This window comes from Citrobacter freundii complex sp. CFNIH4 (assembly GCF_002934505.1).
GTDB classification, from domain to species: Bacteria; Pseudomonadota; Gammaproteobacteria; order Enterobacterales; family Enterobacteriaceae; genus Citrobacter; species Citrobacter freundii.
This window is the reverse complement of sequence record NZ_CP026231.1, coordinates 3,723,243-3,780,913: the sequence shown is the minus strand read 5'-3', so window position 1 is coordinate 3,780,913 and position 57,671 is coordinate 3,723,243. Positions and strand designations below refer to the sequence as shown.

Sequence of the window (57,671 nt, the reverse complement as noted above, 5' to 3'; positions counted from 1 at the left end):
GATGCCGTCTTCAATGTGTATTTGATGATCGTCCAGCCAGCCCCGTTCGGTCAGTAGACGTCTGGCGCGAAGTAGCTGTCTCATATCCCTTCCTCAACGGGCTTTTCCTCACGACAGCGTCCCAGTTCGTCCACCAGGCTAGTTAAACCACGATGCCCGCACTCCAGCGCCTGCAAGCGAAATGCTTCGCTGGTCAGGCCATCGCGCTCCAGCACCATTTCCAGCAGTAGTTGCAGATTAGTGCCAGTGATCACCTCGGTGCCTTGCCTTTGCATGGCCAGGGTGGAAGCGACGCGAAATGGTGTCCCGCCTAACAGGTCTGTCAGAAACACGATGTCTTGCTGCGCATCCAGTTCACTCACCGCCTGTTCAAGCTGCGATGTGAGTAAGGCGGTGGTTGAGGTTTCCGGAAAGTCGATGGCGATGAACTGTGATTGTTCACCCAGAATCTGTTTCATCGCTTTTTCCATTCCGCTGGCAAACCCGCCATGACCCGTCAAAATAATACCTAACATCTACAACCCCTTATGTTTACAGGAAGTGACAGAACTTACCTACGACGCCGAGCACCACGGTAATGGCGATAAGGCGCAGAGGACTCCAGCCACGGCGGACCAGCCAGAACATGGTTAATGTGTAGACCAGCGGTAAAAAAGCAGGCATCAGCTTGTCTATCACATCTGTTTGCAGTTTCACCACTGCATCGCCAGCAGTGATTTCCAGCGTAGTGCTCAGGCGAACATAGGTCGCTACCAGCGCGCCGATCACCGTCATCCCAACGATGGATGCTGCATGTCCAACCTTTTTGGTGTTAGCTTTAATCAGCGGGATGGCAGCAACGCCCATTCGATAAGCATAGTGTGCCAGCCCAAAGCGCAGACCAAGATGAACCACGTTGAACATAACAATAAAGACAACAGCGCCAAGAATAGAGCCTTGCAGCGCCAGACTGGCTCCGATACCGCCGCAAATAGGCAGTAACGTTAACCAGAACATGGCATCACCGATACCGCCAAGTGGCGCACCCACGGCAATCTTGGTGCTTTGAATACTGTTCACATCCTGCTTGGAGCGTTCCATCGCCAGGATAATCCCGATAACAAACGTGACCAGGAATGGGTGCGTGTTGAAGAAGCCCATATGGCCTTTCATCGAACGCGCCAAATCGCGCTTATTGGTGTGGATCTTTTTCAGAGCAGGTAACAGGCCGTACAGCCATCCTGATGCCTGCATACGTTCGTAGTTAAAAGAGGCCTGCAACAGCATTGAACGCCAGGCAACACGGTTGATATCTTTTTTCGTCAGCTCGGCACCGATATTCTGGTCTTCGTAGACGTTTTCATTGGTGCCGGACAGCAGCGTTTCTTCGGTTTCGGAAACGTTCGGCAGAGCCGTTTGATTAGATGCCATCTTCGAATTCCTCTTTTTGTGCTGCGGGAGCTGTAGGTTCAGGTGATTTACGTAGAAAATCGATCAGCGCCATGGCTAGTGCAGCTGCGGCAATCGCTAGCACCGGGAGTTTGAGCCAGGCTGCTGCCACAAAACCCAGGATGAAGTAGGGGATATAGACGTTTTTCATCATGATTTTCAGCAGTACAGCGAAGCCGATAGCTGGCATGATGCCGCCTGCCACGCCGAGGCCGTCAATCAGACGCGTCGGCAGAACATCTATCGCGGTTTTGGCATGTTCCGCGCCAAAGTAAATTGTCAGGAACGCGCATAAAAAGTAGAAGGTCCCCAGCGCGAGCAACGCCAGATAGTTGACCCGCTCAATCCCGGCTGTATCGGCATTTGCTGCCATGCGATCGCAGCGAGCCATCACCCCGGACATCACAGAGAACAGGAAAGTAATCCCCATTTGTACTGCTACGGCGAACGGTACCGCCACACCTACGGCAACTTCGGGTTTCACTCCGGTCGTTATGGCAAACGTGGTTCCCACGATAGTGCCGATAATCACGTTTGGCGGCTGAGCTCCAGCCAGCGGGGCCAGACCCATCCACACCAGTTCCAGCGTACCACCTGTTAAAATACCGGTATGCAGATCGCCCAGAATCAGGCCGACCAGCGGCCCGAGAACAACCGGGCGGTGCATGTGCGTTAACCCGTTGAACATATCCAGGCCTGCAATAAAGGCGAGAATACCCAACGCAAAAGCCTGCAACAGACTGATTTCCATTGTGAATCCCTCAGAGAAGTTTATAGAGGTCCTGGGCGGGTTCTGTTGGAACGCCCTGAACGAAGCATTCCACTCCAGCGGCTTTGAGCCCGTTGAACGCCGTAATATCGGCAGCGTCTACAGAAACCGTTTTGGCGATTTGTTGTTTGCCGTTGGCGTAGTGCATATTGCCAACGTTGATACGGTTAACAGGAACACCGCCTTCGACCAGACGGAAGAAATCCGCAGGCGATTTGCAGACCAGCAGAATTTTCTGGCGATCGGCGGCACGGTGAATATTGTCGATCACCTTTTGTAGTGACCAGAAACGTACGGCGATCCCTTCTGCAAGTACCATTTCCATCAGGTTTTGCTGCACTGGATCTTCAGCCACCTCATCATTAGCGACCAGCACCAGGTTTGCCCCCGCAAACCCGACCCATTGCACACCAACCTGACCGTGAATCAGACGTTCATCAATGCGACTTAATACAATGTTTGGCATGGTATTTTTCTCTTTTTTGTTATGCGTTACGAGCTGGAGCACCCAGGCAGGCGCAGTGATATTGCTGCAGTATGTCCTGAATATGGTTAATGATGAGTTCTCGCGGCGTGGCGCTGAGATCTCCCTCGCGCACTTTTACGTACTGCAAGGGTAAATACTGGCTAATCAGCGGCAGTGGAATGGGGTCATCCGCCAGGTTACGTACCAGACGTTCGAATGCTTCATCAATCTGGCTGTCCGGCCAGTAGTAACGAACCCGATCGGAGTAGCTGTATCCGCGAGCCAGACGGCGTGCGTTGCCATCACCGTGATAGTGGCTCTGCCAGTACTCTGGGCGATCAAGCATCACGCTTTCCAGCACATGTCGTAGGCCTGAACAAGCTTTTGCAGGCAGTAATTCTTCTTCAATCGCGGCCAGTGAAAACAGTGCTTCACGCAGAGCGAAGGTCAACGCAGGTCCCACTTTCAGGATAGCGAAGTGATCTATCACCAGTTGGCGCAAGGACTGTGGCGTTTGGTAATCGGTAGAATGCGCTTCAAACACGAGTGTGTCGTAGTCTTCCACCATTTTGCTGAGTGCCACAGCTTTCTGTGGTTGATAATCAATGATGTGTGTGGTCGAATTCAACGCCAGGTTGCACCACCAGGGCGATAATACGCGGCCAGATACCTTCCATACCGTGCTTTTCAAAGGCGTGATAGTGAGCCTGAAGCGTTGCGCGTGCGGCATCGGGCGTTGTTACCGCCAGGTCGGTTAACGTTTCGTGAGCGCCACCTGGAACCGGCACTTCTGTGCCAATCACATAGACCAGATCCGACTCGCCAAAATGTGCCATACAGGTTTCTTCGGCGACTTTTGCCAGGCGTGCGGCGCGCTCAGCGACAATTTCATCCGTCAGTGGAACCGGGTCGTTAGCACAAGACATGCTGCAATCGAGGTGGATTTTTTTAAAGCCTGCGGCGACATAGCTCTTGATCAGATCGTCTGCATTTGCCATTGCCTGTTCCGCAGGCAGATTTTGCCAACGGTTTGGCCCGAGATGGTCTCCGCCGAGAATCAGCATATCCTGAGAAAAATCAAGCGAGTCGGCTAAACGGCAGACAAAACTGCGAAAATCGGCTGGTGTCATACCCGTATAGCCGCCAAACTGGTCAACCTGATTAGAGGTTGCTTCGATCAACAGCGGTGTATGGTTTGCATGGGCGTAGCGTATTGCGGCTTCCAATACGATTGGATGCGCGGAACAAACGGCATAAATCCCGTTTGCCTTCCCCCGTTTATGCTGCTCGACCATTTTAGTTAGATGTTTCACTTTCCTCTCCAGGTCAGATTACTGCGACATCAATCTTTCGTTTTGTTTCATTTAATACTGCATCATGGTGTTATAAAAATAAAACGAAAGATAATAGTTTTCCGATCTGTTTCACAAAAGAAACACAATGAAAGGTTTCAGCGTAAGTTCGTCCGGCTCTTCCCTGCTTGCGGGGCTTGCATTCGCGCAAAAGAAAGGCGTTAATAGACAAAACGAAATAAAACGAAAGGTTCAACTAAAGGATTTCTTATGAGTAACACCGAGTCCTCTGCAGACAAGCGCGTTATTGGCACCAGCGAAAGACGTGAGCAGATCATCCAGCGGTTACGGCAACAGGGAAGCGTTCAGGTTAACGATCTTTCCTTATTTTTTGGCGTCTCCACGGTCACTATTCGCAACGACCTCGCCTTTCTGGAAAAGCAGGGGATTGCGGTACGTGCCTATGGCGGAGCGCTAATATGCGAGAGCAATGCGCCTGTTGTGGAGCCTTCTGTTGAAGATAAGAGTTCACTTAATACGGCAGTAAAACGCAGTATTGCCAGAGCCGCCGCAGAGTTAATTCAACCGGGACACCGCGTGATCCTTGACTCCGGCACCACGACCTATGAAATTGCCCGCCTGATGCGCCAGCATACCAATGTCATTGCTATGACTAACGGTATGAATGTCGCCAATGCGCTACTGGAAGCCGAAGGGGTTGAGCTGCTGATGACCGGCGGTCATTTGCGTCGTCAGTCACAATCGTTTTATGGCGATCAGGCTGAGCAGTCGCTACAAAATTATCACTTCGACATGCTGTTTCTTGGCGTTGATGCTATCGATTTAGAGCGTGGTGTTAGCACGCACAACGAAGATGAGGCGCGTCTCAACCGCCGGATGTGTGAAGTGGCTGAACGTATCATTGTCGTTACCGACTCGACGAAGTTTAACCGCTCCAGCCTGCATAAGATTATTGATACCCAGAGGATCCACACCATCATTGTTGATGAAGGCATCCCAGAGGAGAGCTTGCAGGAACTACGCCGCAGCGGTGTTGAAGTGATCATTGTTGAGTAGTCCCGCTCTAAAATTCAAAAATGTGATCCCATTCAATTAAACAAAAACAAACCATAAGCGAGCTTTTTTAGTAGCTCGCTTTCGTTTTTTTGCATGCTTCCCGTCTCTTTCTCGCATCTTACTCGCTTTTGACCTTTTCATTTTTTCGGTTTTCTTCGTTTCGATTTGCTAAAACGAAAGAAAATAGTCAATTTTTGTTAAATTCAACGCTGGGCCAGTGCGCACAAATTCACCTTATTGCTTCTGATGTAATATATTCAAAAGAAAACGAAAGTGCTAAAGCGCTAAAACAAAACAACATGAATATTTGATGGAGCAATAGAAATGCTGGATAACTTAAGACGTCGCGAGCAAATAATTGATCTGCTATGCGATCAGGGTAGCGTTCGTGTCGAGCCACTGAGCGTCCATTTTGGTGTGTCATCGGTTACGATCCGCAACGACTTACGTTATCTGGAACAGAAGGGATGTGTCATGCGCTCCTACGGCGGGGCGGTTCTCAATCAGCACTTTGCCCTTGACCGGCCTTTGCAGGATAAGGACCGGCTGAATCGCGATGTGAAAACGCGTATTGCCGAAAAAGCGGCCAGCTTTGTGAAAGATGGTGACACGTTAATCCTCGATTCCGGTTCGACCACCACGCTCATTCCTCCCATGTTAAAAAATCGCCGCGATCTGGTGGTGATGACCAATGCGCTCAACATAGCATGGGAACTGGCGAATTTTGAGCGCGTAGACGTCATGATTCTGGGAGGGAATGTCAGGCAAAGCGTCTATTCATTGTATGGCCCTTCAGCAGAACACCAGCTTAGACAATACCGGTTTGATAAGCTTTTCTTAGGCGTTGACGGATTCTGCCTGGAAGCGGGAATTACCACGCCACATCCGGGAGAAGCACATCTGAATCAGGTAATGTGTGAAGTTGCGCAGGAGGTCACGGTAGTCGCTGACTCCAGCAAGTTTGGCCGCAAAAGTTTCTGTATGATTAGCGAAATCAGCGGGATTGACCGGGTGATTACCGACAGCGGGATCCCAGAAAATTATCACCGGACGTTAATCCAGCTTGGGGTGGATGTGGTGATTGCGGATGAATAACTGAAATTGCTGGCGAGATTCCCCCGCCAGCAGTTTTTTAGTGGGTCTGCGTACCCTGTTCAACCAGCAGCAATGCGGCACCACGAACCCCGCTGGATGCGCCATGGATGGCCGGGAATACGCGGGCAGGTTCTAATCCCGGGAACAAATAACGTGACATGGCCTGCGGCAGCAACGTATAAATTTCTTCGATGTTGGAAACCCCACCGCCGAGAACAAAAGCATCGACATCCAGAATCAACTGCAATTGCGCCAGCGTACAACCCAACATATCAATCCATGCTTCCATGGTAGTAACGGCGCTGGCATTGCCATGACGATAATGCTCCAGCAGGGTCTCCATTTTGAGTTGTTCTCCGCTGAAGTGTTTGTGGAGCCACAGTAAACCGGGGCCGGATTGATAGCGTTCCAGACACCCTTGTAAGCCACAACCGCACTTCAGTTCCGGCAAGTGATAGCGGCGCATAAACGTTGCTGGAAGCGGTAAATGGCCAAACTCACTGGCCATCCGGTTGCGACCCCGATACAACTGACCGTCAATGACTAATCCTCCGCCCATGCCGGTGCCAATGATGGCACCAAAAATTCTGGAGAACTGGCGAGCCTGCTGGGTATGAGCTTCCGAGAGCGCAAAGCAGCAGCAGTCATTGTCCAGCTCAACCGAACGATTGAGGCGGTTAGCTAAATCGTTCATCACCTGACGTCCGGTCAGGCAGGGCACGTTAGATGACAGTAGTTTTCCGGTATGTCTGTCCATAAGACCGGGCATGCCGATGCCAATTTTTCCTTGCGTTCCTGTCGCCCAGTCGGCGGTATCAATAAGTGAAGTAAAGGTCGAAAGAAAGAGTTCATAATCCTGAACTGGCGTGGCAACGCGCTTACGCCAGCAAACCTGCATTTCCTTATCAAAAGCGACAATTTCAGTTTTGGTTCCACCAATATCAACACCGTAAAACATGCCTCATCTCCTCCGGCTTCACAGCGTAACCAGACTGTTTTCCTTGCGAGCGCGTTCTGCGGCAAAGACCATTAAGTGACTTTCCAGTGACTCATCCGGGCCAGAAAGGATCATATTTTGATCGTTGGCCATCACTGCATGGATAAAACGATCCATCAGGTAGTAATCGCCACCACCATGTCCCCCCATCTGGGTTTGTGTTCCAGCGGCGATCTCCTCGATCTGATGCACTGTTTCTTTGTCTGTCAGGAAATCAAACACCCGGATCTGCTCGCCATCGCCTTCCAGATAACCTCTGGTGCCAAACAGGCGCGTTTTTCGATCTTCCATTTTGGTAAATGCGGTCATGGTAAAGGTCACCGTCTGCTGGTGGGCAAAACGTAAATTAACAACCTGATGATCCACCACATCATTATCACAACGATAAACGCAGCGACCATAAGGCCCATCGCGCAGCGCCTGGCGGACATTTTCTTCGCTGGGATCTGCAGTCAGCACCCGACGGAAGTGAGGAGTGCATTTGTGGTTTTCACCCAGATAAATTTTGCAGGCAGACCAGGGGCAGGTTGCTTCAACCTGACAATCAAGGCAGCGGTCGGCGGCGCCAGCAGGCTGATTCTCTTTCACAAAGTGGCTCAGGCTGCCAAATGATCCTACGTCCTTGCAGTTGTCGCCCATGATGTAGCGGATCCAGTCCAAATCATGACAGGATTTCTGTAATAACATAAATGACGATTCTGCTTCATTGCGCCAGTTACCACGTACAAACGAGTGCGCCTGATGCCAGTAACCTACGGGTTCGAGATGCTGCATACTGACAATATCGCCAATTACGCCATCATCAAGCAGTGATTTCAGCTTTTGCGTATAGCGCGTGTACCGCAGGACGTGCGCGACGGCCAGTAATACGTTGTTGCGTTTAACCGCATCAATAATGATCCGGCAATCTTCTGGCGTAGGGGCGAGCGGTTTTTCCAGCAGAATGTGATAGCCGAGATTGGCAAACGCCACGGCAGGATCTTTGTGCATATTATCCTGCGTACAAATAAGTACTACGTCGGCCATTTTGGGTTGGGCCGCAGCCTCTTGCCAGTCACAAAATACGTTATTTGGGGCAATCTTATGCTGTGCGACAAACTGCTGGCGATACGCCTCTCTGGGCTCAGCAACGCCTACTACCTGCATTCTGTCTGGGTGTTCAAGCGCATAGCGAGCATATATTTCTCCGCGCGCACCGGCTCCTACAACTAAGGAAGGTGCGAACAAGTTCCTGATATGAGATCATCATATTCATCCGGAGCGCATCCCAGAGGGACATCATGAGCCATCAACTCACCTTCGCCGATAGTGAATTCAGCACTAAGCGCCGTCAGACCCGAAAAGAGATTTTCCTCTCCCGCATGGAGCAGATTCTGCCATGGCAGAATATGACCGCTGTCATCGAGCCGTTTTATCCCAAGGCGGGCAATGGCCGACGGCCCTATCCGCTGGAGACCATGCTGCGTATTTACTGCATGCAGCATTGGTACAACCTGAGCGACGGTGCCATGGAAGATGCCCTGTACGAAATCGCCTCCATGCGCCTGTTTGCCCGATTATCCCTGGATAGCGCCCTGCCGGATCGCACCACCATCATGAATTTCCGCCACCTGCTCGAGCAGCATCAACTGGCCCGTCAATTGTTCAAGACCATCAATCGCTGGCTGGCCGAAGCAGGCGTCATGATGACCCAAGGCACTTTGGTGGATGCCACCATCATTGAGGCACCCAGCTCTACCAAGAACAAAGAGCAGCAACGCGATCCGGAGATGCATCAGACCAAGAAAGGCAATCAGTGGCACTTTGGCATGAAGGCCCACATTGGTGTCGATGCCAAGAGTGGCCTGACCCACAGCCTAGTTACCACCGCGGCCAACGAGCATGACCTCAATCAGCTGGGTAATCTGCTTCATGGAGAGGAGCAATTTGTCTCAGCCGATGCCGGCTACCAAGGAGCGCCACAGCGCGAGGAGCTGGCCGAGGTGGATGTTGACTGGCTGATCGCCGAGCGTCCCGGCAAGGTAAAAACCTTGAAGCAGCATCCGCGCAAGAACAAAACGGCCATCAACATCGAATACATGAAAGCCAGCATCCGTGCCAAGGTGGAGCACCCGTTTCGCATCATCAAGCGGCAGTTCGGCTTCGTGAAAGCCAGATACAAGGGGCTGCTGAAAAACGATAACCAACTGGCGATGTTATTCACCCTGGCCAACCTGTTTCGGGTGGACCAAATGATACGTCAGTGGGAGAGATCTCAGTAAAAACCGGAAATAACGCCAGAAATGGTGGAAAAAATAGCCTAAATAGGCTGATTCGATGTGTTTGCGGGAAAAAAATCGGCCCAGATCCGCGAAATTTTAATCAGCGAGTCAGCTTGGGAAGAAATGACCTGCTTATTCGCACCTTCCCTAATACGGTCACTTTATTCGCACACATATAAACCTCTCATTTTTCACTTAGCCTGAATAACGGTTAGGCCAAATTTTCTTCATTTTTTTTATCAAACAAAAAGGCGGCTTCCAGATTAAATTTCACTTTGATAGATTCGCCGGGCAGAGGGGCCCAGTCGGGTGAGGAGTTAATACGTAAGATCATATGTTGCTCACCAATATCAAAATGCAGAAGGTCTTCGTTGCCCATCCTTTCTACGTTGGTAATGTGCGCATCGAACGCAGAGACGTCATGCTGCGAGGCTAACTGAATGGCCTCTGACCGGATGCCGAACCAGACGCTGGAGTGCGGATATTGCTCCAGTAGGTTACTCAAGCGTGTATTTAATGGCAGGATTAAATTATCAGCCAGGCGCAGACCACGAGTGCCGGGTTCAATATCAAGCAGCATAATATTCATTGCCGGATTACCAATAAAACCAGCAACAAATTTATTCCTGGGGTGATGGTAGATATTTCCTGGGGTATCCACCTGCATAATACGACCGCCATTAAGAACGCAAATCCTGTCTCCCATCGTCATCGCTTCAATCTGATCGTGCGTGACGTACACCATGGTTGCGCTCACGCCTTCGTGACGCAGTTGTCGATGCAGTTCTGTCAGCCGCACGCGCATTGAAACACGCAGCTTTGCATCCAGGTTGGAAAGTGGCTCATCAAACAAAAAAACGTCTGGCTTACGCACGATGGCCCTGCCAACGGCAACGCGCTGACATTGACCGCCCGAAAGTTGGCCGGGCTTTTTATCGAGTAATGTCTCTATTTCCAGCTTGTGTGCAGCTTCCCGTACGCGGATATCAATCTCTTCTTTGCTCATTTTCCCTAACAGACTGAATGCCATATTTTTATAAATCGTCATGTGGGGATAGAGGGCATAATTTTGGAAGACCATGGCAACGCCTCGCTCCTTTGGTAGCAGGTCGTTGACGCACTTCTCTCCGATTGCGATATGACCATGAGTGATATCTTCCAGACCTGCAATCATGCGCAGCAGCGTTGATTTGGCGCAGCCTGATGGCCCGACAAACACCATGAATTCGCCATCGTGGATTTCAAGATCAACGCCATGGATCGCCTGGAAGCCATTGGGATAGACTTTGCTTACTGCCTGTAATTGAATACCTGACATAACACTGCCCCTTATCCTTTAATTCCGGCACCAGCGATGCCGCGAATAAAATAGCGCTGGAAGAAGATATAAAGTAACAACATCGGGATAATCGCCAGCAATGCGCCCGCCATTAACATCGGATATTCCACGCCTGAGCGTCCGGAAAGTGAGGCTAACCCCACCGGTAATGTCATTTTATCCATGGAGGTGTTGACGATCAGCGGCCACATTAAGTTATTCCAGCTCCACAATCCGTTAATAATGACGCAGGCAATCAGCCCTGGTTTAATTAATGGCAGCATAATTTTGAAGAAAATAGTCAGATGGTTATACCCATCCATAATGGCTGCCTCTTCCAGTTCTTTAGGTACTGACAGAAAAAACTGACGCAATAAAAAGGCGCTATATATGCTGAATAAACCCGGTAGCACCAGCCCAGGAATTGAGTTCAGCAAACCGATTTTTTCAACGGTTAAAAACTGTGGGATTAAAAAGATCTGACCGGGCACCATCAGAATTGAAATACACAGCATAAACAGGACATCTCGCCCTTTAAAACGCAGTCGGGAGAAACCGTACGCTGCCATTGCCGCAATCAGCGTCTGCAAAATGACGATGACCAACGTGGAGACGATCGAGTTAAAGTAAAAGCTGCCAAAAGGCATTTCATGCAAGATTTTACCGTAAGCCTGAAACCCTGGGTTGGCAGGTAGCAGGATCGGCGGAAAGGCGATGCTTTCTGCCTGGGTTTTAAAAGAGGTGATGATCATCCAGATGAAGGGAACCACAGTTACCAGCGTCGCGAGGATCATCAAGCCGTAAATTAGCCATTTTTCACGTTTAGTCATGAACATCGTGGTTGCCTCACTGTGCTTTAAGTCGTTTACCAATCCATATTTGCAGCAGCGTCAGGACCATCGTGATAACGAAAATCACCACGGCGATCGCTGAGGCATACCCTTTTTCATGGTAGATAAAGGCGTATTTATAGAAGAGATAGGCGATAGTCATCGTCTGATCGTCCACCATGGATGAACTGCCAAACAGCAGATAAACCACATCGAAAATTTGCAGCGTTTCGATAAAAGAGATCACCAGTACGAAAAACAGCGTGGGGATCATTAGCGGTAAGGTAATAGACCAGAACCCACGCAATTTGCTGATGCCATCCAGCGACATCGCTTCATAAATTTGTTTGGGGATCCCCTGTAATCCAGCGAGCAGAATGATCATCTTCAGCGCAATAGCCGACCAGATGATAACCAACGAGGCGCTCAGGCGGACGACATCGGGATCGGATAACCAACCGATGGCCGGAAGATCGAAAAAGGCCAGGATCTGATTAATTAAGCCGAAGTTTCGGTTCATCAACCACTGCCAGACCATAGCAATGGCCGCAGGCATAGTGACAGCGGGCAGAAATAATAGCGTGCGAAACAACCACTGACCGCGAATCGCCTGATTCAGGCCAATTGCGAGCAGTAATGACAAAACGGTGATTATCGGTACGCAAATAAAAACATAGGCCAAGGTGTTATATATTGCTGAACGAAACTCATCATCGCTGAATAAATTAATATAGTTATCTAAGCTGATCGTCGTCCAGATCTGAAACTCGCCCAGGTCGGTGAAACTATAAAAAACGTTCTGGAAGAATGGAGTAAAGTAAAAAACAATTAACCCCGCCAGTAACGGCATAATCATTATCCATCCCCAGAAGCGTTCTTCTTTTTCCAGCTTGGTCAGGGATTTTTTTTGCGCCTCTCTGGCCGGTAATCGTGGGGATGCAGCTTCATCTGAATAGCTCATACAGACTCCGGGATGCTCACTGTGCAACCAAAATATATTGCGCGGGCGAAAGCGAGAGGGAGCATGGCTCCCTCAGGATTATTTCTGCATTTCTCGTTCAACGCGTTTAGCAACACCAGGCATGACTTTCTCTGGGTCAGTACCCGTCCACACTTTTTTCAAGCCATCATTCAGGATGCTATTCCACTTAGCGGTATTGGAGCCTGCGGTTGGATATTTATGTGAGAAAGCCAACGAATCGATATAGGCTGAAACATCAATATCCTTAAAGCCTTCAGCCCACTCTTTGGCCACTTTTTGGTTAGCCGGGATCACGACTTTTCCCGTCGCCAGAGTCTGCTGCGCATGCTCAGAGCTCATGAATTCAATGAACTTCCACGCCGCATCTTTATGCTGACTTTTGGCTGACATAGCAAATGCCAGACTATGGGATACACCTGCCTGCTCTGCCATTTTTGGCATTGGCACTACGCCGATGTGATCCTTAATCAGCTCATTTTGAGAGAAGGGTAATGCCCACCATGAGCCTGCGTAGACCATGGCTACCCGGTTTGACTGGAAGACGTCTGAGGCTTCCATCTCGCCTGGCGGTTGGATTAGTCCCGCGTTCAGCATGCCTTGAACATCGCGATAGACGGCGATAGCTTTGTCATTGGCAACATCCGTTTTGCCCTCAGGTAGTACAATCTTATCCCCGGCCTGTAATAGCAGGTTAAAGTAACTATCCTGTCCGCTGCTGAATTCCATTGCCAGTGGATAAGACTGTTTATCCAGCCCTTTACGCAACTGCTCTGATTTTTGTTTTAAATCGTCCCATGTCCAGTTGTTATCGGGATAGCTCACACCAGCCTGATCGAACATTTTTTTATTGTACCAGACGGCAATTGCATCAATATCCCTTGGGATGGCATATTGTTGCGACTGGTATTGGTAGGCATCGACTGAGCTTTTAACAAAATCATCCAGTTTCGGCGCTGATTTATCTTTCAGATAATTACCCAGTGGTTCCAGCATGCCATTTTTCACATATTGCTGGAAATTAGGCATGTTCATCCAGAATACATCCGGTGCTACATTTCCACCGACTGCTGAACTGAGTTTGATAAAATACTGGTCATAAGGAGTTAGTTCAATTTCGACCTTAATTCCGGGGTTGTCTTTTTCAAATTCATTAACGAGCTGTTGTTCGCCAGGGAGTTGATTGCGGTCCCATAACGTGTAGCGTAATTTAACAGGCTTTGCGTCCGACTGGCCTTCAGCACTCGCGAAGACAGGAGTTGCCAGTAAACAGGAAATAAGACAAGCCAATGCGACATTATTTTTATTCAGGGTATACATAACTTCCCTCTTTATTCAGGTCAGAATGCTTATGAGGTAAATTACAGCAGCCTATGAATAATCTGTTTTACACCGGAGAAAGTCAAAGCAGTAAAAAAGAGGGGATTATCGCATTAAAACAAGGTCGTCTTTCGGTAGGTTTCTCTTTTATCAAAACGAAAATATAACGTAAAACAATGTTGGTATTATTTCTTTTAATTTCATATCGTTAGGTTCATTTGGCAGGTTTGAATCGAAAAAAACAGATGTTTAAAAAAACCTCTTAAAATGCGAACGTTATCACTTAATTTGTTAAAGCATCGACATTAAAAACGGGGACAAATCCCCGTTTTTTCGTTGGCTTTCGTTTCGATAATCAGGTCACTGGCGCCGGGTTAAACACCGCCAGTTGGTTATGCAGTCCCCACTGATCTGAGAAGGTTTTCTTACGTCCGCTGGCGACGTCGAGAATAAACTCGAACAGTTTCAGACCCACGTCTTCAATGGTTTCTTCTCCGGTAGCGATGGTACCGGCGTTGATGTCCATCAGGTCAAACCAACGATTGGCCAACTCCGTGCGTGTCGCCATTTTAATCACCGGCACGGCCATCAGGCCATACGGCGTACCGCGACCGGTGGTAAAGACTTGTACTGTGATCCCGGAAGCAACCTGTTGCGTACCGCAGACAAAATCGCTGGCGGGGGTGGCAGCGTAAATCAGGCCACGTTTGGTTGGACGCTGTCCCGGCGACAAGACTTCGACAATCGCGCTCTTGCCCGACTTCGCAATAGAACCCAGTGCTTTTTCCACCACGTTTGCCAGACCGCCTTTCTTGTTGCCCGGTGATGGGTTGGCGCTCCGGTCAGTCTTGCCCATATCCAGGTAGTTGTCGTACCAGGCCATCTCCTCGAGCAGGCGTTTACCAACCTCTTCGTTAATCGCGCGCGGGGTCAGAAGGTGGATGGCATCGCGTACTTCGGTGACTTCGGAGAACATCACTGTCGCGCCACAGCGTACTAACAGGTCGGAGGCATAACCTACCGCTGGATTGGCCGTCACGCCGGAAAACGCATCGCTGCCGCCGCACTGCATGCCGACCACCAGTTCTGATGCCGGGCAGGTTTCACGCTGGCGCTGATTGAGCTTTGCCAGATGGTGTTCGGCCACCTGCAAAATATCGGCAACCATTGATTGAAAGCCGACGTGTTTTTCATCCTGCAGGCTGACGATGCTGGCGCTGTCGACCGGAATGCTTTTTACATCGTGCGTACCTTCCAGCAGGCGCTCTGGCTGCAGTTTTTCACAGCCGAGGCCAATGACCATTACCTCACCGCCAAAGTTAGGGTTCAGCGCAATATTATGAATAGTTCGAATGGGCACGATGGCGGCTGGAGCGTTAATCGCCACGCCGCAACCGTACAGATGATTGAGCCCCACCACACCGTCAACATTCGGGTATTTGGGCAGCAGGTCGCGTTCAATGATTTTCACTACATAGTCCACCACGCCCGCCACGCAGTGCACGCTGGTGGAGATGCCGAGCAGATTCTTGGTGCCAACGCTACCGTCAACATTGCGGTAACCTTCGAAGGTATAACCCTCGAGAGGCGGCAGCGGCTCAGGCACTTTAGTTGCCAGCGGCAGCGTCTCCAGCGGCGGAGCCTTGGGCAGCTCAACCATTGATTCATCAATCCAGCTGCCGCGTGGGATGTCGCGAACGGCATAGCCTATCACTTCGCCATAACGCACGATTTCGCCATGAACAGGAATATCCACGAGCGCCACTTTATGACCCTGGGGAATATGTTCAATGAGTTCCAGTCCGTCCGGAAAACGCGTTCCGGCTTTCAGGCCATTGTCATTGACAATTATCGCCACATTATCTGTTTCGTGAACTTTAATATAAAACGCCGTTGGCGATTCTTGTCTAATTTCGATGTCGGCCATTGTCCAGTATTCTCCAACAAGTGGTGATAATAGTGTGGATATTTATATTTTGAATCTCATTTTCAGTAATAAAGATTCGGTATCGTGAAATAAGAATGTCAGGAGTTTATCGTGAAGAATGTGACAATGATCACTTAAACTCAGCAAGACCGCACCAGCAGGGGTAGCAATACGTAAATGTGTGGATTAGCGCCCATGTATGTGTGCATATGCCCAAAACATTATTTTCATAACGCATATTTAATGAGCGCTTGCACAATGATTAACGTTGCACTGCTGATTATACTAAATCACGGTTTCATTGCGTCTGATAAATTATTATACGTTTTTATTATCGGTAATTTATCACCAGGGATATCTGCCAAATAATAATAAAAACTTTTATGTACCCGAGGTAATTAGAATGATACTGGATACAGTTGTCGAGAAAAAGAAAGGTACGCACACCCGTTACTTAATATTGCTAATAATATTTATTGTTACCGCCGTTAACTATGCGGACCGTGCCACGCTATCTATTGCCGGCACGGAAGTGGCGAAAGAGTTGCAGCTCAGTGCCATTTCAATGGGTTACATTTTCTCCGCCTTCGGTTGGGCTTACCTGTTGATGCAAATCCCTGGCGGCTGGCTGCTGGATAAGTTCGGTTCGAAGAAAGTCTACACTTACAGTCTGTTCTTCTGGTCGCTGTTCACCTTTCTGCAGGGTTTTGTCGATATGTTCCCGCTGGCCTGGGCGGGTATTTCAATGTTCATCATGCGTTTCATGCTGGGCTTCTCGGAAGCGCCGTCCTTCCCGGCGAACGCCCGTATTGTGGCCGCCTGGTTCCCGACGAAAGAGCGCGGTACGGCATCTGCGATTTTTAACTCCGCACAATATTTCTCCCTGGCGCTGTTTTCGCCGCTGCTGGGCTGGCTGACCTTTGCCTGGGGCTGGGAGCACGTCTTTACCGTGATGGGCGTTATCGGTTTTGTGCTCACCGGCCTGTGGGTAAAGTTTATTCATAACCCAACCGATCACCCGCGTATGTCGCAGGAAGAGCTGAAGTTTATCTCTGAAAACGGCGCGGTCGTGGATATGGACCATAAAAAGCCCGGCGATGTGAAATCAGGTGGTCCTAAACTGCATTATATCAAGCAGTTGCTGACAAACCGCATGATGCTTGGCGTGTTCTTCGGACAGTATTTTATCAACACTATCACCTGGTTTTTCCTTACCTGGTTCCCGATTTACCTGGTACAGGAAAAAGGCATGTCGATCCTGAAAGTCGGTCTGGTGGCGTCGATTCCTGCGCTGTGCGGATTTGCCGGTGGCGTGCTCGGCGGTGTGTTCTCTGATTATCTGATTAAACGTGGCTTCAGCATCACCCTGGCACGTAAGCTGCCGATTGTGCTCGGAATGTTGCTCGCGTCGACCATTATTCTGTGTAACTACACCGATAACACCACTCTGGTGGTTGCGCTGATGGCGCTGGCGTTCTTCGGCAAAGGCTTCGGCGCGCTGGGTTGGCCGGTGATTTCCGATACCGCGCCGAAAGAAATCGTTGGTCTGTGCGGTGGGGTATTTAACGTATTTGGCAACGTAGCCTCTATCGTCACCCCGCTGGTGATTGGTTATCTGGTGAGCGAGCTGCACTCATTTAATGCTGCGCTGATGTTTGTAGGGTGTTCGGCGCTGATGGCAATGGTTTGCTACCTGTTTATTGTCGGTGACATTAAACGTATGGAATTGCAGAAATAAACAAAGGTATAGGCGATGAATAACACGATTTTCCCGAATAAGTTTAAAGCGGCCCTCGCGGCGCAACAGATTCAGATTGGCTGCTGGTCTGCATTGGCCAGCCCAATCAGTACCGAAGTTTTAGGCCTGGCGGGTTTTGACTGGCTGGTACTGGATGGCGAACACGCGCCGAACGATATCTCGACGTTTATCCCGCAATTGATGGCGCTGAAAGGCAGCGCCAGCGCGCCGGTCGTACGCGTGCCGACCAACGAGCCGGTGATTATCAAGCGCCTGCTGGATATTGGGTTTTACAACTTCCTGATCCCGTTCGTTGAGACACAAGAAGAGGCGGTGAACGCCGTGGCGTCGACCCGCTATCCGCCGGAAGGTATTCGCGGCGTGTCCGTCTCCCATCGCGCCAATATGTTTGGCACCGTACCGGACTACTTTGCGCAATCGAATAAGAACATCACCATCATCGTGCAGATCGAAAGTCAGCAGGGCGTTGATAACGTTGACGCCATCGCGGCGACCGAAGGTGTAGACGGTGTCTTCGTCGGCCCAAGCGATCTGGCTGCGGCGCTAGGCCATCTCGGCAATGCGTCACATCCTGATGTGCAGAAAGCTATCCAGCACATTTTTGCCCGCGCGAAAGCACATGGCAAACCAAGCGGAATTCTGGCGCCGGTAGAGGCGGATGCGCGTCGTTATCTGGAATGGGGCGCGACCTTTGTTGCTGTTGGCAGCGACCTTGGCGTGTTCCGTTCAGCCACGCAGAAACTGGCTGATTCTTTTAAGAAATAACCACCATCGACAGTAGAGAGAGATAAAGACATGACAATGAAAGTTGGTTTTATTGGCCTCGGTATTATGGGTAAACCAATGAGTAAAAACCTCCTCAAGGCAGGTTACTCGTTGGTGGTTGCTGACCGTAACCCGGAATCCATTGCGGAAGTCATTGCCGCTGGTGCAGAAACCGCCGCCACGGCGAAAGATATTGCTGAGCAGTGCGACGTGATCATCACCATGCTGCCGAACTCGCCGCATGTTAAGGAAGTGGCGCTGGGTGAAGGCGGTATTATTGAAGGGGCGAAACCGGGCACAGTGCTTATCGACATGAGCTCCATTGCACCGTTGGCCAGCCGTGAAATTAGCGACGCGCTGAAAGCGAAAGGCGTGGATATGCTGGATGCGCCGGTCAGCGGCGGCGAGCCAAAAGCGATTGATGGTACGTTGTCGGTAATGGTCGGCGGCGATAAAGCGATTTTCGACAAGTATTACGATCTGCTGAAAGCGATGGCTGGCTCAGTGGTACATACCGGCGACATTGGCGCGGGTAACGTCACTAAGCTGGCGAACCAGGTGATTGTAGCGCTGAACATTGCGGCGATGTCTGAAGCGCTGACGCTGGCGACCAAGGCGGGTGTGAACCCGGATCTGGTGTATCAGGCGATCCGTGGCGGACTGGCCGGAAGCACCGTGCTGGACGCGAAAGCGCCGATGGTCATGGACCGCAACTTTAAGCCAGGTTTCCGTATTGACCTGCATATCAAAGATTTGGCGAATGCGCTGGACACTTCTCATGGGGTCGGCGCGCAGTTGCCGCTGACTGCTGCAGTCATGGAGATGATGCAGGCGCTTCGCGCAGATGGGCTGGGCACCGCCGATCACAGCGCGCTCGCATGCTACTACGAAAAACTGGCGAAAGTGGAAGTCACACGCTAACAAGAAGGGCGCGGATGTGCGCCCTGTATTTCTTGCCTTGCGCGGCACAGTCAGGCTACATAACTATGAAAATCGTAATTGCCCCAGACTCTTATAAAGAAAGTCTATCTGCCACTGAGGTCGCTCAGGCAATAGAAAAAGGATTTCGGGAAATATTTCCCGATGCGCAATATGTTTCAGTTCCGGTGGCCGACGGCGGCGAAGGAACGGTCGAAGCCATGATTGCCGCCACGCAAGGGAGTGAATATTCCGCGTGGGTAACGGGGCCGCTGGGCGAAAAAGTGAATGCCTGCTGGGGCATGTCCGGAGATGGTAAAACTGCGTTTATCGAAATGGCGGCAGCCAGTGGTCTGGCGTTAGTACCTCCTGATAAGCGTAACCCGTTAGTCACCACGTCACGTGGTACCGGGGAATTGATTTTGCAGGCGCTGGATAGCGGGGCGCAGAGCATTATTATCGGCATTGGCGGTAGTGCAACCAACGACGGCGGCGCGGGTATGGTGCAGGCTCTGGGCGCGAAACTTTGCGACGCTAACGGGACAGAGATTGGCTACGGGGGCGGCAGTCTGATGAGCCTCAACAGCATCGACATTTCCGGTTTGGATCCGCGATTAAAAACCTGCTCCATTCGCGTGGCCTGCGATGTGACCAATCCGCTCACAGGTGATACTGGCGCTTCGCGCATCTTCGGCCCGCAGAAAGGGGCGACGGAAGAACGCATTCTCGAACTGGACCGAAATTTGTCTCACTACGCCGACATCATTAAAAAATCGCTGCGGGTAGACGTGAAGGATGTTCCCGGGGCGGGGGCTGCCGGTGGTATGGGCGCCGCGTTAATGGCATTTTTAGGCGCGGAGCTGCGCAGTGGGATAGAGATTGTGACTCAGGCCCTCAATCTGGAAGAGCATATTCACGACTGTACGCTGGTGGTGACCGGCGAAGGACGCATCGACAGCCAGAGTATTCACGGCAAAGTGCCGGTTGGCGTGGCGAATGTCGCGAAGAAATACCACAAACCGGTAATTGGTATTGGCGGCAGCCTGACGCGCGATGTGGAAGTGGTGCATCAATATGGTATCGATGCGGTGTTTAGCGTATTGACCAGCATCAGCACGCTGGAAGAGGCCTTCCGTGGGGCATTTGATAATATTTATCGCGCCTCAAGAAACATCGCCGCCACGTTAGCGATAGGAATGCGCAGTGCGGGGTGACATTACCCCGCAAACCCTCTATACTGCGCGCCGAAGCTGACCAGACAGTCGCCGCTTCGTCGTCGTCCTCTTCGGGGGAGACGGGCGGAGGGGAGGAAAGTCCGGGCTCCATAGGGCAGGGTGCCAGGTAACGCCTGGGGGGGAAACCCACGACCAGTGCAACAGAGAGCAAACCGCCGATGGCCCACGTAAGTGGGATCAGGTAAGGGTGAAAGGGTGCGGTAAGAGCGCACCGCGCGGCTGGTAACAGTCCGTGGCACGGTAAACTCCACCCGGAGCAAGGCCAAATAGGGGTTCACAAGGTACGGCCCGTACTGAACCCGGGTAGGCTGCTTGAGCCAGTGAGCGATTGCTGGCCTAGATGAATGACTGTCCACGACAGAACCCGGCTTATCGGTCAGCTTCACTCTTTATAAAACCCCGCTTCGGCGGGGTTTTTGCTTTCCGGATAGGCCAGATGAATGACTGTCCACGACGCTATGCTCAAAAGAACGCGGCTTCTCGGTCAGCTCCACTCTTTATAAAACCCCGCTTCGGCGGGGTTTTTGCTTTCCGGATAGGCCAGATGAATGACTGTCCACGACGCTATGCTCAAAAGAACGCGGCTTATCGGTCAGCTTCACTCTTTATGAAACCCCGCTTCGGCGGGGTTTTTGCTTTCCGTATAGGCCAGATGAATGACTGTCCACGACGCTATGCTCAAAAGAACGCGGCTTATCGGTCAGCTTCACTCTTTATAAAACCCCGCTTTGATGGGTTTTTTGCTTTCCGGATAGGCCAGATGAATGACTGTCCACGACGCTATGCTCAAAAGAACGCGGCTTATCGGTCAGCTTCACTCTTTATGAAACCCCGCTTTGATGGGTTTTTTGCTTTCTGGGCAGGTTGTTATGCCTGATGGCGCTGCGCTTATCAGGCCTACAGGTATGGCTGGAACGGGTTTTGTAGGCCGGATAAGGTGTTTACACCGCCATCCGGCAGACGTTATACCTGTCGCGTTACGCTTGGTTTAACACGACTCTGGCGTTTATTTTCTCTTCATCTACTCTTTATTTGACCTTTATTTATGCGCTGAACGTCTTTTATTTGAGGGAATGCGTTGTGGGGTATTTTCGTTTTTGTGATGGCTAGCACAAAACGCTGCGCGATACGTTTTTATCGAGAATAATCGAACGCAATCGATCGCCATTACAAAATTACGCGCTAATAAATTGCATAAAATCACTGTTAATGCAATGTTGCATATGATGCTTTATTGTGTGATTTTAATTAACCATTAATAAATGCAATGTTTCTTTACAAACAAATATGGCGAAAAAATGTGATGCATGGCGTTATTTAATCACCACAAACGGTAAAATATAATTATATTTGATAAATTACTCATTAAATTTAAGTGTCATTCTGCCCGATAATTGCGCTGTAATTGATTGAAATATAGCCTTTCCTGGTTTTTAGAAATAACAGATAAAATGGCGATGTTATAGCCATAAAAAATCGTTATCCCCCCATCTTTTTTTGATTAAAGTCAGGGTGAAGTGAGATATTTATTTCATATCTATATGATTTATAGGTGGTTTTATTTTTTATAATAGTCTTACAAAATGTAAGTCAAGGGGATTTGTGAGGGGTAGCACATATCCTTGTTTGCTTAATTTGGTACACTTCCTGCCGTCAACAAAGTAATTAACGCAGGTCGATATGAATACTATTACACTCCCTAAAACACAGCACTTAGTGGTCTTTCAGGAAGTCATTAGAAGCGGTTCTATCGGCTCAGCTGCAAAAGAATTAGGTTTAACTCAACCCGCTGTCAGTAAAATCATCAACGATGTTGAGGCTTATTTTGGTATTGAGTTAGTTGTACGTAAAAATACTGGTGTGACATTGACTCAGGCAGGTCAGGTGATGCTCTCATGGTCTGAATCAATTACCCGTGAAATGAAAAACATGGTTGATGAGATGAACAGCATGACGAGCAATGCGGTCGTTGATGTGTCGTTTGGTTTTCCTTCACTGATTGCCTTCACCATCATGTCCGGCATGATTAAAAAATTCAAAGAGGTATTCCCGAAAGCACAGGTTTCTATGTATGAAGCTCAGCTCTCCTCGTTCTTACCGGCAATCCGTGACGGGCGTCTGGATTTTGCCATCGGTACGCTGAGCGATGAGATGAAACTGCACGATCTGCATGTGGAGCCGCTCTTTGAGTCAGACTTTATCCTGGTTGCCAGCAAGTCCCGAACATGCACCGGCATCACCTCGCTGAGCGCGTTGAAAAACGAACAGTGGGTGTTGCCACAAACGAATATGGGGTACTACAGCGAACTTCTTACCACGTTACAGAATAATGGCATCAGCAGTGAAAACATCGTTAATACTGACTCCGTCGTCACCATTTATAATCTTGTTCTCAATGCTGATTTCTTAACAGTAATTCCCTGCGATATGACCACACCGTTTGGCTCAAACCAGTTTATTACTATCCCGGTACAAGAAACTTTACCCGTCGCGCGTTATGCCGCCGTGTGGTCGAAAAATTATCGAATTAAAAAAGCAGCATCTATTTTGGTGGAATTAGCCAAAGAGTATTCATCATATAATTGTCGGAGACGAAGGCAATTAATTGAAATTGATTAAAGATTGAAATTGTTTTAACAAAAAATAAACGCCATCTGTCTATATCTGACAATGGTCACGGCTATCTATTTACTTTAATACCCTAGTAAGAGGTTCTAATGCACATTACATACGATCTCCCAGTTGCAATTGAAGATATCCTCGAAGCGAAAAAAAGACTGGCGGGGAAAATTTATAAAACGGGAATGCCTCGCTCTAACTATTTTAGTGAACGTTGCAAAGGGGAAATTTTCCTCAAGTTTGAAAACATGCAGCGTACCGGTTCATTTAAAATCCGTGGCGCTTTTAACAAGCTCAGTTCCTTAACAGAAGCCGAAAGAATGAAGGGCGTGGTGGCTTGCTCTGCAGGTAACCATGCGCAAGGGGTTTCTCTCTCCTGCGCTATGCTCGGTATCGACGGCAAAGTGGTGATGCCGAAAGGCGCACCGAAGTCTAAAGTAGCGGCAACCTGCGATTATTCCGCGGAAGTTGTGCTGCATGGCGACAACTTCAACGACACCATCGCTAAGGTTAGCGAGATTGTGGAAACGGAAGGCCGTATCTTTATTCCACCATATGATGACCCGAAAGTTATTGCTGGTCAGGGCACTATTGGTCTGGAAATTCTGGAAGATCTGTACGATGTCGATAACGTGATTGTGCCAATTGGCGGTGGTGGACTGATTGCGGGTATTGCGGTGGCAATTAAATCTATTAACCCGACCATTAAAATTATTGGCGTGCAGTCTGAAAACGTTCACGGCATGGCGGCTTCTTTCCACGCTGGAGAAATAACCACGCACCGAACGACCGGCACCCTGGCAGATGGTTGTGACGTCTCTCGCCCGGGTACTTTAACGTATGAAATCGTTCGTGAGTTGGTGGATGACATTGTCCTGGTCAGCGAAGATGAAATTCGCAACAGCATGGTGGCATTAATTCAGCGAAATAAAGTTGTAACTGAAGGTGCCGGTGCGCTGGCATGCGCAGCATTATTAAGCGGGAAATTAGATAGCTATATCCAGAACAGAAAAACAGTCAGCATTATTTCTGGCGGTAATATCGACCTTTCTCGTGTATCTCAAATTACTGGTTTAGTTGACGCTTAATATACTTCGTTGAGGATAGGATATGAGTACTACTGATAGCATTGTATCCAGCCAGACAAAACAGTCGTCCTGGCGCAAATCGGACACCACCTGGACACTGGGTTTATTTGGTACTGCCATCGGCGCTGGGGTGCTGTTCTTCCCTATCCGCGCAGGTTTTGGCGGACTGATCCCCATTCTGATCATGCTGGTGTTAGCATACCCCATCGCGTTCTATTGCCACCGTGCGCTGGCACGCCTGTGTCTTTCCGGTTCTAATCCTTCCGGTAACATCACAGAAACGGTTGAAGAGCACTTTGGTAAAACGGGCGGCGTGGTTATCACGTTCCTCTACTTCTTTGCGATTTGTCCGCTGCTGTGGATTTATGGCGTCACCATTACCAACACCTTTATGACCTTCTGGGAAAACCAGCTGCAGATGCCAGCATTGAACCGTGGCTTCGTGGCGCTGTTCCTGTTGCTGCTGATGGCATTCGTCATCTGGTTTGGTAAAGATCTGATGGTTAAAGTGATGAGCTACCTGGTATGGCCGTTCATTGCCAGCCTGGTGCTTATCTCTCTGTCACTGATTCCTTACTGGAACTCAGCGGTTATCGATCAGGTTGATATCAGCAATATCGCTCTGACTGGCCATGACGGCATCCTGGTTACCGTATGGCTGGGTATTTCCATCATGGTGTTCTCTTTCAACTTTTCGCCAATCGTTTCTTCCTTCGTGGTCTCTAAACGCGAAGAGTATGAGAAAGATTTCGGTCGCGAATTTACCGAGCAGAAATGTTCTAAAATCATCTCCCGCGCCAGTATGCTGATGGTTGCGGTGGTAATGTTCTTCGCCTTTAGCTGCCTGTTCACGCTGTCTCCGGCAAACATGGCGGATGCGAAAGCGCAGAACATTCCAGTACTGTCTTATCTGGCGAACCACTTCGCTTCACTGTCCGGGACGAAGTCCACCTTCGCGACCGTTCTGGAATACGGTGCTTCTATTATCGCCCTGGTTGCTATCTTCAAATCGTTCTTCGGCCACTACCTGGGTACGCTGGAAGGTCTGAACGGTCTGGTGCTGAAGTTTGGTTACAAAGGCGATAAGACCAAAGTTTCCGCCGGCAAACTGAACACCATCAGCATGATCTTCATCATGGGCTCCACCTGGGTTGTGGCTTACGCCAACCCGAACATCCTGGACCTTATTGAAGCAATGGGCGCGCCGATTATTGCCTCTCTGCTCTGCCTGCTGCCGATGTATGCCATCCGTAAAGCGCCATCACTGGCGAAATACCGTGGCCGTCTGGATAACGTGTTTGTTACCGTGATTGGTCTGCTGACCATCCTGAACATTGTCTACAAACTGTTTTAATCCTTAAGCTCAGGATGAGCGGAGTAGTGAAATGAATGAGTTTCCGGTAGTACTGGTTATTAACTGTGGTTCGTCTTCCATTAAATTCTCAGTGCTGGATGCAGCTAACTGTGAAGTTTTAATGGCGGGAATCGCGGACGGTATTAACTCTGAAAATGCGTTCATAGCAATTAATGGAGGAGAGCCAGCTAAGCTGGCTCACCACAGCTACGAAGACGCATTGAAAGCAATTGCCGTTGAACTAGAGAAACGTAATTTAATGGACGGCGTGGCCTTAATTGGCCACCGCATTGCCCACGGCGGAAATATCTTTACCGAATCAGCAATTATTACTGACGAAGTTATCGATAATATCCGCCGGGTATCGCCGCTAGCACCGTTACATAATTATGCGAACCTGAGTGGGATCGAATCTGCTCAGCACCTTTTCCCTGGCCGGCAGCAGGTTGCGGTATTTGATACCAGCTTCCACCAGACGATGGCCCCTGAAGCCTATTTGTACGGTTTACCGTGGAAATATTTCGAAGAGTTGGGCGTTCGTCGTTACGGCTTCCATGGTACGTCGCATCGCTATGTTTCTCAGCAAGCGCATGACCTTCTCGACCTGCAGAGTGATGACTCGGGTCTGGTTGTGGCTCACCTGGGGAACGGCGCGTCAATCTGTGCGGTGCGTAACGGCCAGAGCGTTGATACCTCAATGGGCATGACGCCGCTGGAAGGGTTGATGATGGGGACACGCAGTGGCGACGTTGATTTCGGCGCGATGGCGTGGATTGCCAGCGAAACCAACCAGACGCTGAGCGACCTTGAGCGCGTAGTGAATAAAGAGTCCGGTTTACTGGGTATTTCCGGTTTGTCCTCTGACTTACGTACGTTAGAAAAAGCCTGGCACGAGGGACATGAGCGTGCGCAGCTGGCGATTAAAACGTTTGTGCATCGTATCGCGCGTCATATCGCCGGCCATGCCGCATCGTTGCATCGTCTTGATGGGATTATTTTCACTGGTGGAATAGGTGAGAACTCGGTATTAATTCGTCGTCTGGTTATTGAGCACCTTGCCGTTTTAGGCGTGAATATCGACAACGAAATGAATAGTCTGCCAAATTCCCATGGTGAAAGAATTATCTCAAATAAAGATGCTCGTGTTATTTGTGCGGTTATTCCCACAAATGAAGAGAAAATGATTGCACGTGATGCCATTGCATTAGGCAAAATTAATACCCCAGTAGCATTTGCATAATTAATTTTCAGCAGAGAGATTATTTTTCATGAAGGTAAATATCGATACCAGCGATATGCTGTATGCCGAAGCCTGGAATGGCTTTAAAGGTACGGACTGGAAAGAAGAAATTAATGTCCGTGATTTTATTCAGCACAACTATACGCCTTATGAAGGGGATGAATCTTTCCTCGCCGAAGCAACGCCTGCGACCACTGCATTGTGGGAAAAAGTTATGGCGGGCATCCGTATTGAAAACTCGACGCACGCGCCGGTTGATTTCGATACCAATATTGCTACCACGATAACCGCGCATGATGCGGGTTATATTGAACAAGAACTGGAAAAAATCGTTGGTCTGCAAACGGATAAGCCGCTCAAGCGCGCTCTGCATCCGTTTGGCGGCATCAACATGATCAAAAGCTCTTTTGATGCTTATGGTCGTGAGATGGATGCTGATTTTGAATACCAGTTTACTGAACTGCGTAAAACCCATAACCAGGGCGTATTCGACGCCTACTCTCCGGATATGCTGCGCTGCCGTAAATCCGGCGTGCTGACCGGTCTGCCGGACGGCTATGGCCGTGGCCGTATTATCGGTGACTATCGCCGCGTGGCGCTGTACGGTATCCGCTACCTGGTGCGCGAGCGTGAACTGCAGTTTGCCGATCTCCAGTCGAACCTGGAGTGGGGCCAGAATCTTGAAGCCACGATTCGCCTGCGTGAAGAGCTGTCTGAGCACCGTCGCGCTCTGCTGCAAATGCAGGAAATGGCGGCGAAGTATGGCTGCGATATCTCCCGCCCGGCACGTAATGCGCAGGAAGCGGTGCAGTGGGTGTACTTTGCTTACCTGGCTGCGGTGAAATCGCAGAACGGCGGCGCGATGTCGCTGGGCCGTACCGCATCGTTCCTCGACATCTACATTGAGCGCGATTTCAAAGCGGGGATTTTAAACGAGCAGCAGGCGCAGGAGCTGATCGACCACTTCATTATGAAGATCCGTATGGTGCGCTTCCTGCGTACGCCGGAATTCGACACCCTGTTCTCAGGCGACCCTATCTGGGCGACCGAAGTTATCGGTGGTATGGGGCTTGATGGCCGCACGCTGGTGACGAAGAACTCGTTCCGCTATCTGCATACGCTGCACACCATGGGCCCGGCACCAGAGCCGAACCTGACGGTGCTGTGGTCTGAACAGCTACCAATCGCCTTCAAAAAATACGCCGCCCAGGTGTCGATCATTACCTCGTCTTTACAGTACGAAAACGACGATTTGATGCGTGCCGACTTTGACAGCGATGACTATGCCATTGCCTGCTGCGTCAGCCCGATGGTTATCGGCAAACAAATGCAGTTCTTCGGGGCGCGTGCCAACCTCGCCAAAACGTTGCTGTACGCAATCAACGGCGGTGTGGATGAGAAGCTGAAAATCCAGGTCGGGCCGAAAACGGCACCGCTGATGGATGACGTGCTGGACTACGACACGGTGATGGAGAGCCTGGACCACTTTATGGACTGGCTGGCCGTGCAGTACATCAGCGCGCTGAACATCATCCACTACATGCACGACAAGTACAGCTACGAAGCATCGCTGATGGCGCTGCACGATCGTGATGTCTATCGCACGATGGCCTGTGGTATGGCGGGTCTGTCCGTGGCGGCGGATTCTCTGTCGGCTATCAAATATGCTCGCGTGAAACCGATTCGCGATGAAAACGGTCTGGCGATTGATTTTGAAATCGAAGGAGACTATCCGCAATACGGCAACAACGACGAGCGCGTAGACAGTATTGCCTGCGATCTGGTCGAGCGCTTTATGAAGAAAATTAAAGTGTTGCCAACCTACCGTAACGCGGTGCCGACGCAGTCCATTCTGACCATCACCTCCAACGTGGTGTACGGACAGAAAACTGGTAACACGCCGGACGGACGTCGCGCAGGTACGCCGTTTGCGCCAGGGGCAAACCCGATGCACGGCCGCGATCGTAAAGGTGCGGTGGCGTCGTTAACCTCGGTCGCCAAACTGCCGTTCACCTATGCCAAAGACGGTATCTCGTACACCTTCTCTATTGTACCGGCAGCGCTGGGCAAAGAGGATGGAGTGCGTAAAACCAACCTGGTCGGTCTGCTGGACGGTTACTTCCACCATGAAGCGCATGTGGAAGGTGGTCAGCATCTGAACGTTAACGTTATGAACCGTGAAATGTTGATGGATGCCATTGAGCACCCGGAAAACTATCCGAACCTGACGATCCGCGTGTCTGGCTATGCGGTGCGCTTCAACGCGCTGACCCGCGAACAGCAGCAGGATGTTATTTCACGTACTTTCACCCAGGCGCTCTGACGCCGGAGGGACTATGAGAAAAGTTATTGCAACCGAATGTGCGCCAGGGGCTATCGGGCCTTACGTACAGGGTGTGGATCTGGGCAGCATGGTGTTGACGTCAGGTCAAATCCCGGTGTGTCCACAGACCGGTGAAGTGGCTGAAAACGTATCCGATCAGGCGCGTCAAAGCCTGGAAAACGTGAAAGCGATTGTCGAGTCTGCAGGTTTGAAAGTGAGCGATATCGTCAAGACCACCGTTTTCGTTTCCGACCTGAACGACTTCGCCACCATCAATCAGGTTTACCAGCAGTTCTTTGATGAGCATAAGGCAATCTACCCTACACGCAGCTGCGTGCAGGTCGCCCGCTTACCAAAGGATGTGAAGCTGGAGATTGAAGCCATCGCCGTACGTGGCGACACGCTGTAATCCCTTGCGGGGCGATCTCAGGATCGCCCCGATCCTTAATGAGTGTGAAACCTGGTCTTCACTGAACGGCAATCCGAGGGTGTGGATATGATTAGCGCATTCGATATTTTCAAGATTGGCATTGGACCTTCCAGCTCCCATACCGTGGGGCCAATGAACGCTGGTAAAAGCTTTATCGATCTGTTGGTCAGCTGCGGGGAACTTTCCAAGGCTACACATATTGTGGTCGATCTTTATGGATCGCTTTCCCTGACCGGAAAAGGTCATGCAACAGATGTCGCCATCATGATGGGACTGGCCGGTAACAGTCCGCAAAATGTTAATATAGATTCAATCGCTGGTTTTACTCAGGAAGTGGCCCGTACCGGACGTTTACCGGTTGCAGGGGGCACGCATGTTGTCGATTTTTCCCCAGACGAAAATATTCTCTTTCATACCGAAACGCTGCCGCGCCATGAAAATGGTATGCGTATCACAGCGTGGAACGGCAGCGAGACGCTATTAAGCAAAACCTATTACTCCGTCGGCGGTGGTTTTATCGTTGAAGAGGAGCAATTTGGTCAGGCGCATGATGTTGAAGCACACGTACCCTACAATTTTCATTCCGCCAGCGAACTGCTGAAACTGTGCGAGCGCAACGGGCTGTCTGTTTCCGGCCTGATGATGCAAAACGAACTGGCGATGCGCAGCAAAGAAGAAATCGATGCTGGCTTTGCTGCCATTTGGGACGTTATGCACGCTGGAATTGAGCGCGGCATGAACACCGAAGGCGTACTGCCGGGTCCACTGAACGTCCCGCGCCGCGCCGTGGCATTACGTCGGTTGCTGGTTTCCAGCGATAACCTGTCCAGCGACCCGATGAACGTTATCGACTGGATCAACATGTTTGCGCTGGCCGTGAGCGAAGAAAACGCCGCCGGATGCCGGGTTGTGACGGCACCGACCAATGGAGCATGTGGGATTATCCCTGCTGTCCTGGCCTATTACGACAAGTTCCGCCGCCCGGTGAATGCAAACTCCATTGCCCGCTACTTACTGGCCGCTGGGGCGATAGGCGCGCTGTATAAGATGAATGCCTCTATTTCTGGTGCCGAAGTGGGTTGCCAGGGGGAAATTGGCGTCGCTTGTTCAATGGCAGCAGCCGGGCTGACCGAGTTGCTCGGCGGTAGCCCGTCTCAGGTGTGTATTGCGGCGGAAATCGCCATGGAGCATAACCTGGGACTGACCTGCGATCCGGTCGCCGGACAGGTACAAATACCGTGTATTGAGCGCAATGCGATCAACGCGGTAAAAGCCGTCAACGCTGCGCGTATGGCGCTACGTCGAACATCTGAGCCACGCGTTTCGCTCGATAAAGTGATCGAGACCATGTATGAAACGGGCAAAGATATGAACGACAAATACCGTGAAACGTCACGTGGTGGTCTGGCTATCAAAGTGATTTGCACTTAACTAAATTTGTGTTTATTTCTCCTTTGGGCGCACTTGAGTGCGCCCTTTTTTTTGTTGTGATCCGCTTCAAAAAGGGAAATTAATCCCATTTTGTAAATATAAAATAGAAAAATTTTATTAAACATTATGAAATGAGGGGGTATTTATGTGAAGTTTTTCTCTGACCCTCGGCGTATGATTTCTCCATTCTAACGAACTCGCCTGCACGACTCGTACCGCGTATCGCATTGATGCGGAACGGAAAAATAATAAAACCTTACCCTACATTTTGAGCGAGATTTTTATGGAAACGGCAACGAATAACAGCGTAATACTCGACGCATCTGCTCCGGCGCGTCGGGCGGGGATGACCGAAAGTGAATGGCGTGAAGCCATTAAATTCGACAGCATGGACACTGGCTGGGTCATTATGAGTATCGGTATGGCAATTGGCGCGGGGATTGTTTTTCTTCCCGTCCAGGTAGGATTGATGGGGCTGTGGGTGTTCTTACTCTCTTCTATCATCGGCTATCCAGCCATGTATTTGTTCCAGCGCCTGTTTATCAACACGCTGGCTGAGTCCCCAGAGTGTAAAGACTACCCGAGCGTGATCAGCGGCTATCTGGGTAAGAACTGGGGCATCCTGTTAGGTGCGTTGTATTTTGTGATGCTGGTTATCTGGATGTTTGTCTATTCCACCGCCATCACCAACGATAGCGCCTCTTATCTGCACACGTTTGGCGTTACTGAAGGTTTACTGTCCGACAGCCCGTTCTATGGCCTGGTGCTGATTTGCATCCTGGTGGCCATCTCGTCACGCGGGGAAAAACTGCTGTTTAAAATCTCCACCGGCATGGTGCTGACCAAGCTGCTGGTAGTGGCAGCGCTTGGCGTATCGATGGTTGGGATGTGGCATTTGTATAACGTAGGTTTACTGCCGCCGATGGCGCTGCTGATCAAAAACGCGATCATAACGTTGCCATTTACGCTGACCTCAATTCTGTTTATTCAGACATTAAGCCCGATGGTTATCTCGTATCGTTCTCGCAACAAATCCATTGAAGTGGCGCGCCATAAAGCCCTGCGAGCGATGAATATCGCGTTCGGTATTCTGTTCGTGACCGTCTTTTTCTACGCCGTTTCCTTCACGTTGGCGATGGGCCATGACGAAGCGGTTAAAGCTTATGAGCAGAATATTTCCGCTCTGGCGATTGCCGCGCAGTTTATCAGCGGTGCGGGTGCTGGTTGGGTGAAAATCGTCAGCGTAGTTTTGAACATCTTTGCCGTTATGACCGCTTTCTTCGGCGTCTACTTAGGTTTCCGTGAAGCGACTCAGGGGATCGTAATGAACGTGCTGCGCCGCAAAATGCCAGCCGAGAAAATCAACGAAACCCTGGTTCAGCGCGGCATTATGATTTTTGCCATCCTGCTGGCCTGGAGTGCAATTGTGCTCAATGCGCCAGTACTGAGCTTCACCTCTATTTGTAGTCCTATCTTCGGCATGGTGGGTTGTCTGATCCCGGCCTGGCTGGTCTACAAAGTTCCTTCACTGCACAAATACAAAGGCGCTTCCCTGTATCTGATTATTATCACGGGCCTGCTGCTGTGCGTTTCTCCGTTCCTGGCATTTTCCTGAGTTATCTGAGCAAAGGTTGTTGTTATGTTTGAGACTACATTGAATCCATTATGGGATAGTTTTATCCGCGCGGTACAGGAAGAGGTTAAGCCTGCGCTGGGTTGTACGGAACCTATCTCTCTGGCGCTGGCGGCAGCGGTCGCATCCTCTGAGCTGGACGGCGCGGTTGAACGTATCGATGCGTGGGTCTCACCGAACCTGATGAAAAACGGCATGGGCGTTACCGTGCCGGGTACCGGAATGGTCGGGTTACCTGTCGCGGCGGCGCTGGGTGCGCTGGGGGGAAATGCCCGTGCTGGTTTAGAGGTACTGAAAGATGCGTCGCCCCAAGCAATCGCTGATGCGAAAGCGATGTTGAGCGCTGGCAAGGTTGCGGTGATGCTGCAGGAACCTTGCGAGGATATCCTCTTTTCCCGCGCGAAGGTTTACAGCGCTGAAGGATGGGCGTGCGTGACGATTGTGGGCGGTCATACCAACATCGTCCACATCGAGACCAATAAGGGTGTAGTGTTCACCACAGAACAGAATACTCAGGAAGAGGAGCTGGAGTCGCCGCTGGCGGTATTGTCTCACACATCGCTGGAAGAGATTCTGGCGTTCGTGAACGCGGTACCGTTTGAGTCGATCCGCTTTATTCTTGATGCGGCAAAGCTGAACGGTGCGCTGTCTCAGGAAGGGCTGCGCGGTAACTGGGGCTTGCACATCGGAACCACGCTTGAGAAGCAGTGCGCGCGTGGCCTGCTGGCGAACGATCTCTCCACCTCTATTCTGATCCGCACCAGTGCGGCATCGGATGCGCGAATGGGCGGGGCGACGCTGCCGGCCATGAGCAACTCCGGATCCGGCAATCAGGGGATTACCGCGACTGTTCCGGTCATGGTGGTGGCCGAGCACTTTGGCGCGGATGAGGAGAAACTGGCACGTGCGCTAATGTTGTCTCACCTGAGCGCTATCTACATCCATCATCAGCTTCCGCGTTTGTCTGCGCTGTGCGCAGCAACCACAGCGGGGATGGGCGCAGCAGCGGGGATGGCATGGATCGTGGATGGCCGCTACAACACCATCGCGATGGCGATCAGCAGCATGATTGGCGACGTGAGCGGAATGATTTGCGATGGCGCTTCAAACAGCTGCGCGATGAAAGTCTCAACCAGCGCATCTGCGGCGTGGAAAGCGGTGCTGATGGCACTGGATGATACTGCCGTAACCGGAAACGAAGGGATTGTGGCGCATAACGTGGAACAATCTATCGCTAACCTGTGTGCGCTGGCGTGTCGGTCGATGCAGGAAACCGACAAGCAGATCATTGAGATCATGGCCAGTAAGGCGCATTAATCTCCAGGTCGGGTAGGGCGTTGCCGCCACCCGGCATAAGTCTAAGCCGCCTTTTCAGGCGGCTTCTTCGTCTTCCAGCCGTAGCTCGGCATCGGCCACAATCGCTTCCAGCTCTGTCAGCATTTCTTCATAGCCGAAGGCAACTGTTTCCTGTTTTTTCAGCTCAACCTGCGGCTGGCGTTTTTTTGATGATTTCTTGCTCAATAGTCGTACTCCATTGTTTTCCCTGACTATACGGGCAAATCTATCAGCAAAGCGCGCAGCTGGGTATCGGCGACTAACGTTATGTTAGTTTCGTCACGAATAAATGCCCCATCGCCACAGGTGAGCGCTTCTTTTTCGGCGCCAGATGTCACCGCATGGAATCTGCCGTGAATCGACTGTAAATAAGCGCGTGGCCCATGTAACTGAAAACTCAGCGATTCACCTTGCTGCAGTTCAACGTGGTGCACCCATACCTGTTGGCGCAGATGCAGGCTGCCTTGTTCACCGTCCGGCGAGGCCAGCAGCTGATGCTTACCGGTACCCAGCGTGGCTTTCTGTACGCAGGCGTTTTCACGCTGCGGGCAGGCGTCCAGCCAGAGCTGCATCCGCGTTAACGGTTTGTCTTTGCTGATATTGTGTTCGCTATAGCTAATCCCGGGCTGTGTCGCGAGCAGTAAAACTTCGCCTGCTTTGGCCTTGATATGGTTGCCTTCGCTGTCTCGGTACTCCGCTTCCCCTTCGAGGATCAGATTGACGATATCCACCTTCGGATAGGTCCGCGGCTGGAAAGAGGCCCCCGGTGCCAGAACTTCCTGGTTCAGAACACGCAGCGAGGCATAACCCAGCAGTTTAGGATCAAAATAGTGTCCAAAGGAGAAGGTATAACGGGCCTGCAGCCAGCCGTAGTCTGCTTGCCCGCATTGTTTGGCTGTACGGGTAGTAATCATAGTTCTTGACCTCTCTTTACTTCCTTTTATGTTAAATGGCTAGACGCTGCATTGTTAGCCAGATATTCTGCCCGGTATGTTCAAATTTCCTGAATGAGAACGAGATGGCTAAAGAAAGGGCTTTAACGCTTGAGGCGTTACGCGTCATGGACGCAATAGACAGGCGCGGCAGCTTTGCCGCCGCCGCAGACGAACTGGGGCGCGTGCCTTCCGCACTTAGCTATACCATGCAGAAGCTGGAGGAAGAGCTGGACGTGGTACTGTTTGACCGTTCAGGCCACCGTACAAAATTCACTAACGTCGGGCGTATGCTGCTGGAGCGTGGGCGCGTACTGCTGGAAGCTGCGGATAAGCTGACTACCGATGCCGAAGCGTTGGCTCGCGGATGGGAAACGCATTTGACTATCGTTACCGAAGCACTGGTGCCAACGGCGGCGTTTTTCCCGCTGATCGACAGACTGGCCGGGAAGGCCAATACCCAGCTTTCCGTCATTACCGAAGTTCTGGCCGGGGCGTGGGAGCGTCTTGAGCAGGGGCGGGCGGATATCGTGATTGCGCCGGATATGCATTTTCGCTCATCTTCCGAAATCAACTCGCGCAAGCTGTACTCGCTGATGAACGTGTATGTGGCGGCACCGGATCATCCTATCCACCAGGAGCCGGAACCGTTATCGGAAGTCACCCGCGTGAAATACCGTGGGATCGCTGTGGCGGATACCGCACGTGAACGTCCGGTGTTGACCGTTCAACTGCTGGATAAACAGCCGCGTCTGACGGTGAGTACGATAGAAGATAAACGTCAGGCGCTGTTGGCCGGATTGGGCGTAGCGACAATGCCGTACCCGCTGGTGGAAGAGGATATTGCAGCTGGTCGACTGCGGGTCGTTAGTCCGGAATCGACAAGCGAGATAGATATTATTATGGCCTGGCGTCGTGACAGCATGGGCGAGGCGAAATCCTGGTGTCTGCGAGAAATTCCCAAGCTGTTTGCGGGTAAATAGCCTGACTGTTACGCCGGATGCGGTGCAATTGCACCTTATCCGGCCTACAGGACGGAGATATGTTGTAGGCCTGATAAGCTAACGCCTTCAGGCATCTATACGTACTACGTCAGGACAGCTGTTTGGGGTCAGCGCCGAAGCGATTGCTCCCCGGAGTGCCGTTTTGACAGTTGAAAATGATGATGACCAACCAGCCGACGATCGGGATCAATAGCACCAGCAGCCACCAGGCTGAACGGTCGGTGTCATGTAAACGCCGAAACTGTACCGCCCACCACGGGATAAAGACCAGAACCCCGTAAATCGTCGTTAATATGCCTTCTCCTCCGGCGCGTTCCCAGCCAAGCATTCTGTCCAGAATGCCCAGCACGAACGTGAAGATGATGTTGACCAGCACAAACATCCAGTATTCTTTACGACGCGCGCGGCCACCAAAACCAAAGTAATTCTTTAATACGTTTAAATACCAATCCATTTTTGCCTCGTTCTGCGTTCAATTACTTGTTTTTAAAGCAATCAAATTAAGAATAGCTGCGAATGGAATGCTGGTAAATATTTGTGTTGTTAATTATTTGGCCTCCAAACGGGCAATGCCGATCAGTTAAGCATGTATGGTGAACATGTGATTCTTGCTCAGGGTTCCGTTCACCTCATGTGCGTTGCTTCTCTGATATCTTTATACCCGTGAACGGGCAAGGGAGGCTCACCGCCGCCTCCCTTGCAACCCAGGCTCCCGGCGGGAAAATCGTCGCTGCGCGATGTATTCGTCTTATTCCGTCTGCCTGTCGGGTCGGGGCCGAGCCTGCGTCCATGCAGGCCGTCCCCTCTGCCCGCATCCCTGCGGGCAGCCCCGGTCAGCCGTCAACGCCTCATCGATTTTCAGCCGGACCGGGGTCATCGCTGTAATGCTCTGACTTCCAGTTAAATCTGATTTGCTGTTCAGATATATTCAAAAAAAACGCAGATGGTCAGGTGTGGGCTGGTCCGGCTGAAAATTGCCGACGTGTTTCCGTAAGGCCGGGAGAACCCGCATGGATGCGGGTTCAGGGCGCGTTTTACAGGGATGTTTCCTCGCGCCCGACCCGGTAGCCTGGAGGAATAAGCGGAGGGTATTGCATAGCAACAATTTTCCTGCCGGGAGCCGGGATTGTAAAGGGCGTGGCGGAGAACGCCCTTTACACGTTCACAGGAATCGGTGCTTCAGAGAAACGATGAACATGAGGTGAACGGAACCCTTTCCCTGAAATAACATATTCATTACCTCCGCCAGCACATGTTGATGCCTTTCGAAACTGAGGCGTTAACTGAACAGCATTACCCAAACGGAGGCCAGTGTAAATCAGGCGAAACGCTCGTCACGCCCATGAGGTTCGCTGAGATCCTGCCACGGGCCGATTGAAATAATACCGGTCGGGTTGATTGTTTTGTGGCTACGGAAGTAGTGATGACGGATATGGTCAAAGTTGACGGTCTCCGCAATGCCCGGCATCTGGTAGATATCGCGCAGAAAACCGTACAGATTCAGATAGTCACTGATGCGGTGTTTGTCGCACTTGAAGTGGGTGACATAAACCGGATCAAAGCGCACCAGCGTGGTCCACAGGCGAATATCGGCCTCAGTTAGCTGGTCACCGGTCAGGAAGCGATGCTGACCCAGGATCTGCTCCAGTCGTGCCAGAGATTGAAAGACTTTTTCCACGGCATCGTCGTAGGCTTCCTGGCTGGTGGCAAATCCCGCTTTATACACGCCGTTATTGACGTTGTCATAAATCCAGCCGTTCAGCTCGTCGATTTTACTTTGCAGGGCAGGTGGATAGTAATCCCCGGCTTTCGCACCCAGCGCATCAAACGCAGTGTTAAACATGCGGATGATTTCTGCAGATTCGTTGCTGACAATAGTGTGGTTTTTTTTGTCCCACAGTACCGGAACGGTCACCCGACCGCTGTAGTGCGGATCGGCGTGTAAATAGAGCTGATAAAGAAATTCGTGCTGATACAGGGTATCGCCGGTTGCCGCTGGGAAGTTGTCGTCAAAGGTCCAGCCGTTTTCCAGCATTAGCGGATGCACAACGGAAACGGAAATAAACGGTTCCAGCCCTTTAAGTTTACGCAAAATCAGTGTGCGATGTGCCCACGGACAGGCCAGAGAAACGTACAGATGATAACGGTCTTTTTCGGCAGCAAAGCCACCTTCACCGGTCTGGCCAGGCGTGCCATCTGCGGTGAGCCAGTTACGGAAAGCCGATGCAGAACGTTGAAATTTCCCACCGGTTGATTTGGTATCGTACCAGGTGTCATGCCAGATGCCGTCAATCAGTTGTCCCATGATTTTCGTCTCCTCAGATAGCAAAAACGAGGAGATATCTCCTCGCTTTTTGATGTGTTCAGTATAGTTTGCTTACCACTTTTTATTCAGTACGCGGTCAATACTGAATGCGCCCGGACCGGTGATAGCCAGCAGCAGGAAGCCGCCTGCGATGGTCAGGTTTTTCATAAACATCAGAGAGTTCACACCTTCCGCAAAGTTACTGTGGAAGAGGAATGCCGTCAGCAGCGTGAAGCCTGCGGTGAACAGCGCGGTAGTACGGGTCAGGAAACCGAACAGAATTGCCAGACCGCCGCCAAACTCAAGCAGAATCACCAGCGGCAGCATAAATCCAGGGACGCCCATGGCTTCCATGTACTGTTGGGTACCTGCATATCCGGTGATTTTTCCCCAACCTGCGGTAATAAACAGGATTGACATCAGAATGCGCGCTACCAGTACACCAACATCTTCTAATTTCTTCATCATACTCTCCAGGAAACCACTCAGGCGGCTTATTGTGTTTTTTTGTGCAACGACGCTGCTGAGCGCGTCGTTGCTGTCGATGAAGAGAATAATAAACGTGGCTAATGAGAATTGTTAGCAAGGAAAACTGTCAGTATTTTTCAAAATTTTTGAGGTTGGGAGTAGGGAAGGGATTAGCCGCGCAGTTGCTGCTGTCTGATGGTCGATTTCACCAGACGCCAGATGCTCCAGACGCTAAAGCCGCGTTTGGCCCAGCGGACCAGCAGATTTGGGTTACGGATGGTGCGAACCGCCATAATACTGCTCCCGACTAACACCCAGCCGCGCAGGTTCAACAGCGTCTTCCAGCCACGATCGTAGACCTCGGTGGCTTCCAGCCAGTCGCGGCGAGTAGCAGACAGATCCAGCCGTTGCTGCTGGATCTGTCCAAGCAGTTGCGCCTTACGTTGTTGACGTTCGACTTTACTGCTCATTATGCGTCATCCTCCAGAGCCCGCCTGTCGTTCGCGAGTTCATTGCGCGTATGGCGTAGCAGCGTTGTTTTACGCGCTTTACGCAGCGTCCATATCCCGCCAATCAGCGCTAACAGCAACAGCACTACGGTGGTGGCAATCATGGCGTTCAGTCGGTATTGAGGGTCAATGGCCCAGATGATAAGTACCATCAGGCTCATCAGGCCAAACGCCGCGAACAGCATAGTCAGCCCAAGCATCAGCAGGATCTGGATGAGGTTGGCTTTTTCCTCTTCCAGCTCAACGACGGCCAGCCGCAGCCGCGTCTCTACGATCTCAACGAGAATCGTCAGGATCCGCTGTCCAATACCCAGTACGCCTTTGCCTGGACCTTGTGCGTGTTGAGAATCAGCCATTGTTAACGGCGCGACAGCAGTACACCAAGCACCACACCGACTGCAGCGCCAATGCCGACGCCTGTCCATGGGTTTTCGCGCACGTAGTTATCGGCTTTAGCCGCGGCCTCACGGGTCTGTTTGGCAATCACATCGCTGGTTTCACTCAGACGATGGCGGCTCTCGCGCAGCGCATGTTCGGCTTTGCTGCGAATTTTACTCATCTCTTCCTTCGACTTATCGCCAGAAGAGCTAAGTACTTCTTCAAGCGTATCCGCAAGAGATTTCAGCTCAGCGCGCAGGTTTTCCGTAGCATTATCTTTCGACATAGTTTTCTCCAGTTGAGTGGCTAGTTACCGTACTTAGTAATCGCGGGTCTCGAGTTCTTTTAGCTCTTTCTGAGCTTCAGCAAGCTTATGTTCGCGCTTTGCTACCTTATCCGCATCGCCTTTTTGCTTAGCTTCGGCTAAGTCACGTTGACGCTCGGCAATCTCATTTTTCTGCTCGGCGATTTTTTTCTGATGGTTGGCGCGCAGTTTGCTGTCAGTACAGTTTGCCCTGACTTCGCTCAGCGCTTTGTTCAGCCCATTGATGCGGCTCTGATTATTGTGTTTTTCGGCATAGCTAATCTCCCGCTGAATGTCTTGTTCTTTTTCCTGACAGAGGGTGTTGGCGTAGCTGCCGGCACTTAGAGCGAAAAGGCTAATTGCCAAAGCGATGCGGTATTTCATTCTTGAACCTTCCATTGTGATTCGACCTCGTCGTTTAGGGTCGATGCTCCAGAATAATAAAACGTTGGGTCATAAGCCCAGTTTATTAATCATAGGCGCTAAACGGTGAAATCACCAAAGTGAGTGATCTAATTCAGATTCCTGGAAATTAACCAAAGCGGTGTGGAGTATCACGTAAGCGGGATAACCACTGCACCGCCTGATTATCATCATCCTGCTGAGCGATAACGAAACCGTGCGGTAACGTTCGATCAAGTACGACCTTTGCCGCTGCGCTCTGCGCGCTGGAATCAAAGGTAATCAGCAGTGCGTCATTTTGCGGAGTGATGCTTTTAAAACGAATGCCGTTGGCATCCAGGTGATGCCAGATAGAGAAGCCATCAGGCATGCTGGCTCCCTGGTTTACGGCACGAATGGCAAGCGTTGATTCCTGCTGGCGAATGACAGACCAGGTCAGGAGCAACGCGCCAATGAACAACATAAAAGTGGTGGACCAGGCAAGTCGTCGGAGCGTTATGCATGATTTCAGCATAATTTACCCTCGGTTCCCGTATTTCTTCTTCCAAAGAACAACCAGTGAACCTGCCAGACCAAACACCAGTAACACCACAGGAAGCAGCATCAGACAAGACATCAGCTGATCTTCATATTTGAGAAACACCGGAGTTTTGCCCAGCAGATAACCAAGCGTTGTGAGAATCAAAACCCAAAGCAGTCCACTCATCCAGTTGAAGAACTGAAAGCGCGCATTGTTCAGGCCGGACAATCCTGCGATGGTCGGCAGTAATGTTCTGACAAACGCGATGAAGCGACCGACCAGCAGCGCAGACAAGCCATGCTTATGGAACAGATGATGCGCGCGCTGATGGTAATGCGCGGGCAGATGAGATAGCCAGTTTTGTACTGTGCGGGTATTCCCCAGCCATCGCCCCTGGATATAGCTAAGCCAGCAACCCAGGCTGGCTGCGGTAGTGAGCAGCAGTACCGTTTGCGGGAAACCCATCGCGCCTTTGGCGATAAGTACGCCGACCAGCACCAGTAGACTGTCGCCAGGTAAAAAGGCCGCTGGCAGCAGTCCGTTTTCCAGAAACAAAATGGTAAATAGTACGAAATAGAGCATGCCAATCATGGAAGGATTGGCCAGCGTTTCAAAATCCTGAGCCCATAAAGCATTCAGTAATTGAGTCAGTAGTTCCATTCAATATTCCTGGAGAATCGGTTGTCGTCATGCCGGTTTTCTGGAGTTTGTAACGCCGCAATTTTATTGGTGTTTTTTACATGGATCGCGGTCTGACACAAATTCACGGCCTGAACTATTCCCTGTAAAGTTGTGAAGTAAGCAAGCTCTCAAACACAAAAATTCAAATAGCATCTAATTGTAACAAAGGTCAACGTTGTCCGTTATAGAAATTACGGTTGTTGAACTGTGATTTTGCTTATCGCAATGGAGGGAGGCGAGAGGATTTACACAGGCTGACACTTTATACCTAATGCTTACCAAGCAGGAGAAACAGGCGCTTTGTCGCGCCTGCATCGAAAAGATTGCTTATTTAGCGCTGTTAACTGCCGTATCGAGATGAACGACCGGATTTTCTGCAAAAAGATAACGATCGGCGTTGAACTCAAAATCATCGCTGGTCTCATTGAACAACATGATTTTGGTATTCTCCAGGTGCTGCCACATCGCCAGTTTTGCCGCATTGGGATCTTTACGGATCAGTGCTTTGAGAATTTGATCATGGTCATCACACCAGTTATCGACGGTACGTGCGTCGATATGCTCGTGCAGTTTTTTCCAGTACGGGTTGTGGCTGCGCTGGGTCCACATTTTTTCCACAATGGCGGCCAGCGCTGAGTTCTGCGTGGCTAGCGCGACCTGAATATGAAACTGCAGATCCCATTCGGAATCGCGGAAGCATTTTTCATTCCGCGCATGCTCTTGAATGTCCATCAGTTTCATGATGTCTTGCTTGGTAACCTGCGTAGCAGCAAATTCAGCGATATTGCTTTCAATCAACTGACGAGCCTGAAGCAGCTCGAAAGGACCATAATTGGCGAATTCAAGCGATTCGTCGGTGGCCTGCTGGTGACGGGCCTGGTTCGAAATGACATGAATGCCAGAACCTTTGCGCACTTCTACATAGCCCTCAACTTCGAGCATGATAATCGCTTCACGAACCACGGTACGGCTGACATTTTTTTCATCGGCGATAAAGCGTTCTGCGGGGAGTTTTTCACCCACCAGATAGACGCCCTGCTCAATGCGTTCTTTCAGATCAGCGGCAAGTTGTTGGTACAAACGTCGTGGTTCAGTGATTTCCATATGCGCTCCAGGCATGATACGGCAGACTCTATTTGTTATACCACTTTTACGATTACGGCTCCACTCGCGACGTCAAAAAAGCCGCCAGATAACTGGCGGCTTAGCATGACAAAACCTTGTTAAATCTTGTCCGGTTAACTTTGCGCAGCGGGATCGCCAGTTTGCGACTCTGACTCTACCTCGCTGGCCGATTTGTTCTGCAATACTGTCCAGATGACTAACGCGCCGAGGAGGTCGAATACCGCCAGTACGGCAAACAGTGGGCTAAAGCCGATGGTGTCAGCCAGTGCGCCGACGACCAGCGCAAACAGCGTACTTGCAAGCCAGGCGGACATACCGGTCAGACCGTTCGCCGTTGCCACTTCATTACGACCAAACACGTCAGAAGAGAGTGTAATCAGCGCACCGGACAGCGCCTGGTGAGCAAAGCCACCGACGCACAGCAAGGCGATAGCAATGTATGGGCTGGTGAACAGACCAATCATCCCTGGGCCAATCATCAGCAATGCACCCATGGTGACGACCATTTTACGTGAAACGATCAGGTTAACGCCGAACCAGCGCTGGAACAGCGGCGGTAAGTAACCCCCAACGATACAGCCCAGGTCAGCAAACAGCATCGGCATCCAGGCAAACATCGCAATTTCTTTCAGGTTAAAGCCGTAGACTTTAAACATGAACAGCGGGATCCAGGCGTTGAAGGTACCCCAGGCCGGCTCTGCCAGGAAACGTGGCAGCGCGATGCCCCAGAACTGGCGGTTACGCAAGATCTGACCGAGCGACATTTTTTTCGAGGTCGCGTTTTTATGCTGTGATTCCTGACCATTCAGAATGTAATCACGTTCCTCATCAGACAGTTTTTTCTGGTCGCGCGGGTGTTTGTAGAATACAAGCCAGCACATCGCCCAGATGAAGCTCAGCGCACCGGAAATAATGAATGCCATCTGCCAGCTGTGCATGACGATGGCCCAGACCACCAGCGGTGGAGCAATCATCGCGCCGATAGAAGAGCCGACGTTAAAGTAACCTACGGCAATTGAACGCTCTTTTGCCGGGAACCATTCAGAACTGGCTTTCAGACCCGCAGGGATCATTGCGGCTTCAGCGGCACCTACCGCGCCACGCGCCAGCGCCAGTCCACCCCAACTGCCAGCCAGTGCGGTCGCGCCACAGAAGACGGCCCACAGAACGGCGAACATCGCATAACCCACTTTTGTGCCGAGCACATCGAGCACGTAGCCGGCAACGGGTTGCATTACGGTGTAAGCAGCAGAATACGCTGCGATGATATAGGAATACTGTTGAGTGGAGATGTGTAACTCTTCCATCAGAGTTGGCGCAGCTGCCGCCACAGTGTTACGTGTCAGGTAACCCAGCACGGTGCCAAGTGTCACCAGTGCAATCATGTACCAACGTAACCCTTTAATTTTACGCATGTAAAACCTCATCGTTTTGTTATGTCCGCGAACGAGCGGTCATCTTCCAGTTCAGGGCGGAGGATGTTCTTTTACGAGGGGGGACCGAAAAAAAGCCGGTACTCCCCGAACTTTGCCATGTCAATAATTGTGCTAATTCGGTTTCCGTACCGGTCAATCCGATGGATATCCATCGGTAATTTGCATTCCGTCGGCTTATGTATCGCGACGGCCAAAAGATAACTTGTCATACAGCTTTAAAAGGTGAGTGCCATCACAAAAGTGTGAATCTTCGTGTGGTCATTATTTCGATTCAGCAAAGCCAGAACTGGCGCGGCTTGACGCGTGATTTACCTCTTTGAGAGTAATTTTTTTGTCACCATTTGTTGATCTAACTCACGAAAATATCTTCGGCGTATAGAAATTGGTGTGATAACTTTGTCAACATCAAAACATAAGCAATCTGACGCACTCGTTGAGAGGAAGACGATAATGACCCCGTTTATGACTGAAGATTTCCTGCTGGACACCGAATTTGCCCGCCGTCTGTACCATGATTACGCCAAAGACCAGCCGATCTTCGATTACCACTGCCATTTACCACCGCAACAAATCGCTGAAAACTACCGTTTTAATAACCTGTATGACATCTGGCTGAAGGGTGATCACTACAAATGGCGTGCGATGCGTACCAATGGCGTCGCTGAGCGCTTGTGTACCGGCGATGCGTCCGATCGCGAGAAGTTTGACGCATGGGCCGCCACGGTTCCGCACACTATCGGTAACCCGCTGTACCACTGGACCCACCTCGAATTACGTCGTCCGTTTGGTATTACAGGTAAGCTGCTGTCTCCGGCAACGGCTGACGAAATCTGGAACCAGTGCAACGAGCTGCTGGCGCAGGATAAATTCTCTGCGCGCGGAATCATGCAGCAGATGAATGTGAAAATGGTCGGCACTACCGATGATCCGATCGACTCTCTGGAACACCATGCGGCCGTTGCTAAAGACGGAAGCTTTGATGTGAAAGTGCTGCCGAGCTGGCGTCCGGATAAAGCCTTTAACATTGAGCTGGCAACCTTTAATGACTACATGGCGAAGCTCGGTGAAGTGTCTGACACGGATATCCGCCGCTTCAGCGACCTGCAAGCTGCACTGACCAAACGTCTTGATCACTTCGCGGCGCACGGCTGTAAAGTCTCGGACCACGCGCTGGACGTGGTGCTGTTTGCCGAATCTAACGAATCTGAACTGGATAGCATTCTGGCGCGTCGCCTGGCGGGTGAAACCCTGAGTGAACATGAAGTGGCGCAGTTCAAAACCGCCGTTCTGGTGTTCCTCGGCGCTGAATACGCCCGTCGCGAATGGGTACAGCAGTACCACATCGGCGCGCTGCGTAATAACAACCTGCGCCAGTTCAAACTGTTGGGCGCGGATGTCGGTTTCGACTCCATCAATGATCGTCCGATGGCCGAAGAACTGTCCAAACTGCTGAGCAAGCAGAATGAACAAAACCTGCTGCCGAAAACCATTCTGTACTGCCTGAACCCGCGCGATAACGAAGTGCTGGGCACTATGATCGGTAACTTCCAGGGCGAAGGTATGCCGGGCAAAATGCAGTTCGGTTCCGGCTGGTGGTTCAACGATCAGAAAGACGGGATGGAACGTCAGATGACCCAACTGGCACAGCTCGGCCTGCTGAGCCGTTTCGTCGGTATGCTGACCGATAGCCGTAGCTTCCTGTCTTACACTCGTCACGAATACTTCCGTCGCATTCTGTGCCAGATGATTGGCCGTTGGGTTGCCGCGGGCGAAGCCCCTGCCGACATCCAGCTGCTGGGTGAAATGGTCAGAAATATTTGCTTCAACAATGCGCGCGATTATTTCGCCATTGAACTGAACTAAGGCCTGGGTGAAGGTATGCAATACATCAAGATCCATGCGCTGGATAACGTCGCGGTTGCGCTTGCTGATTTGGCTGAAGGAAACGAAGTCACCGTTGATGGGCAGGCGGTAATCCTGCGTCAGGCGGTCTCTCGTGGCCATAAATTCGCCTTATGCGATATTGCGAAAGGCGAAAACGTCATTAAATACGGTTTGCCAATTGGCCATACGCTGGTGGATGTTGCGGCGGGTGAGCATATTCATGCTCACAACACGCGTACCAATCTGAGCGACCTGGATACGTATCGCTACCAACCTGATTTTCAGGCGGAAGTTGCCCAACCGGCGGATCGCGATGTGCAGATTTATCGCCGCGCGAACGGTGACGTTGGGGTGCGTAACGAACTGTGGATCCTGCCAACGGTAGGCTGCGTTAACGCCATGGCGCGCCAGATGCAGAACCGTTTTCTGAAAGAGACTAACGACGCCGAAGGAATCGACGGCGTGCATCTCTTCAGCCACACCTACGGCTGTTCACAGCTCGGCGACGACCACATTAATACCCGCACCATGCTGCAAAACATGGTGCGTCACCCGAATGCGGGTGCGGTGCTGGTGGTTGGTCTGGGCTGTGAAAACAATCAGGTGGATGCCTTCCGCGAAACCTTAGGCGAGTACGATCCTGATCGCGTTCACTTCATGGTCTGCCAACACCAGGAAGACGAAGTGGAAGCGGGGATTGAACATCTTCACCAGCTGTACAACGTGATGCGTAACGATAAGCGTGAACCGGGTAAGCTGGGCGAGCTGAAGTTTGGTCTGGAATGCGGCGGCTCTGACGGCCTCTCCGGTATTACCGCCAACCCGATGCTGGGCCGTTTCTCCGACTACGTGATTGCTAACGGCGGAACTACAGTGCTGACCGAAGTGCCGGAAATGTTCGGCGCCGAGCAGCTGCTGATGGACCACTGCCGCGATGAAGAAACGTTCGGCAAGCTGGTCACCATGGTTAATGACTTCAAGCAGTACTTCATTGCCCACGACCAACCGATCTACGAGAACCCATCGCCGGGCAACAAAGCGGGCGGTATCACCACGCTGGAAGATAAATCGCTGGGCTGTACGCAAAAAGCAGGCTCCAGTCAGGTGGTGGACGTACTGCGCTACGGCGAACGCCTGAAGACGCATGGCCTGAACCTGCTGAGCGCACCGGGCAACGATGCCGTCGCCACCAGTGCCCTGGCGGGCGCGGGCTGTCATATGGTGCTGTTCAGTACAGGTCGCGGTACGCCGTACGGTGGTTTTGTACCGACGGTGAAAATTGCCACCAACAGCGAGCTGGCAGCGAAGAAAAAGCACTGGATCGATTTTGACGCTGGACAGTTGATCCACGGTAAAGCGATGCCTCAACTGCTGAGCGAGTTTGTCGATACGATCGTTGAGTTCGCCAACGGTAAGCAAACCTGCAACGAGCGCAACGATTTCCGGGAACTGGCTATCTTTAAAAGCGGCGTAACGTTGTAATTACCCTTCATCTTTTGCACCACAGCTGTGTTGGCTGCGTTCGCCCACCCCGGTCACTTACTCATGTAAGCTCTCGGGGATGTGCGAACTTGCCACCTTGCTGTAGCACAAAATCTTTTGGGTAAGTTTGTTTATGGTGGAATCTAAAAACGGCGTTTCATAATATGGAGCGCCGTTTGTTTTTGCATTACCTGACAAGGATCATTCATGACCGCGTATTGGCTGGCCCAGGGCGTAGGTGTCATCGCCTTTCTGATCGGCATTACCACCTTTTTCAATCGCGATGAGCGCCGCTTCCGGCTGCAACTTGCTGTCTATAGCGCCACCATTGGCGTGCATTTTTTTCTAATGGGCGCCTGGCCTGCGGGAATGAGCGCAGAACTCAACACCATCCGCACACTTGTCTCAATGCATACCCGCAAACTGTGGGTGATGGCCGTTTTTATTATCCTCACCCTGGTTCTCGGTCTGGCGAAATTACAGCATGCGATGGAGCTGTTACCGATAATTGGCACGCTGGCCAGCACCTGGGCGCTGTTTCGCTGCAAAGGGTTAACCGTGCGTTGCGTAATGTGGTGCGCAACCGCCTGTTGGGTTATCCATAATTTCTGGCTGGGATCGATTGGCGGGACGATGATCGAAGGGAGTTTTCTGGTGATGAATGGCCTGAACATTATTCGCTTCCGGCGGATGCAAAAACGCGGAATTGATCCGTTCAAAATTGAAAAAAGCGTACAAGAAAAGAGCCCCTCCGCCCGATAACGGAGGGGCGCAGGGATTAGCCGCGCAGAGCGTTATTTGCCAGACGCTCGTCTTCAGCCTGGCAGGCGGCCGCGGTAAACAAGACATCTGTAGAAGAGTTCAGCGCCGTTTCACAGGAATCCTGCAATACGCCGATGATAAAGCCGACGGCAACTACCTGCATGGCGATATCATTCGGGATACCGAACATATTACACGCCAGTGGGATCAGCAGCAGAGATCCACCCGCCACGCCAGATGCGCCACAGGCGCAAAGCGAAGCCACCACGCTCAGTAACAGCGCCGTCGGTAAATCGACCGGAATACCCAGCGTATTCACCGCCGCCAGCGTCAGCACGGTAATGGTGATCGCCGCACCCGCCATATTGATGGTGGCGCCCAGCGGGATAGATACCGAGTAGGTATCACGATCCAGATTCAGCTTCTCACATAGCGCCATATTCACCGGAATGTTGGCGGCAGAACTGCGGGTAAAGAAAGCGTACACGCCGCTTTCGCGCAGACAGGCCAGCACCAGCGGATACGGGTTACGGCGAATTTTCCAGAAGACCAGCAGTGGGTTGACCACAAACGCCACCAGCAGCATACAGCCTACCAGTACGGTCAGCAGTTGGGCGTAGCCCCAAAGCGTTGCGAAACCGGTGGTTGCCAGCGTGGATGAGACCAGACCAAAGATACCGATTGGCGCGAAACGAATCACCAGCTTTACCATAAAGGTGACGGCGTTGGACATATCATTGACCAGATTTTTGGTCGTTTCATTACCGTGGCGCAGTGCAAAGCCCAGACCAACGGCCCAGACCAGAATACCGATATAGTTAGCGTTAAGCAGGGCATCAATTGGGTTAGAAACCATGCTCATCAGCAGGCTACGCATTACTTCAACGATGCCGGACGGTGGCACAATATCGCTGGCGCTGCTGGAAAGATGCAGTGTTGATGGGAAAGCAAAGCTGAAGACAACGGCGGTTAATGCCGCTGAAAATGTTCCGAGCAGGTAAAGGAACAGAATGGGGCGGATATTGGTTTTTTGCCCGTGTTGGTGGTTGGCGATAGAGGCCATGACCAGCATCAGAACCAGAATTGGCGCGACGGCTTTTAATGCGCCGACGAACAGCGTACCCAGTAAACCAACGGCTTCTGCCGCAGGTTTTGACACCAGTGCGAGTAAAATCCCCAGTACCAGGCCAATCAAAATTTGTTTAACCAGGCTCCCTTGCGCCAAACGCGAGAGCAGCCCCGATGAACGTTGCGTAGTCATGTCGTGATCCTTTCATTGTGTTGTTGCTCATCCATCGTGCGCTCTTACGACGCATCTTTCTGGATGTAACAAAGTGTTTGCGTGGTTGAGTATAAGGAAAGATAAAGCTTCGGGAAGAGAAATATCCTGGATTCCCCGCTGAGATCATATTTTATAACTTTGAATTAACATTATTTTGACATGATAAACAAAAAGCCCGACGCACGCAGTGTGCTGCCGGGCTTTTCAGCTAGCAGATGAAACTTACTGTATTTGCTGCTTTTTATCGTGCTGGTGGTTGACCCATGCGTTAACAATCAGCGTCACAAACAGAATGCCAAATACCACGCCTAACGAGATAGCGATCGGGATATGGTAGAAATCGACGATCAGCATCTTAATACCGATAAACACCAGAATGACCGACAAGCCGTACTTCAGCATGGAGAAACGCTCTGCCACGCCCGCCAGCAGGAAGTACATCGCACGCAGCCCCAAAATAGCAAACAGGTTCGAGGTCAACACGATGAACGGGTCGGTGGTAACGGCAAAGATAGCCGGAATACTGTCGACGGCGAAAATCACGTCGCTCAGCTCAACCAGAATCAACACCAACATCAGCGGCGTGACAAACAGCAGACCGTTTTTACGCACGAAGAATTTTTCATCTTCGATGGTATCGGTCATGCGTAAATGGCCGCGCAGCCAGCGTACTAACGGTCTGTCGCCGATACCGGAGGCATCTTCTTTCGCCAGAGCCATCTTCACGCCGGTAAACAGCAGGAACGCGCCGAACACGTACAGCAACCACTCAAACTGGGTGATAAGCCAGCTGCCGGCGAAGATCATGATCGTACGCAGAACAATTGCTCCCAGCACGCCATACACCAATACCCGGCGCTGCAACGCAGGCGGCACTGAGAAGTAGCTGAAGAGCATCAACCAGACAAAGACGTTATCTACTGCCAGCGATTTTTCGATCAGATAGCCGGTCAGGAACGCCAGTGCCTGTGGGTCGGCAACGGCGCGGCCCTGGGTTTCCGCCAGGTACCACCAGAAGGCGGCGTTAAACAGTAGCGACAGCGTTACCCAGACGATTGACCAGGCCGCAGCCTGTTTCATCGACATCGTATGTGCGCCACGACGACCCTGCAACAGCAGGTCGATGGCCAGCATAATTACCACTACGACAGCGAAGCCACCCCATAACAACGGTGTGCCGACAGTATTCATTGTATTTCCCCATGCATAAAAAAAACGGCCAACGCCGAATGACGTTAGCCGCTGCTTTTTATGCATAGACCTTGCCATTCGGCAAGGTCTCACTTACAACAACAAAGGAATACGATGGCGTATTCCTTTGTTATCGCCCGGTGACCGGATGTGGTTTTTCACACATCGTAATGACGATCAACCGACAACGAAGTTACTCCCCTTTGCGGGTTACAAAATATTACAGGCCATGCATTCAGTCAATGGCCTGCAACATTCCATTTACACACTTTTACGCAGTCAGCGAGGTTACCGTCTCGTCTGCCGGGAAAACCACGCCGGTCTGGCGGCGAATCTCCGTTTGCAGTTTAGCGGTGATACGGCTGACGGCCAGTGCCGGGTGATCCACTTCGCCGGATTCAACCAAATGGGCAAAAGCCTCTGCCTCATACAGCATAGTATTGATGTGTTGAGGCGTCGTCAGATCCTGCGTTTTTCCCCCGCGCGGAACAAAGCACACTTTTTGGCATTCGGAAATATGCTCGATGACCAGCGATCCCGACTCGCCCTGAATTTCACTGGCTAATACTGAATCGCTTACTTTTGAGTGCTGGAGCGTAACGCTGAAATCACCGTAATTCAGCACCACCACACCGTGAGCATCCACGCCGCTTTCCAGCAGGCTGGCGCTGGCCTGAACGCTCTGTGGTTCGCCCCATAGCGCAACCGCCGAGGCCAGGCAGTAAAAACCGATATCCATAATCGAACCATTGGAGAACGCCGGATTAAACGTGTTCGGATTTTCACCATCCAGATAGCGCTGGTAACGCGAGGAGTACTGGCAGTAATTGATAAATGCTTTCCTGATTTTTCCAACTTTTGGGAGCGATTGCTGTAACAGCAGGAAGTTAGGCAGGCTGGCGGTTTTAAACGCTTCAAACAGCACGACCTGGTTTTCACGCGCGCAGGCGATAGCGGCTTCGGCTTGCGCCAGGTTGGAGGCCAGTGGCTTTTCGCAAATAACATGCTTTTTGTGCCGCAAAAACAGCTCGGTCTGCGGGAAGTGCAGGGAGTTTGGACTGGCGATGTAGACGGCGTCGATCGCCTCGCTTTGCGCCATCGCTTCCAGCGAAGTAAACAGATGCTCGACGGGGTAATCGTTGGCGAAGGTCTGTGCCTGCTCAAGGCTACGAGAATAGACTGCGGTTAACTTATACTTGCCGGTTTCATGGGCGGCATCGACAAACTGGCGGGTGATCCAGTTTGTGCCAATTACTGCGAAACGTATCATAAAGGCCTTCAGGCTGCGAAAAGGGATTCTTTCGTCAATTTAGCATGCCCTGAAGACAAAGCCAGTGCGCGACTACGCAGTTTGCTTTAACGATTGTTGCGTTAACCACAGGCGGGTATCGAACTCCAGTTGGTGATACTGAGGCTCCATATGACAGCACAGCTGGTAAAACGCTTTGTCGTGTTCTTTTTCTTTCAGATGCGCCAGTTCATGAACGACAATCATACGCAAAAAGGGTTCGGGGGCATTGCGAAAAACGGTCGCCACGCGGATCTCCGCTTTAGCTTTGAGCTTTCCGCCCTGCACGCGAGAAACGGCGGTATGCAGCCCCAAAGCATTCTTCAGAACGTGGATCTTGCTGTCATACATGACTTTATTCAGCGGCGGGGCGTTACGCAGAAACTGATTTTTCAGATCCTGAGTATATTGCCAGAGCGCTTTGTCGGTCGCGAAGTCATGCGTCCCCGGATAGCGCTTCTCCAGCACTGCGCCCAGGCGTTGCTCAGCAATCAGCGTTCTCACCTGAGAAAGTAAATTCTCCGGATATCCTTGTAGATAGGTCAACTGACTCATTAGTGCCCCATATAAAGTATAAAAAGTGTATACTCACGCACCCTTTTCAGGGATACGCCGAAATTTTACCATTCAGGAGGGCCGATGAGCCACATAGACAACGGTTTCCGTTCGCTGTCACTTAAACGTTTCCCGGAAACGGATGACGTTAACCCGCTGCTGGCGTGGGAAGCTGCAGATGAATATCTGCTGCAACAGCTGGACGATACCGAGATTAGCGGCCCGGTGCTGATCCTGAATGATACCTTCGGCGCGCTGGGCTGTGCGCTGGCGGAACATACGCCGTACAGCATTGGCGACTCCTATCTCAGCGAGCTTGCCACACGTGAGAACCTGCGTCACAACGATATTGCCGAGTCGAGCGTCAAGTTCCTCGACAGTACCGCTGACTATCCGCAGGCGCCGGGCGTGGTGCTGATTAAGCTGCCAAAAACCATGGCGCTGCTGGAGCAGCAACTGCGCGCCCTGCGTGAAGTGGTCACGCCGCAGACGCGTATCATCGCCGGTGCAAAAGCGCGTGATATCCACACCTCTACGCTGGAGCTGTTTGAGAAAGTGCTGGGACCAACCACCACCACGCTGGCATGGAAAAAGGCGCGCCTGATCAACGGCACCTTTACCAAACCGGCGCTGGCCGATACCGCCCAGACCCTGAGCTGGAAGCTGGAAGGCACCGACTGGACCATCCACAACCACGCCAACGTCTTCTCCCGTACCGGGCTGGACATCGGCGCACGTTTCTTTATGGAACATCTGCCGGAAAACCTGGAAGGCGAGATTGTCGATCTCGGCTGTGGTAACGGCGTGCTGGGCATGACGCTGCTGGCGAAGAACCCAGAAGCCAGCGTGGTGTTTGTTGATGAATCACCGATGGCGGTCGCTTCCAGCCGTCTGAACGTGGAAACCAACCTGCCGGACGCGCTGGATCGCAGCGAATTTATGATTAATAACGCGCTCTCCGGCGTAGAACCGTTCCGCTTCAACGCGGTGTTCTGCAACCCTCCGTTCCACCAGAAGCATGCGCTGACCGATAATATCGCCTGGGAGATGTTCCACCACGCCCGCCGCTGCCTGAAAATCAACGGTGAGCTGTACATTGTGGCTAACCGTCACCTCGACTACTTCCACAAGTTGAAGAAGATTTTCGGCAACTGCGTAACCATCGCCACCAATAATAAATTCGTGGTGCTAAAAGCGGTCAAAACCGGTCGCCGTCGTTAAGCCCTTGTGCCGGATAGCGGTTAACGCCTTATCCGGCCTACACGAGCTGCATCGTAGGCCTGATAAGCGTAGCGCCATCAGGCAAAGATGTGCGCAGTTGCCTTATCCGACCTACGGGATACAACGTGTTAAATCTCCAGCGCTAAGCGGGTCCCCTGCGCAATAGCGCGTCGGGCATCCAGTTCCATCGCCACATCGCAGCCGCCGATCAGATGCACCGTTTTACCTGCCGCGTGCAGCGGATCGACCAGTTCACGGCGTGGCTCTTGTCCGGCGCAAATCACCACGTTATCCACGTTAAAGATCACCGGTTCGCCGTTCAACACGACGTGTAACCCATCATCATCAATCTTCTGGTAGCTGACTGCCGGGATCATTTTCACGCCGCGTGAGAGCAGGGTGGCGCGATGGATCCAGCCCGTCGTTTTACCTAAACCTTGCCCCGGTTTGCTGGCTTTACGCTGCAACATCACTATCTGGCGCGGGCTGCGGGATAAGTGCGGACCTTCCGGGCGTAAGCCGCCAGGCTGTTGCAGGCTGGTGTCGATCCCCCATTCCACGCAGAACTCCGCAATGTTCTGGCTGGTGGCTTCACCGGGTTGACTCAGATACATGGCTGTATCGAAACCAATCCCGCCGCAGCCAACGATCGCTACGCGTTTGCCCACTGGCGTTTTATCGCGCAGAACGTCGAGATAGCTCAGCACTTTTGGATGTTCGATCCCCTCGATCGGCGGCATACGTGGCTCGATCCCGCTAGCAAGGATCACTTCGTCGAAAGTGTGCAGATCGTGTGCGCTGACAAAGTGATTCAGCTTCAGGGTCACGCCAGTCACGTCGATCATCCGGCGGTAGTAGCGCAGGGTTTCATAGAATTCTTCTTTGCCGGGGATCTGTTTGGCGATATTAAACTGCCCGCCAATTTCGCCATGTGCGTCAAACAGCGTGACGTGATGTCCGCGTGCGGCGGCATTAATGGCGAAGGCGAGGCCCGCAGGACCCGCACCGACAACCGCCAGATTCTTTGGCACAGCTGCCGCAACGATCGGCATTTTGGTTTCATGGCAGGCGCGCGGATTGACCAGGCAAGAGGTGACTTTGCCGACAAAGATCTGATCCAGACAGGCCTGGTTACAGCCGATACAGGTGTTGATCTCATCCGCTCGTCCGGTTTGCGCTTTTGACAGCAGTTCGGCATCGGCGAGGAACGGACGGGCCATCGACACCATATCGGCATCGCCACGGGCCAGAATGTCATCGGCGACCTGGGGATCGTTAATGCGGTTGGTGGTGACCAGTGGGATCGTCACATGCCCTTTCAGCTTACGCGTCACCCAACTAAACGCGCCGCGCGGTACCGGGGTCGCGATAGTGGGAATACGCGCCTCATGCCAGCCAATACCGGTGTTAATAATGGTGGCCCCGGCGGCTTCTATAGCCTGCGCCAGCTGGACAGTTTCGTCGAAGGTTCCGCCGTTTTCTACCAGATCGAGCATCGACAGGCGGAAGATAATAATAAAGTCATTACCGGCACGCTGACGTACCGCTCGCACCACCTCAACGGCAAAACGCATGCGGTTGGCATACTCGCCACCCCATTGGTCATCGCGCTGGTTGGTACGCAGAGTCAGGAATTCGTTGATGAGATACCCTTCCGACCCCATCACTTCTACGCCATCGTAGCCCGCTTCCCGCGCCAGTTGGGCGCAATGGGCAAAATCTTCAATCAACTGCAGCACTTCATCGTGCGTCAGCTCATGTGGCGTAAAGCGGTTAATGGGGGCCTGAATAGCAGATGGTGCCACCAGATGCGGCTGGTAGCTGTAACGCCCGGTGTGCAGGATTTGCAGGGCGATTTTGCCGCCTTCGTCATGAACGGCATCGGTAATGACACGATGGTGTGCAAGCTGGCTGCTGTCGTTGAGCATCGCGCCACCTTCCATCCCCACGCCGGAAAGCGCAGGCGCAATGCCTCCGCTCACAATTAACGCGACCCCGTGACGAGCGCGCTCGGCGTAGAACGCGGCCAGTCGTTCTGCACCGTCGGGATACTCCTCCAGCCCGGTATGCATTGAACCCATCAGCACGCGGTTTTTAAGCGTGGTGAAGCCTAAATCGAGCGGGGCGAACAGCGACGGATAGCTCATAAAGGTGTCCAGTATGTAAAATTATTGTTATGTGGTCGGATGAGTTCTAATTTAGCCGTCGCCGCGTAAAAGGGAAAAGGGGAATGCCGTGATTGTGATGGGATTCAAAAAAGGAGTGGGGCCAGAGAATGAATATGCCGGATATCGGTGCAAGCACCTAATCCGGCCTGTGAAAATGTGTCTTTGTAGACCGGATAAACGAAGCGCCATCCGGCGGTATGTCACAGATTACTGTTTTTTAAGAAAATCGTTGTACAGCATATAGAGATGTGCCGCGCTCCAGGAGAAGTTTGGCGCGCCCTGCTGCGCACCGGTCAATGGGTTATAGTTTTCCTGAATCGGACCATCTGCTGTAAGGCCTTTGGCGTGGCTGAAGAAGGTATCCGCCAGTTTTAACGCTTCATCGCGATAGCCATAACGCTCCATCCCTTTTAGCCCAAACCAGAACTGATCCACCCAGACGCGCCCGCGCCAGTAGATGTCCGCGCCGAAGGCGGGGTTGGTCAGCGCTGCAGTACCAAGTGGGACAAAGGTGTTGAACTCGTTGGGATCGAGCATCACCTTAACCACCGCATCCGCATGGGGCTGCGTTGCCGCCCCGTTAAACAGCGGCGACCAGCCTTCCGGCCCTTTGCCACGTTCGACGATTGGTTTACCCGCACAGCCGTTGGTCAACGGGGTATCTTCGATCCTCACGTCATAGAAGAATCGGGTGTCTGGGTCGAACATGCAGGTATTAATGTAATCCGCCAGTTTTTGCGCCAGCTGGCGGTAGCGCTGCGCTTCTTTGTGTTTACCGAGCAGGGTCGCCATCTCCGCCAGATAATGGTTGTCGCTGTACATATAGCTGGCCTGATCGACCGATTCCTGCAGCAGCGAGTAACCCAGCAACTTACCGTCGTTACTGCGGTTTTCGGCAAATTTCACCACCCAGTCGCTGCGTTTCCCTCCGTTAGCGACATATTTATCCAGTTGCTCTTTGTCGATAAAACCAAAGACTGCCGCATCGTCACGCCCGGATTCCCAGGAAGCAGCAACCTGTGCTGGGATCTCGAGGCTGTCATACTGGCCTTTACTGGTGATGTTGGCGTAGTTTTTCAGTCCGGAAAGGGTTTCTTCCTTGTCGCCATTTTTCACCGTAAACAGCATTTCACCGCTGTCGGTATTGTGGGCTTTATCGCGGGTCGCGCCGTATTCCGGTACGCCGTTGCCGTTATGATCGCGGTTTAGCAGCCACCAGTCGTGATATGCAACCAGCTTTGGATACATCTCTTCGAGCCAGGCCTTATCCTTGGTGACGTTGTAGACTTCCATCACCGACCAGGCCGCGAGGCTTGGCTTGGTGTTACGCTCGTTCCAGTTGCCGCCGTCGCCGCCGCGCTCGGGGCTAAGGTTCCAGGCAATCAGGTCGGGAATGAATCCGGCGTCCTGCGGGCGAACGGGATCGCCGGGTTTAATCTGCCATGAAAAGACGGCGCGAATGTTCTCTTTGGCGATCTCCGGGTTAAAGTGCGCCATGGCGAAGGCCTGCTTCCAGGTATCCCACGGCCAGGTCTGGTTGCCGGAGAACCAACGGCCGGTAACCGACGGCGTCACGGTATTGTGTTTTACCGCGCCACCCGGCGAGCGCCAGTTACCGTTCAGCGTTTCGATCGCCTTCACCGCCACTCGGGTTTGTTCTGGCGTGGCATCCGGATTGTTTAAGCCTTTCTTGAAATAGTCGTCCCAGCGCTGCTGCGAGGCGAGCATGTAAGAAGAAGGACGCGCCAGAATATCGCGGATCTGCGGTTGCTCTTTTGCCACATCTTCGGCGGTAAGCAGATGAGACCAGGTGGTGTAAATCGTCGTCGAACCGTTGATATGGGTCTTCCCCGTGAAGCGATGACCATTAACCGTGGTTTTCATG

General features: G+C 51.6%; 53 protein-coding genes, 1 other RNA gene and 1 pseudogene (2 of these 55 cut by a window edge). 23 read left to right on the top strand and 32 right to left on the bottom strand.

Annotation, left to right across the window (positions count from 1 at the left end):
- The 6 genes and pseudogenes from nagA to kbaZ form a co-directional block, all read right to left on the bottom strand.
- Positions 1-84 carry the 5' end (the start) of an N-acetylglucosamine-6-phosphate deacetylase gene (gene nagA, locus C2U41_RS19350; RefSeq protein ID WP_016151041.1) on the bottom strand. 1,050 nt of this gene lie to the left of the window's left edge, so only the first 84 of its 1,134 coding nucleotides appear in the window; it begins with the start codon at positions 82-84; its stop codon lies beyond the left edge, outside the window.
- Positions 81-515, bottom strand: coding sequence for a PTS galactosamine/N-acetylgalactosamine transporter subunit IIA (agaF, locus tag C2U41_RS19345; RefSeq protein ID WP_003024930.1), 435 nt, complete (start codon positions 513-515; stop codon positions 81-83). Before agaF ends, nagA begins: the two co-directional genes overlap by 4 nt.
- A gap of 16 nt (positions 516-531) precedes the next feature.
- Positions 532-1,410 (bottom strand): PTS N-acetylgalactosamine transporter subunit IID, encoded by an 879-nt coding sequence (gene agaE / locus C2U41_RS19340; RefSeq protein WP_003024929.1) that lies wholly within the window; start codon positions 1,408-1,410, stop codon positions 532-534.
- Entirely contained in the window at positions 1,400-2,179 is a 780-nt protein-coding gene (gene agaW / locus C2U41_RS19335; protein WP_103848540.1) for a PTS N-acetylgalactosamine transporter subunit IIC, read from the bottom strand. The genes agaE and agaW overlap by 11 nt, the downstream gene beginning before the upstream one ends.
- A gap of 10 nt (positions 2,180-2,189) precedes the next feature.
- Complete coding sequence (gene agaV, locus C2U41_RS19330) at positions 2,190-2,663, bottom strand: PTS N-acetylgalactosamine transporter subunit IIB (RefSeq protein ID WP_003024925.1); 474 nt, start codon at positions 2,661-2,663, stop codon at positions 2,190-2,192.
- Between the two features lie 19 nt (positions 2,664-2,682).
- Positions 2,683-3,976, bottom strand: a pseudogene (gene kbaZ / locus C2U41_RS19325) (tagatose-bisphosphate aldolase subunit KbaZ).
- A gap of 249 nt (positions 3,977-4,225) precedes the next feature.
- On the opposite strand from kbaZ, the gene C2U41_RS19320 reads away from it, so the two are divergent.
- Both C2U41_RS19320 and agaR read left to right on the top strand, forming a co-directional pair.
- Positions 4,226-5,032 carry a DeoR family transcriptional regulator gene (locus C2U41_RS19320; RefSeq protein WP_003024922.1) on the top strand — a complete coding sequence of 269 codons (807 nt, stop codon included), beginning with the start codon at positions 4,226-4,228 and terminating at the stop codon, positions 5,030-5,032.
- A gap of 324 nt (positions 5,033-5,356) precedes the next feature.
- A complete protein-coding gene (agaR, locus tag C2U41_RS19315; RefSeq protein WP_003024920.1) occupies positions 5,357-6,127 on the top strand; it encodes a transcriptional repressor AgaR in 771 nt (256 codons plus the stop codon).
- A gap of 37 nt (positions 6,128-6,164) precedes the next feature.
- Here agaR and C2U41_RS19310 read toward each other — a convergent pair whose 3' ends face one another.
- Positions 6,165-7,085, bottom strand: coding sequence for an ROK family protein (locus C2U41_RS19310; protein ID WP_003844861.1), 921 nt, complete (start codon positions 7,083-7,085; stop codon positions 6,165-6,167).
- A gap of 18 nt (positions 7,086-7,103) precedes the next feature.
- Positions 7,104-8,360 carry a Gfo/Idh/MocA family protein gene (locus C2U41_RS19305; protein ID WP_103848539.1) on the bottom strand — a complete coding sequence of 419 codons (1,257 nt, stop codon included), beginning with the start codon at positions 8,358-8,360 and terminating at the stop codon, positions 7,104-7,106.
- Positions 8,361-8,404: 44 nt separating this feature from the next.
- On the opposite strand from C2U41_RS19305, the gene C2U41_RS19300 reads away from it, so the two are divergent.
- Together C2U41_RS19300 and C2U41_RS30015 are read left to right on the top strand one after the other, a co-directional pair.
- Complete coding sequence (locus C2U41_RS19300; protein ID WP_104427091.1) at positions 8,405-9,385, top strand: IS5-like element ISKpn26 family transposase; 981 nt, start codon at positions 8,405-8,407, stop codon at positions 9,383-9,385.
- A complete protein-coding gene (locus C2U41_RS30015) occupies positions 9,367-9,564 on the top strand; it encodes a hypothetical protein (RefSeq protein ID WP_308457689.1) in 198 nt (65 codons plus the stop codon). The genes C2U41_RS19300 and C2U41_RS30015 overlap by 19 nt, the downstream gene beginning before the upstream one ends.
- A 32-nt stretch (positions 9,565-9,596) precedes the next feature.
- On the opposite strand, the gene C2U41_RS19290 is transcribed toward C2U41_RS30015, so the two are convergent.
- From C2U41_RS19290 to garD, 5 genes are all read right to left on the bottom strand, one after another.
- Positions 9,597-10,703: an ABC transporter ATP-binding protein gene (locus tag C2U41_RS19290; RefSeq protein ID WP_032938308.1), complete on the bottom strand. Its 1,107-nt coding sequence runs from the start codon at positions 10,701-10,703 to the stop codon at positions 9,597-9,599.
- 11 nt (positions 10,704-10,714) lie between these two features.
- Positions 10,715-11,539, bottom strand: a complete 825-nt coding sequence (locus tag C2U41_RS19285; RefSeq protein ID WP_003024907.1) for a carbohydrate ABC transporter permease — start codon at positions 11,537-11,539, stop codon at positions 10,715-10,717.
- Between the two features lie 10 nt (positions 11,540-11,549).
- On the bottom strand, positions 11,550-12,494 hold the full coding sequence (locus C2U41_RS19280; RefSeq protein ID WP_103848559.1) for a carbohydrate ABC transporter permease: 945 nt from the start codon (positions 12,492-12,494) through the stop codon (positions 11,550-11,552).
- Between the two features lie 78 nt (positions 12,495-12,572).
- Positions 12,573-13,832 (bottom strand): ABC transporter substrate-binding protein, encoded by a 1,260-nt coding sequence (locus tag C2U41_RS19275; RefSeq protein ID WP_103848560.1) that lies wholly within the window; start codon positions 13,830-13,832, stop codon positions 12,573-12,575.
- A gap of 355 nt (positions 13,833-14,187) precedes the next feature.
- Entirely contained in the window at positions 14,188-15,759 is a 1,572-nt protein-coding gene (garD, locus tag C2U41_RS19270; protein ID WP_003840016.1) for a galactarate dehydratase, read from the bottom strand.
- A 403-nt stretch (positions 15,760-16,162) separates the two neighbouring features.
- Between garD and garP the strand changes: the two genes are divergently transcribed.
- From garP to C2U41_RS19185, 14 genes are all read left to right on the top strand, one after another.
- Entirely contained in the window at positions 16,163-17,497 is a 1,335-nt protein-coding gene (garP, locus tag C2U41_RS19260) for a galactarate/glucarate/glycerate transporter GarP (RefSeq protein WP_003024898.1), read from the top strand.
- Positions 17,498-17,512: 15 nt separating this feature from the next.
- On the top strand, positions 17,513-18,283 hold the full coding sequence (gene garL / locus C2U41_RS19255; protein ID WP_003840018.1) for a 2-dehydro-3-deoxyglucarate aldolase: 771 nt from the start codon (positions 17,513-17,515) through the stop codon (positions 18,281-18,283).
- A gap of 30 nt (positions 18,284-18,313) precedes the next feature.
- On the top strand, positions 18,314-19,204 hold the full coding sequence (gene garR, locus C2U41_RS19250) for a 2-hydroxy-3-oxopropionate reductase (RefSeq protein ID WP_003840019.1): 891 nt from the start codon (positions 18,314-18,316) through the stop codon (positions 19,202-19,204).
- Between the two features lie 65 nt (positions 19,205-19,269).
- The gene (gene garK / locus C2U41_RS19245; protein ID WP_003024885.1) at positions 19,270-20,415 is read left to right on the top strand and encodes a glycerate 2-kinase; all 1,146 of its coding nucleotides are present in this window, start codon (positions 19,270-19,272) and stop codon (positions 20,413-20,415) included.
- 32 nt (positions 20,416-20,447) lie between these two features.
- Positions 20,448-20,824: RNase P RNA component class A (gene rnpB, locus C2U41_RS19240), an RNA gene on the top strand.
- Positions 20,825-22,116: 1,292 nt separating this feature from the next.
- Positions 22,117-23,055, top strand: coding sequence for a transcriptional regulator TdcA (gene tdcA, locus C2U41_RS19225; RefSeq protein ID WP_003024882.1), 939 nt, complete (start codon positions 22,117-22,119; stop codon positions 23,053-23,055).
- A 98-nt stretch (positions 23,056-23,153) separates the two neighbouring features.
- The gene (tdcB, locus tag C2U41_RS19220; RefSeq protein ID WP_003024877.1) at positions 23,154-24,143 is read left to right on the top strand and encodes a bifunctional threonine ammonia-lyase/L-serine ammonia-lyase TdcB; all 990 of its coding nucleotides are present in this window, start codon (positions 23,154-23,156) and stop codon (positions 24,141-24,143) included.
- Between the two features lie 22 nt (positions 24,144-24,165).
- Positions 24,166-25,497: a threonine/serine transporter TdcC gene (tdcC, locus tag C2U41_RS19215; RefSeq protein ID WP_003024875.1), complete on the top strand. Its 1,332-nt coding sequence runs from the start codon at positions 24,166-24,168 to the stop codon at positions 25,495-25,497.
- A 31-nt stretch (positions 25,498-25,528) separates the two neighbouring features.
- Positions 25,529-26,737: a propionate kinase gene (gene tdcD, locus C2U41_RS19210; RefSeq protein ID WP_103848561.1), complete on the top strand. Its 1,209-nt coding sequence runs from the start codon at positions 25,529-25,531 to the stop codon at positions 26,735-26,737.
- A 28-nt stretch (positions 26,738-26,765) separates the two neighbouring features.
- Complete coding sequence (gene pflB / locus C2U41_RS19205; protein ID WP_003024871.1) at positions 26,766-29,060, top strand: formate C-acetyltransferase; 2,295 nt, start codon at positions 26,766-26,768, stop codon at positions 29,058-29,060.
- A 13-nt stretch (positions 29,061-29,073) separates the two neighbouring features.
- A complete protein-coding gene (locus tag C2U41_RS19200; protein ID WP_003024870.1) occupies positions 29,074-29,469 on the top strand; it encodes an enamine/imine deaminase in 396 nt (131 codons plus the stop codon).
- An 87-nt stretch (positions 29,470-29,556) separates the two neighbouring features.
- Positions 29,557-30,921: an L-serine ammonia-lyase gene (gene tdcG / locus C2U41_RS19195; protein ID WP_032937305.1), complete on the top strand. Its 1,365-nt coding sequence runs from the start codon at positions 29,557-29,559 to the stop codon at positions 30,919-30,921.
- A gap of 283 nt (positions 30,922-31,204) precedes the next feature.
- Positions 31,205-32,536, top strand: coding sequence for an amino acid permease (locus C2U41_RS19190; RefSeq protein WP_016151027.1), 1,332 nt, complete (start codon positions 31,205-31,207; stop codon positions 32,534-32,536).
- A 24-nt stretch (positions 32,537-32,560) separates the two neighbouring features.
- Positions 32,561-33,871 (top strand): L-cysteine desulfidase family protein, encoded by a 1,311-nt coding sequence (locus C2U41_RS19185; protein ID WP_032937307.1) that lies wholly within the window; start codon positions 32,561-32,563, stop codon positions 33,869-33,871.
- A gap of 54 nt (positions 33,872-33,925) precedes the next feature.
- On the opposite strand, the gene C2U41_RS19180 is transcribed toward C2U41_RS19185, so the two are convergent.
- Positions 33,926-34,075, bottom strand: a complete 150-nt coding sequence (locus C2U41_RS19180) for a hypothetical protein (RefSeq protein ID WP_003841507.1) — start codon at positions 34,073-34,075, stop codon at positions 33,926-33,928.
- Positions 34,076-34,101: 26 nt separating this feature from the next.
- On the bottom strand, positions 34,102-34,803 hold the full coding sequence (locus tag C2U41_RS19175) for a pirin family protein (RefSeq protein ID WP_032937309.1): 702 nt from the start codon (positions 34,801-34,803) through the stop codon (positions 34,102-34,104).
- A gap of 104 nt (positions 34,804-34,907) precedes the next feature.
- Between C2U41_RS19175 and yhaJ the strand changes: the two genes are divergently transcribed.
- Positions 34,908-35,804, top strand: coding sequence for a DNA-binding transcriptional regulator YhaJ (gene yhaJ, locus C2U41_RS19170; protein ID WP_003024855.1), 897 nt, complete (start codon positions 34,908-34,910; stop codon positions 35,802-35,804).
- Between the two features lie 109 nt (positions 35,805-35,913).
- Here yhaJ and C2U41_RS19165 read toward each other — a convergent pair whose 3' ends face one another.
- From C2U41_RS19165 to C2U41_RS19110, 11 genes are all read right to left on the bottom strand, one after another.
- Entirely contained in the window at positions 35,914-36,279 is a 366-nt protein-coding gene (locus C2U41_RS19165; RefSeq protein WP_003024853.1) for a DUF805 domain-containing protein, read from the bottom strand.
- Between the two features lie 864 nt (positions 36,280-37,143).
- Positions 37,144-38,130, bottom strand: a complete 987-nt coding sequence (locus tag C2U41_RS19155) for a glutathione S-transferase family protein (protein WP_032937311.1) — start codon at positions 38,128-38,130, stop codon at positions 37,144-37,146.
- Between the two features lie 72 nt (positions 38,131-38,202).
- The gene (locus C2U41_RS19150; protein ID WP_181013970.1) at positions 38,203-38,595 is read right to left on the bottom strand and encodes a DoxX family protein; all 393 of its coding nucleotides are present in this window, start codon (positions 38,593-38,595) and stop codon (positions 38,203-38,205) included.
- A gap of 173 nt (positions 38,596-38,768) precedes the next feature.
- Positions 38,769-39,068: a YqjK-like family protein gene (locus C2U41_RS19145; RefSeq protein ID WP_003024845.1), complete on the bottom strand. Its 300-nt coding sequence runs from the start codon at positions 39,066-39,068 to the stop codon at positions 38,769-38,771.
- Positions 39,068-39,463 (bottom strand): phage holin family protein, encoded by a 396-nt coding sequence (locus C2U41_RS19140; protein WP_003024834.1) that lies wholly within the window; start codon positions 39,461-39,463, stop codon positions 39,068-39,070. Before C2U41_RS19140 ends, C2U41_RS19145 begins: the two co-directional genes overlap by 1 nt.
- A 2-nt stretch (positions 39,464-39,465) precedes the next feature.
- Positions 39,466-39,771: a DUF883 family protein gene (locus C2U41_RS19135; protein WP_003024832.1), complete on the bottom strand. Its 306-nt coding sequence runs from the start codon at positions 39,769-39,771 to the stop codon at positions 39,466-39,468.
- Positions 39,772-39,804: 33 nt separating this feature from the next.
- Positions 39,805-40,173, bottom strand: coding sequence for a DUF1090 domain-containing protein (locus tag C2U41_RS19130; protein ID WP_003024825.1), 369 nt, complete (start codon positions 40,171-40,173; stop codon positions 39,805-39,807).
- 148 nt (positions 40,174-40,321) lie between these two features.
- Complete coding sequence (gene mzrA, locus C2U41_RS19125) at positions 40,322-40,690, bottom strand: EnvZ/OmpR regulon moderator MzrA (RefSeq protein WP_162838710.1); 369 nt, start codon at positions 40,688-40,690, stop codon at positions 40,322-40,324.
- An 18-nt stretch (positions 40,691-40,708) separates the two neighbouring features.
- On the bottom strand, positions 40,709-41,371 hold the full coding sequence (yqjA, locus tag C2U41_RS19120) for a DedA family general envelope maintenance protein YqjA (protein WP_003024820.1): 663 nt from the start codon (positions 41,369-41,371) through the stop codon (positions 40,709-40,711).
- A 348-nt stretch (positions 41,372-41,719) separates the two neighbouring features.
- Complete coding sequence (exuR, locus tag C2U41_RS19115; RefSeq protein WP_003024817.1) at positions 41,720-42,496, bottom strand: transcriptional regulator ExuR; 777 nt, start codon at positions 42,494-42,496, stop codon at positions 41,720-41,722.
- A 134-nt stretch (positions 42,497-42,630) separates the two neighbouring features.
- Entirely contained in the window at positions 42,631-43,932 is a 1,302-nt protein-coding gene (locus C2U41_RS19110) for an MFS transporter (protein ID WP_003024814.1), read from the bottom strand.
- A gap of 471 nt (positions 43,933-44,403) precedes the next feature.
- Here C2U41_RS19110 and uxaC point away from each other — a divergent pair, with 471 nt between their 5' ends.
- The 3 genes from uxaC (at position 44,404) to C2U41_RS19095 (ending at position 48,081) form a co-directional block, all read left to right on the top strand.
- Entirely contained in the window at positions 44,404-45,816 is a 1,413-nt protein-coding gene (gene uxaC, locus C2U41_RS19105; RefSeq protein ID WP_003024811.1) for a glucuronate isomerase, read from the top strand.
- 15 nt (positions 45,817-45,831) lie between these two features.
- The gene (locus C2U41_RS19100; RefSeq protein WP_003024809.1) at positions 45,832-47,319 is read left to right on the top strand and encodes a UxaA family hydrolase; all 1,488 of its coding nucleotides are present in this window, start codon (positions 45,832-45,834) and stop codon (positions 47,317-47,319) included.
- Positions 47,320-47,526: 207 nt separating this feature from the next.
- The gene (locus C2U41_RS19095; protein ID WP_048217117.1) at positions 47,527-48,081 is read left to right on the top strand and encodes a YgjV family protein; all 555 of its coding nucleotides are present in this window, start codon (positions 47,527-47,529) and stop codon (positions 48,079-48,081) included.
- A 16-nt stretch (positions 48,082-48,097) separates the two neighbouring features.
- Here C2U41_RS19095 and sstT read toward each other — a convergent pair whose 3' ends face one another.
- From sstT to C2U41_RS19075, 4 genes are all read right to left on the bottom strand, one after another.
- Complete coding sequence (gene sstT, locus C2U41_RS19090; RefSeq protein ID WP_048217118.1) at positions 48,098-49,342, bottom strand: serine/threonine transporter SstT; 1,245 nt, start codon at positions 49,340-49,342, stop codon at positions 48,098-48,100.
- 243 nt (positions 49,343-49,585) lie between these two features.
- Entirely contained in the window at positions 49,586-50,554 is a 969-nt protein-coding gene (locus tag C2U41_RS19085; RefSeq protein ID WP_003828551.1) for a TerC family protein, read from the bottom strand.
- Between the two features lie 271 nt (positions 50,555-50,825).
- Positions 50,826-51,824 carry a Gfo/Idh/MocA family protein gene (locus C2U41_RS19080; protein ID WP_003846207.1) on the bottom strand — a complete coding sequence of 333 codons (999 nt, stop codon included), beginning with the start codon at positions 51,822-51,824 and terminating at the stop codon, positions 50,826-50,828.
- A gap of 72 nt (positions 51,825-51,896) precedes the next feature.
- On the bottom strand, positions 51,897-52,397 hold the full coding sequence (locus tag C2U41_RS19075) for a M48 metallopeptidase family protein (protein WP_044700945.1): 501 nt from the start codon (positions 52,395-52,397) through the stop codon (positions 51,897-51,899).
- Positions 52,398-52,481: 84 nt separating this feature from the next.
- Here C2U41_RS19075 and rlmG point away from each other — a divergent pair, with 84 nt between their 5' ends.
- On the top strand, positions 52,482-53,618 hold the full coding sequence (gene rlmG / locus C2U41_RS19070) for a 23S rRNA (guanine(1835)-N(2))-methyltransferase RlmG (RefSeq protein ID WP_003024789.1): 1,137 nt from the start codon (positions 52,482-52,484) through the stop codon (positions 53,616-53,618).
- A 128-nt stretch (positions 53,619-53,746) separates the two neighbouring features.
- Here the strand turns inward: rlmG and C2U41_RS19065 are convergent, their stop codons facing one another.
- The gene (locus tag C2U41_RS19065; protein ID WP_016151020.1) at positions 53,747-55,765 is read right to left on the bottom strand and encodes an oxidoreductase; all 2,019 of its coding nucleotides are present in this window, start codon (positions 55,763-55,765) and stop codon (positions 53,747-53,749) included.
- A 228-nt stretch (positions 55,766-55,993) separates the two neighbouring features.
- On the bottom strand, positions 55,994-57,671 hold the 3' portion of the coding sequence (gene ygjK / locus C2U41_RS19060; RefSeq protein ID WP_103848563.1) for an alpha-glucosidase. Its footprint extends 674 nt past the window's final position; only the last 1,678 of its 2,352 coding nucleotides appear in the window; its start codon lies beyond the right edge, outside the window; its stop codon occupies positions 55,994-55,996.

Excerpts from the sequence above, each read along its gene's own strand:
- exuR (WP_003024817.1), bottom strand. The coding sequence starts at position 42,496 with ATGGAAATCACTGAACCACGACGTTTGTACCAACAACTTGCCGCTGAT.
- C2U41_RS19165 (WP_003024853.1), bottom strand. The coding sequence starts at position 36,279 with ATGGATTGGTATTTAAACGTATTAAAGAATTACTTTGGTTTTGGTGGC.
- agaV (WP_003024925.1), bottom strand. The coding sequence starts at position 2,663 with ATGCCAAACATTGTATTAAGTCGCATTGATGAACGTCTGATTCACGGT.
- C2U41_RS19190 (WP_016151027.1), top strand. The coding sequence starts at position 31,205 with ATGGAAACGGCAACGAATAACAGCGTAATACTCGACGCATCTGCTCCG.
- tdcG (WP_032937305.1), top strand. The coding sequence starts at position 29,557 with ATGATTAGCGCATTCGATATTTTCAAGATTGGCATTGGACCTTCCAGC.
- C2U41_RS19140 (WP_003024834.1), bottom strand. The coding sequence starts at position 39,463 with ATGGCTGATTCTCAACACGCACAAGGTCCAGGCAAAGGCGTACTGGGT.
- C2U41_RS19285 (WP_003024907.1), bottom strand. The coding sequence starts at position 11,539 with ATGTTCATGACTAAACGTGAAAAATGGCTAATTTACGGCTTGATGATC.
- C2U41_RS19290 (WP_032938308.1), bottom strand. The coding sequence starts at position 10,703 with ATGTCAGGTATTCAATTACAGGCAGTAAGCAAAGTCTATCCCAATGGC.
- agaW (WP_103848540.1), bottom strand. The coding sequence starts at position 2,179 with ATGGAAATCAGTCTGTTGCAGGCTTTTGCGTTGGGTATTCTCGCCTTT.
- C2U41_RS19310 (WP_003844861.1), bottom strand. The coding sequence starts at position 7,085 with ATGTTTTACGGTGTTGATATTGGTGGAACCAAAACTGAAATTGTCGCT.
- C2U41_RS19185 (WP_032937307.1), top strand. The coding sequence starts at position 32,561 with ATGTTTGAGACTACATTGAATCCATTATGGGATAGTTTTATCCGCGCG.
- agaE (WP_003024929.1), bottom strand. The coding sequence starts at position 1,410 with ATGGCATCTAATCAAACGGCTCTGCCGAACGTTTCCGAAACCGAAGAA.
- C2U41_RS19075 (WP_044700945.1), bottom strand. The coding sequence starts at position 52,397 with ATGAGTCAGTTGACCTATCTACAAGGATATCCGGAGAATTTACTTTCT.
- C2U41_RS19085 (WP_003828551.1), bottom strand. The coding sequence starts at position 50,554 with ATGAATACTGTCGGCACACCGTTGTTATGGGGTGGCTTCGCTGTCGTA.
- sstT (WP_048217118.1), bottom strand. The coding sequence starts at position 49,342 with ATGACTACGCAACGTTCATCGGGGCTGCTCTCGCGTTTGGCGCAAGGG.
- C2U41_RS19100 (WP_003024809.1), top strand. The coding sequence starts at position 45,832 with ATGCAATACATCAAGATCCATGCGCTGGATAACGTCGCGGTTGCGCTT.
- C2U41_RS19135 (WP_003024832.1), bottom strand. The coding sequence starts at position 39,771 with ATGTCGAAAGATAATGCTACGGAAAACCTGCGCGCTGAGCTGAAATCT.
- tdcB (WP_003024877.1), top strand. The coding sequence starts at position 23,154 with ATGCACATTACATACGATCTCCCAGTTGCAATTGAAGATATCCTCGAA.
- C2U41_RS19145 (WP_003024845.1), bottom strand. The coding sequence starts at position 39,068 with ATGAGCAGTAAAGTCGAACGTCAACAACGTAAGGCGCAACTGCTTGGA.
- C2U41_RS19150 (WP_181013970.1), bottom strand. The coding sequence starts at position 38,595 with ATGAAGAAATTAGAAGATGTTGGTGTACTGGTAGCGCGCATTCTGATG.
- yhaJ (WP_003024855.1), top strand. The coding sequence starts at position 34,908 with ATGGCTAAAGAAAGGGCTTTAACGCTTGAGGCGTTACGCGTCATGGAC.
- uxaC (WP_003024811.1), top strand. The coding sequence starts at position 44,404 with ATGACCCCGTTTATGACTGAAGATTTCCTGCTGGACACCGAATTTGCC.
- C2U41_RS19065 (WP_016151020.1), bottom strand. The coding sequence starts at position 55,765 with ATGAGCTATCCGTCGCTGTTCGCCCCGCTCGATTTAGGCTTCACCACG.
- tdcD (WP_103848561.1), top strand. The coding sequence starts at position 25,529 with ATGAATGAGTTTCCGGTAGTACTGGTTATTAACTGTGGTTCGTCTTCC.
- C2U41_RS19275 (WP_103848560.1), bottom strand. The coding sequence starts at position 13,832 with ATGTATACCCTGAATAAAAATAATGTCGCATTGGCTTGTCTTATTTCC.
- C2U41_RS19175 (WP_032937309.1), bottom strand. The coding sequence starts at position 34,803 with ATGATTACTACCCGTACAGCCAAACAATGCGGGCAAGCAGACTACGGC.
- garD (WP_003840016.1), bottom strand. The coding sequence starts at position 15,759 with ATGGCCGACATCGAAATTAGACAAGAATCGCCAACGGCGTTTTATATT.
- C2U41_RS19080 (WP_003846207.1), bottom strand. The coding sequence starts at position 51,824 with ATGATACGTTTCGCAGTAATTGGCACAAACTGGATCACCCGCCAGTTT.
- tdcC (WP_003024875.1), top strand. The coding sequence starts at position 24,166 with ATGAGTACTACTGATAGCATTGTATCCAGCCAGACAAAACAGTCGTCC.
- garP (WP_003024898.1), top strand. The coding sequence starts at position 16,163 with ATGATACTGGATACAGTTGTCGAGAAAAAGAAAGGTACGCACACCCGT.
- agaR (WP_003024920.1), top strand. The coding sequence starts at position 5,357 with ATGCTGGATAACTTAAGACGTCGCGAGCAAATAATTGATCTGCTATGC.
- rlmG (WP_003024789.1), top strand. The coding sequence starts at position 52,482 with ATGAGCCACATAGACAACGGTTTCCGTTCGCTGTCACTTAAACGTTTC.
- C2U41_RS19200 (WP_003024870.1), top strand. The coding sequence starts at position 29,074 with ATGAGAAAAGTTATTGCAACCGAATGTGCGCCAGGGGCTATCGGGCCT.
- garL (WP_003840018.1), top strand. The coding sequence starts at position 17,513 with ATGAATAACACGATTTTCCCGAATAAGTTTAAAGCGGCCCTCGCGGCG.
- C2U41_RS19155 (WP_032937311.1), bottom strand. The coding sequence starts at position 38,130 with ATGGGACAACTGATTGACGGCATCTGGCATGACACCTGGTACGATACC.
- C2U41_RS19320 (WP_003024922.1), top strand. The coding sequence starts at position 4,226 with ATGAGTAACACCGAGTCCTCTGCAGACAAGCGCGTTATTGGCACCAGC.
- yqjA (WP_003024820.1), bottom strand. The coding sequence starts at position 41,371 with ATGGAACTACTGACTCAATTACTGAATGCTTTATGGGCTCAGGATTTT.
- tdcA (WP_003024882.1), top strand. The coding sequence starts at position 22,117 with ATGAATACTATTACACTCCCTAAAACACAGCACTTAGTGGTCTTTCAG.
- agaF (WP_003024930.1), bottom strand. The coding sequence starts at position 515 with ATGTTAGGTATTATTTTGACGGGTCATGGCGGGTTTGCCAGCGGAATG.
- garK (WP_003024885.1), top strand. The coding sequence starts at position 19,270 with ATGAAAATCGTAATTGCCCCAGACTCTTATAAAGAAAGTCTATCTGCC.
- C2U41_RS19280 (WP_103848559.1), bottom strand. The coding sequence starts at position 12,494 with ATGAGCTATTCAGATGAAGCTGCATCCCCACGATTACCGGCCAGAGAG.
- C2U41_RS19130 (WP_003024825.1), bottom strand. The coding sequence starts at position 40,173 with ATGAAATACCGCATCGCTTTGGCAATTAGCCTTTTCGCTCTAAGTGCC.
- C2U41_RS19300 (WP_104427091.1), top strand. The coding sequence starts at position 8,405 with ATGAGCCATCAACTCACCTTCGCCGATAGTGAATTCAGCACTAAGCGC.
- C2U41_RS19110 (WP_003024814.1), bottom strand. The coding sequence starts at position 43,932 with ATGCGTAAAATTAAAGGGTTACGTTGGTACATGATTGCACTGGTGACA.
- garR (WP_003840019.1), top strand. The coding sequence starts at position 18,314 with ATGACAATGAAAGTTGGTTTTATTGGCCTCGGTATTATGGGTAAACCA.
- pflB (WP_003024871.1), top strand. The coding sequence starts at position 26,766 with ATGAAGGTAAATATCGATACCAGCGATATGCTGTATGCCGAAGCCTGG.
- C2U41_RS19095 (WP_048217117.1), top strand. The coding sequence starts at position 47,527 with ATGACCGCGTATTGGCTGGCCCAGGGCGTAGGTGTCATCGCCTTTCTG.